This window comes from Kitasatospora sp. McL0602, assembly GCF_052076145.1.
GTDB lineage: Bacteria > Actinomycetota > Actinomycetes > Streptomycetales > Streptomycetaceae > Kitasatospora.
The window spans coordinates 3,303,509-3,360,041 of sequence record NZ_CP197246.1 but is presented as its reverse complement, the minus strand read 5'-3'; the positions used below and the strand labels follow the sequence as shown (position 1 = coordinate 3,360,041).

50 protein-coding genes (2 of these 50 cut by a window edge) are annotated in these 56,533 nt (G+C 72.0%); 32 read left to right on the top strand and 18 right to left on the bottom strand.

Going from position 1 to position 56,533, the window contains the following annotated elements; all coding sequences use genetic code 11:
* The 5 genes from ACR68M_RS15175 to ACR68M_RS15155 form a co-directional block, all read left to right on the top strand.
* Positions 1–493 carry the 3' portion of an ATP-binding protein gene (locus ACR68M_RS15175; protein WP_441251022.1) on the top strand. 152 nt of this gene lie to the left of the window's left edge, so 493 of the gene's 645 nt are visible here — the last part of the coding sequence; the start codon falls outside the window, past its left edge; it ends in the stop codon at positions 491–493.
* A 228-nt stretch (positions 494–721) separates the two neighbouring features.
* Positions 722–1,627 carry a LysR family transcriptional regulator gene (locus ACR68M_RS15170; protein ID WP_441251021.1) on the top strand — a complete coding sequence of 302 codons (906 nt, stop codon included), beginning with the start codon at positions 722–724 and terminating at the stop codon, positions 1,625–1,627.
* Between the two features lie 95 nt (positions 1,628–1,722).
* Positions 1,723–2,787 carry an allantoicase gene (gene alc, locus ACR68M_RS15165; RefSeq protein ID WP_441251020.1) on the top strand — a complete coding sequence of 355 codons (1,065 nt, stop codon included), beginning with the start codon at positions 1,723–1,725 and terminating at the stop codon, positions 2,785–2,787.
* Positions 2,788–2,837: 50 nt separating this feature from the next.
* A complete protein-coding gene (locus ACR68M_RS15160) occupies positions 2,838–3,092 on the top strand; it encodes a hypothetical protein (protein ID WP_441251019.1) in 255 nt (84 codons plus the stop codon).
* Positions 3,093–3,141: 49 nt separating this feature from the next.
* A complete protein-coding gene (locus ACR68M_RS15155) occupies positions 3,142–4,458 on the top strand; it encodes an amidase (protein ID WP_441251018.1) in 1,317 nt (438 codons plus the stop codon).
* Between the two features lie 76 nt (positions 4,459–4,534).
* Here the strand turns inward: ACR68M_RS15155 and ACR68M_RS15150 are convergent, their stop codons facing one another.
* Complete coding sequence (locus ACR68M_RS15150; protein WP_441251017.1) at positions 4,535–4,759, bottom strand: DUF5302 domain-containing protein; 225 nt, start codon at positions 4,757–4,759, stop codon at positions 4,535–4,537.
* Between the two features lie 312 nt (positions 4,760–5,071).
* Between ACR68M_RS15150 and ACR68M_RS15145 the strand changes: the two genes are divergently transcribed.
* Positions 5,072–5,893 carry a protein phosphatase 2C domain-containing protein gene (locus ACR68M_RS15145; RefSeq protein WP_441251016.1) on the top strand — a complete coding sequence of 274 codons (822 nt, stop codon included), beginning with the start codon at positions 5,072–5,074 and terminating at the stop codon, positions 5,891–5,893.
* A gap of 165 nt (positions 5,894–6,058) precedes the next feature.
* Complete coding sequence (locus tag ACR68M_RS15140; protein WP_441251015.1) at positions 6,059–8,068, top strand: phosphocholine-specific phospholipase C; 2,010 nt, start codon at positions 6,059–6,061, stop codon at positions 8,066–8,068.
* Between the two features lie 69 nt (positions 8,069–8,137).
* On the opposite strand, the gene ACR68M_RS15135 is transcribed toward ACR68M_RS15140, so the two are convergent.
* The 3 genes from ACR68M_RS15135 to ACR68M_RS15125 all read right to left on the bottom strand — a co-directional run bounded on the left by ACR68M_RS15135 (position 8,138) and on the right by ACR68M_RS15125 (position 12,789).
* Entirely contained in the window at positions 8,138–9,088 is a 951-nt protein-coding gene (locus ACR68M_RS15135) for a pirin family protein (RefSeq protein ID WP_441251014.1), read from the bottom strand.
* Between the two features lie 114 nt (positions 9,089–9,202).
* On the bottom strand, positions 9,203–11,893 hold the full coding sequence (locus ACR68M_RS15130) for a BTAD domain-containing putative transcriptional regulator (RefSeq protein WP_441251013.1): 2,691 nt from the start codon (positions 11,891–11,893) through the stop codon (positions 9,203–9,205).
* Positions 11,893–12,789: an AfsA-related hotdog domain-containing protein gene (locus ACR68M_RS15125; RefSeq protein WP_441251012.1), complete on the bottom strand. Its 897-nt coding sequence runs from the start codon at positions 12,787–12,789 to the stop codon at positions 11,893–11,895. The genes ACR68M_RS15130 and ACR68M_RS15125 overlap by 1 nt, the downstream gene beginning before the upstream one ends.
* A 555-nt stretch (positions 12,790–13,344) precedes the next feature.
* On the opposite strand from ACR68M_RS15125, the gene ACR68M_RS15120 reads away from it, so the two are divergent.
* Positions 13,345–14,058 (top strand): response regulator, encoded by a 714-nt coding sequence (locus ACR68M_RS15120; RefSeq protein WP_441251011.1) that lies wholly within the window; start codon positions 13,345–13,347, stop codon positions 14,056–14,058.
* Positions 14,059–14,107: 49 nt separating this feature from the next.
* Here ACR68M_RS15120 and ACR68M_RS15115 read toward each other — a convergent pair whose 3' ends face one another.
* The 4 genes from ACR68M_RS15115 to ACR68M_RS15100 are packed head-to-tail and all read right to left on the bottom strand — an operon-like array spanning position 14,108 to position 17,966.
* Positions 14,108–14,647 carry a TetR/AcrR family transcriptional regulator gene (locus tag ACR68M_RS15115; protein ID WP_441251010.1) on the bottom strand — a complete coding sequence of 180 codons (540 nt, stop codon included), beginning with the start codon at positions 14,645–14,647 and terminating at the stop codon, positions 14,108–14,110.
* Positions 14,648–14,655: 8 nt separating this feature from the next.
* Positions 14,656–14,976: a ferredoxin gene (gene fdxA, locus ACR68M_RS15110; protein WP_441251009.1), complete on the bottom strand. Its 321-nt coding sequence runs from the start codon at positions 14,974–14,976 to the stop codon at positions 14,656–14,658.
* A 22-nt stretch (positions 14,977–14,998) separates the two neighbouring features.
* Positions 14,999–16,057 carry a 2-oxoacid:ferredoxin oxidoreductase subunit beta gene (locus ACR68M_RS15105; RefSeq protein WP_441251008.1) on the bottom strand — a complete coding sequence of 353 codons (1,059 nt, stop codon included), beginning with the start codon at positions 16,055–16,057 and terminating at the stop codon, positions 14,999–15,001.
* On the bottom strand, positions 16,050–17,966 hold the full coding sequence (locus ACR68M_RS15100) for a 2-oxoacid:acceptor oxidoreductase subunit alpha (RefSeq protein ID WP_441251007.1): 1,917 nt from the start codon (positions 17,964–17,966) through the stop codon (positions 16,050–16,052). The genes ACR68M_RS15105 and ACR68M_RS15100 overlap by 8 nt, the downstream gene beginning before the upstream one ends.
* A 180-nt stretch (positions 17,967–18,146) precedes the next feature.
* Between ACR68M_RS15100 and ACR68M_RS15095 the strand changes: the two genes are divergently transcribed.
* Both ACR68M_RS15095 and ACR68M_RS15090 read left to right on the top strand, forming a co-directional pair.
* A complete protein-coding gene (locus tag ACR68M_RS15095) occupies positions 18,147–19,157 on the top strand; it encodes an alpha/beta fold hydrolase (RefSeq protein ID WP_441251006.1) in 1,011 nt (336 codons plus the stop codon).
* Positions 19,154–19,921 (top strand): thioesterase II family protein, encoded by a 768-nt coding sequence (locus tag ACR68M_RS15090; protein ID WP_441251005.1) that lies wholly within the window; start codon positions 19,154–19,156, stop codon positions 19,919–19,921. The genes ACR68M_RS15095 and ACR68M_RS15090 overlap by 4 nt, the downstream gene beginning before the upstream one ends.
* Positions 19,922–19,985: 64 nt before the next feature.
* Here ACR68M_RS15090 and ACR68M_RS15085 read toward each other — a convergent pair whose 3' ends face one another.
* Complete coding sequence (locus ACR68M_RS15085) at positions 19,986–21,014, bottom strand: ketoacyl-ACP synthase III family protein (protein ID WP_441251004.1); 1,029 nt, start codon at positions 21,012–21,014, stop codon at positions 19,986–19,988.
* 116 nt (positions 21,015–21,130) lie between these two features.
* Entirely contained in the window at positions 21,131–22,570 is a 1,440-nt protein-coding gene (locus ACR68M_RS15080) for a DHA2 family efflux MFS transporter permease subunit (RefSeq protein WP_441251003.1), read from the bottom strand.
* A gap of 290 nt (positions 22,571–22,860) precedes the next feature.
* Between ACR68M_RS15080 and ACR68M_RS15075 the strand changes: the two genes are divergently transcribed.
* The 17 genes from ACR68M_RS15075 (at position 22,861) to ACR68M_RS14995 (ending at position 41,865) form a co-directional block, all read left to right on the top strand.
* A complete protein-coding gene (locus ACR68M_RS15075; protein WP_441251002.1) occupies positions 22,861–24,141 on the top strand; it encodes an FAD-dependent oxidoreductase in 1,281 nt (426 codons plus the stop codon).
* Positions 24,142–24,174: 33 nt separating this feature from the next.
* Complete coding sequence (locus ACR68M_RS15070) at positions 24,175–25,377, top strand: cytochrome P450 (RefSeq protein ID WP_441251001.1); 1,203 nt, start codon at positions 24,175–24,177, stop codon at positions 25,375–25,377.
* Positions 25,374–25,928 (top strand): SRPBCC family protein, encoded by a 555-nt coding sequence (locus ACR68M_RS15065; RefSeq protein WP_441251000.1) that lies wholly within the window; start codon positions 25,374–25,376, stop codon positions 25,926–25,928. Before ACR68M_RS15070 ends, ACR68M_RS15065 begins: the two co-directional genes overlap by 4 nt.
* Entirely contained in the window at positions 25,885–26,253 is a 369-nt protein-coding gene (locus ACR68M_RS15060; protein WP_441250999.1) for a YrdB family protein, read from the top strand. Before ACR68M_RS15065 ends, ACR68M_RS15060 begins: the two co-directional genes overlap by 44 nt.
* A gap of 152 nt (positions 26,254–26,405) precedes the next feature.
* Positions 26,406–28,280, top strand: a complete 1,875-nt coding sequence (locus ACR68M_RS15055; RefSeq protein ID WP_441250998.1) for an HAD-IIIC family phosphatase — start codon at positions 26,406–26,408, stop codon at positions 28,278–28,280.
* On the top strand, positions 28,255–28,533 hold the full coding sequence (locus tag ACR68M_RS15050; protein ID WP_441250997.1) for a DUF6059 family protein: 279 nt from the start codon (positions 28,255–28,257) through the stop codon (positions 28,531–28,533). Before ACR68M_RS15055 ends, ACR68M_RS15050 begins: the two co-directional genes overlap by 26 nt.
* Positions 28,534–28,652: 119 nt before the next feature.
* Positions 28,653–30,425, top strand: a complete 1,773-nt coding sequence (locus ACR68M_RS15045) for a fatty acyl-AMP ligase (RefSeq protein ID WP_441250996.1) — start codon at positions 28,653–28,655, stop codon at positions 30,423–30,425.
* A 1-nt stretch (position 30,426) separates the two neighbouring features.
* Positions 30,427–32,187 (top strand): acyl-CoA dehydrogenase family protein, encoded by a 1,761-nt coding sequence (locus tag ACR68M_RS15040; protein WP_441250995.1) that lies wholly within the window; start codon positions 30,427–30,429, stop codon positions 32,185–32,187.
* Complete coding sequence (locus ACR68M_RS15035; protein ID WP_441250994.1) at positions 32,181–33,935, top strand: acyl-CoA dehydrogenase family protein; 1,755 nt, start codon at positions 32,181–32,183, stop codon at positions 33,933–33,935. Before ACR68M_RS15040 ends, ACR68M_RS15035 begins: the two co-directional genes overlap by 7 nt.
* 27 nt (positions 33,936–33,962) lie before the next feature.
* A complete protein-coding gene (locus ACR68M_RS15030) occupies positions 33,963–34,280 on the top strand; it encodes an acyl carrier protein (protein ID WP_441250993.1) in 318 nt (105 codons plus the stop codon).
* Positions 34,277–37,306, top strand: a complete 3,030-nt coding sequence (locus ACR68M_RS15025; protein WP_441250992.1) for a type I polyketide synthase — start codon at positions 34,277–34,279, stop codon at positions 37,304–37,306. Before ACR68M_RS15030 ends, ACR68M_RS15025 begins: the two co-directional genes overlap by 4 nt.
* 49 nt (positions 37,307–37,355) lie before the next feature.
* Entirely contained in the window at positions 37,356–38,375 is a 1,020-nt protein-coding gene (locus ACR68M_RS15020) for a 3-oxoacyl-ACP synthase III family protein (protein ID WP_441250991.1), read from the top strand.
* Between the two features lie 19 nt (positions 38,376–38,394).
* Positions 38,395–38,649, top strand: a complete 255-nt coding sequence (locus ACR68M_RS15015; RefSeq protein ID WP_441250990.1) for an acyl carrier protein — start codon at positions 38,395–38,397, stop codon at positions 38,647–38,649.
* A gap of 14 nt (positions 38,650–38,663) precedes the next feature.
* The gene (locus ACR68M_RS15010) at positions 38,664–39,521 is read left to right on the top strand and encodes a 2-oxo acid dehydrogenase subunit E2 (RefSeq protein ID WP_441250989.1); all 858 of its coding nucleotides are present in this window, start codon (positions 38,664–38,666) and stop codon (positions 39,519–39,521) included.
* Positions 39,415–40,323, top strand: a complete 909-nt coding sequence (locus tag ACR68M_RS15005; RefSeq protein ID WP_441250988.1) for a 4'-phosphopantetheinyl transferase family protein — start codon at positions 39,415–39,417, stop codon at positions 40,321–40,323. The genes ACR68M_RS15010 and ACR68M_RS15005 overlap by 107 nt, the downstream gene beginning before the upstream one ends.
* 12 nt (positions 40,324–40,335) lie before the next feature.
* Complete coding sequence (locus ACR68M_RS15000; protein WP_441250987.1) at positions 40,336–40,734, top strand: DUF4260 family protein; 399 nt, start codon at positions 40,336–40,338, stop codon at positions 40,732–40,734.
* A gap of 27 nt (positions 40,735–40,761) precedes the next feature.
* Entirely contained in the window at positions 40,762–41,865 is a 1,104-nt protein-coding gene (locus ACR68M_RS14995) for an alpha/beta fold hydrolase (protein ID WP_441250986.1), read from the top strand.
* A 12-nt stretch (positions 41,866–41,877) separates the two neighbouring features.
* On the opposite strand, the gene ACR68M_RS14990 is transcribed toward ACR68M_RS14995, so the two are convergent.
* Positions 41,878–42,369, bottom strand: a complete 492-nt coding sequence (locus ACR68M_RS14990) for an SseB family protein (RefSeq protein ID WP_441250985.1) — start codon at positions 42,367–42,369, stop codon at positions 41,878–41,880.
* Between the two features lie 226 nt (positions 42,370–42,595).
* On the opposite strand from ACR68M_RS14990, the gene ACR68M_RS14985 reads away from it, so the two are divergent.
* Together ACR68M_RS14985 and ACR68M_RS14980 are read left to right on the top strand one after the other, a co-directional pair.
* Entirely contained in the window at positions 42,596–44,425 is a 1,830-nt protein-coding gene (locus ACR68M_RS14985; RefSeq protein ID WP_441250984.1) for an acyl-CoA dehydrogenase, read from the top strand.
* Between the two features lie 222 nt (positions 44,426–44,647).
* On the top strand, positions 44,648–45,943 hold the full coding sequence (locus tag ACR68M_RS14980; RefSeq protein ID WP_441250983.1) for a M18 family aminopeptidase: 1,296 nt from the start codon (positions 44,648–44,650) through the stop codon (positions 45,941–45,943).
* A 62-nt stretch (positions 45,944–46,005) separates the two neighbouring features.
* On the opposite strand, the gene ACR68M_RS14975 is transcribed toward ACR68M_RS14980, so the two are convergent.
* The 3 genes from ACR68M_RS14975 to ACR68M_RS14965 form a co-directional block, all read right to left on the bottom strand.
* Positions 46,006–48,027, bottom strand: coding sequence for a glycoside hydrolase domain-containing protein (locus tag ACR68M_RS14975; protein WP_441250982.1), 2,022 nt, complete (start codon positions 48,025–48,027; stop codon positions 46,006–46,008).
* A 133-nt stretch (positions 48,028–48,160) separates the two neighbouring features.
* Positions 48,161–49,993, bottom strand: coding sequence for an NHL domain-containing thioredoxin family protein (locus tag ACR68M_RS14970; protein WP_441250981.1), 1,833 nt, complete (start codon positions 49,991–49,993; stop codon positions 48,161–48,163).
* 38 nt (positions 49,994–50,031) lie between these two features.
* Positions 50,032–50,907, bottom strand: coding sequence for a LysR family transcriptional regulator (locus ACR68M_RS14965; protein WP_441250980.1), 876 nt, complete (start codon positions 50,905–50,907; stop codon positions 50,032–50,034).
* A 122-nt stretch (positions 50,908–51,029) separates the two neighbouring features.
* Here ACR68M_RS14965 and ACR68M_RS14960 point away from each other — a divergent pair, with 122 nt between their 5' ends.
* Together ACR68M_RS14960 and ACR68M_RS14955 are read left to right on the top strand one after the other, a co-directional pair.
* A complete protein-coding gene (locus ACR68M_RS14960; protein WP_441250979.1) occupies positions 51,030–51,563 on the top strand; it encodes a nuclear transport factor 2 family protein in 534 nt (177 codons plus the stop codon).
* Positions 51,564–51,667: 104 nt separating this feature from the next.
* Positions 51,668–52,156 carry an LURP-one-related/scramblase family protein gene (locus tag ACR68M_RS14955; protein ID WP_441250978.1) on the top strand — a complete coding sequence of 163 codons (489 nt, stop codon included), beginning with the start codon at positions 51,668–51,670 and terminating at the stop codon, positions 52,154–52,156.
* 33 nt (positions 52,157–52,189) lie between these two features.
* Here ACR68M_RS14955 and ACR68M_RS14950 read toward each other — a convergent pair whose 3' ends face one another.
* The 4 genes from ACR68M_RS14950 to ACR68M_RS14935 form a co-directional block, all read right to left on the bottom strand.
* Positions 52,190–53,416, bottom strand: coding sequence for a glutathionylspermidine synthase family protein (locus ACR68M_RS14950; RefSeq protein ID WP_441250977.1), 1,227 nt, complete (start codon positions 53,414–53,416; stop codon positions 52,190–52,192).
* A 5-nt stretch (positions 53,417–53,421) separates the two neighbouring features.
* Positions 53,422–53,727 (bottom strand): hypothetical protein, encoded by a 306-nt coding sequence (locus tag ACR68M_RS14945; RefSeq protein ID WP_441250976.1) that lies wholly within the window; start codon positions 53,725–53,727, stop codon positions 53,422–53,424.
* A 38-nt stretch (positions 53,728–53,765) separates the two neighbouring features.
* Positions 53,766–54,368: a GNAT family N-acetyltransferase gene (locus tag ACR68M_RS14940; RefSeq protein ID WP_441250975.1), complete on the bottom strand. Its 603-nt coding sequence runs from the start codon at positions 54,366–54,368 to the stop codon at positions 53,766–53,768.
* Between the two features lie 126 nt (positions 54,369–54,494).
* Entirely contained in the window at positions 54,495–55,778 is a 1,284-nt protein-coding gene (locus ACR68M_RS14935) for an adenylosuccinate synthase (protein ID WP_441250974.1), read from the bottom strand.
* Between the two features lie 126 nt (positions 55,779–55,904).
* On the opposite strand from ACR68M_RS14935, the gene ACR68M_RS14930 reads away from it, so the two are divergent.
* Positions 55,905–56,533 carry the 5' portion of a diacylglycerol kinase gene (locus ACR68M_RS14930; protein WP_441250973.1) on the top strand. 193 nt of this gene lie beyond the right edge of the window, so the window shows 629 of its 822 coding nt (coding positions 1–629); it begins with the start codon at positions 55,905–55,907; its stop codon lies off the right edge, out of view.

The following is a 56,533-nucleotide window of genomic DNA, read 5'->3' as shown; positions in this document are numbered from 1 at the left end:
CGTCGAGCACGCCGTCTCCGGCTGCCCCGACGCGGGCTTCCAGGTCACCGCCTCGCTGGACGGCGACCGCCTCCGGATCGAGGTCACCGACTCCGGCCCCGGCCTCCCCCCGGTCGCGGCCCCCGCCGCCCCGGGCCCGCTGCCCCGGCTGCGCCGCCAGCCCGCCCCCGCCGTCCGGCCCGCCGCCCGCCGCCGCACCCGCCGTGGCCGGGCGACCCTCCCCGCCCCCGTCCCGACCCGCCCGCGCAGCGACCGCCCCGCCCCCTACGACACCCACGTCCTCCAGACCCGCCGCCCCACCCCGCCCGCCGCCTGCACCCCCGAGTTCGACACCCTCCCCGACCTCTACGGCGAGAGCGGCCGGGGCCTCTTCCTCATCCACGCCCTCACCGACCACGTCCAGCTCCGCAACCACCCGCTGCGCGGCGCGGTCGTCAGCTTCGACAAGCTCCTGAAGTGGCGCGACGACGCCCTCCTGCCTGCGGCCTGCTAGCTGCCCGCCTGGCCTGGCCCGGCAGATGCCGGTGGAGATGGCGGACCGTCTGGCCTCCGACAGCACTGTCACGTCGTAGTCGGAGTCCTGCAGGACTTCGCCGCCAGCGCGAGGGCGCCGGGTGTGGACTGGACGCCGATCAACAGTGCTCTACGGACCTCGGCCATGGGCTCCCCTCCCCTGGCGGGAGGACCATGATGCCCCGCTTGTCGCGCCTAGGCTGGCGGTATGACGGACTGGGATCTGCGCAGGCTGCGGGTGTTGCAGGCGCTCGACGAGTGCGGCACGGTGACGGCCGCTGCCGAGCGGTTGCTGTTGACGCCCTCGGCGGTGTCGCAGCAACTAGCCGCGTTGGCAAAGCAGTTGGGTGCGCCGATGGTGGAGCCGTACGGGCGGCGGGTGCGGCTGACGAGTGCGGCGCGGCTGGTGCTGGGCCATGCCGAGCGGGTGTTCGGGCAGCTGGAGCAGGCGGAGGCGGAGCTCGCGGGCTATCTGCACGGTGCGGCGGGGGAGGTGCGGGTGGGGGCCTTCGCCACCGCGATCGGTTCGCTGGTGGTGCCGGTGGTCGGCCGACTTCGCGCGGCTGCACCGCAGTTGACCGTCCGGGTGGCGGAGGCGGAGGCTGCGGAGGCGTACCGGCTGCTGGTGGCGGGGGAGGTGGACCTCGCGGTGTCGCTGGCGGTGCAGCAGCCCGCGCCGGGTGACCCGAGGTTCGTCCGGCGGTCGCTGCTGAGCGATCCGCTGGACGTCGCGCTGCCGGAGGGGCACCCGCTGGCGGCCGCGCCCGGTCTGCGGTTGGCCGATCTGGCGGCCGAGCCGTGGATCTACGGTGCGGCGGGGCCGTGGTGCGAGATCACCCTGGCGGCCTGCGCGGATGCGGGGTTCGTGCCGGAGCGGGCGCACACGGCGGCCGACTGGGCGGCGATCCTGGCGATGGTCGGGGGCGGGCTCGGGGTCGCGCTGGTGCCCCGGCTGGCGCTGGCCGGGCGGCGGGCCGGGGTGGTGGTGCGAGCGCTGCCGGAGGATCTGCCGACCCGGCAGGTGGTGGCGGCCGTCCGGACGGGGACGGAGGGCGCTCCGCCGCTACGGCGGGTGCTGGACGAGCTGACCGCGGTGTCCTTGAAGCTGAACTGAACGGTTTGATCAGAACTTTTCGATGGACCTGAAAGGTCGGCGGGGAGGAAGGTGGAGCTACCGACACCGAGCCGAGCAGAGACGAGGCCCCGCAGATGTCCACCGATGCCACCGATACCACCGTCGGCCCCTATGCCGGGGGAGACCCGTACGCCGACTACCGCAGCGGCGAGTTTGCCTTCACCACCCTGACCGACCTCGCCGACCGCCGCCTCGGCGGCGCCGTCGTCGCGGCGGGCGACGAGTTCTTCGCCGAGCGGGAGAATCTGCTGTTGCCCGGCCGGCCCGAGTTCCGGCCGCACACCTTCGGCAACAAGGGCCAGCTGATGGACGGTTGGGAGACCCGCCGCCGTCGGGGCGCCGACGGGGCGGGCCCGGCCGCCGCCGACCACGACTGGGCGCTGATCCGGCTCGGGGTGCCCGGCGTCGTGCACGGGGTGGTCGTCGACACCGCACACTTCCGGGGCAACAACCCGCCCGAGATCTCCGTCGAGGCGGCCGAGCTGCCCGGCACCCCGGGCCCGGCCGAGCTGGCCGCCGCCGACTGGCGCCCGCTGGTGCCACGCTCGCCGGTGCGCGGGCATGCAGCCAACGGCTATGCGACGAAGGACCGTTCACGCGTCACCCACCTGCGGCTCAAGCAGTACCCGGACGGCGGCATCGCCCGCCTGCGGGTGCACGGCGAGGCCCGGCCGGATCAGGCCTGGCTGGCGGCGCTCGGTACCTTCGACCTGGCCGCGCTGGAGAACGGCGGCGTCGTCGAGGATGCCTCGGACCGCTTCTTCTCCTCGCCGGCCAGCGCGACCATGCCCGGCAAGTCCCAGGTGATGGGCGACGGCTGGGAGACCAGGCGGCGCCGCGACCAGGGCCACGACTGGCTGCGGCTGCGGCTCGCCGGGCGCGGTCTGATCCGGGCCGTGGAGATCGACACCGGCAACTACCTGGGCAACGCGGCCGGTTGGGTCGCCCTGCACGGCCGCGACGGCGAGAACGGCGAGTGGTTCGAACTGCTGCCCAGGCTCGCGCTCCAGCCGGACACCGTCCACCGGCTGCTGCCCGCCTCACCCCGCCCGGCCACCCACGTCCGCCTCGACGTCTTCCCGGACGGCGGCATCGCCCGGCTCCGCCTGCACGGCAGCCTCTGCACCGAGCAGCTCTGACGGCGTAACAGGAATTGCCCACCCGGCCCCGGACTTCGCAGCATGGTGCTGTGGAACATCAGATGCGCGCCGAGTACGGCCCCAACGGCCGGTCCGCCGGAGTGAAGACCTGGCACATCGTCGCCGGTGACACCGGGACGGCCATGTGCGGCAAGGAGCTCCAGCCGGATTCGGAGACCCGCGACCCGGCCCAATGGGGTCAACAGCCGAACCTCTCCTGCCACACCTGCGGCGCCCTCCTGCTCCGCGAGTCGCCGTACCTCCCGGCCGAGCACGAGGACGGCCCGAAGCCCTCCGCCTGGTAGGCACGCGCGCTGGTAGGCACGCGCGGGCGTTGGCCGTAGCGTGGGAGTCATGGAGCCCTTGATCCAACACGTCCCGCTGCGGGCCGGCCACCCCGAGCTGCCCGAGTACGTCGACCAGCTCTGCACCCGGATCGACCAGGTCGACCCGGTCGTCCAGGCCTTCGTGCCGGAGGCGGGCCGCTACGAGCGGCTCACCGCCGAGGCCGCCGCGCTGGTCCGGCGGTACGAGGGGCACGAGGGGCGTGAGGGGAACGAGCAGCACGAGCGGCCGGTGCTGTACGGCGTGCCGGTCGGCGTGAAGGACGTCGTCCACGTGGACGGGCTGCCGACGCACGGCGGCTCGGCCCTGCCGCCCGGGGTGCTGGGCGGCCCGGAGGGTACGGCGATGCGGCGGCTGCGGGCGGCCGGGGTGCTGATGGCGGGCAAGACAGTGACGGCCGAGTTCGCGGTGCTCGCCCCCGGGCCGACCCGCAACCCGCACAACCCGGGTCATACGCCCGGGGGTTCGAGCAGTGGTTCGGCGGCGGCGGTGGCGGCCGGGCTGGTGCCGCTGGCGATCGGCACCCAGACCGTCGGGTCGATGATCCGCCCGGCGGCGTACTGCGGGGTGGTCGGCTACCGCCCGACGTACGGGCGGATCCCGACGGACGGGGTGATCGCGCACGCGCCGAGCCTGGACGTCCTCGGGGTGTACGCCGCCGAGCTGGCGGGGGTCGATCTCGCGGCCTCGGTGCTCTGCGACGAATGGACGCACCAGGCTCCCGGGGACGGCGAGTTGGTGGTCGGAGTGCCGGACGGGCCGTACCTCGACCGCGTCCTGCCCGGGGCCCGGACGGTCTTCGAGCAGCAGTTGAAGGAGCTCGCGGAGCTCGGGGTGACCGTCCGGCGGGTGCCGGTGATGTCGGGCTTCGAGGATCTCGTCCGGCAGCTGCGGGTGGTCATCCGGTACGAGCTGGCCCAGGTGCACGAGGACTGGTTCGCCCGGTTCGGGCGGCTCTACCGGCCGGAGACCGTCGCCGCCATCCGGCTCGGGCGGGAGCTGGACCCGGACGACCACCGGGCGGCGCTGCGGGCCCGGGAGCTGTTCCGGGAGGTGCTGGCCGACACTATGGCCGCCGCTGGGATCGACCTGTGGATCGCCCCCGGCGCGCCCGGCCCGGCACCGGCCGGGCTGGAGACCACCGGCGACGCCGTGATGTCGCTGCCGTGGAGCTTCGCCGGGCTCCCGGCGGTGAACGTCCCGGCGGGGGAGACGCCCGACGGCCTTCCGTACGGGCTCCAGTGCGTCGGGCCCGAGGGTGGGGACGAGCGGCTGCTGCGCCAGGTCCGCAGGATCGAGGGCGCGCTCAGCCGGGTGTGGGCCTGACCCGACTTCGGGGGTGACACACCGCAGGCGCGGGCCTGGGTCCGGTGGACCCGCGCCCGCGCCTGCGGCCGACGGCTCAGCCGCCGCTCTTGCGGCGGAAGTTGCGCTTGGACGCGGCAGCCGCGTGGGTGCCGTGGATCTTCGACGGGTCGCCGCCGGCGCCGCCGGCACCGCCCTTGCCGCCCTTCTTCTGGGCCAGCGCGGCGAGGAACTTCGCCTTGACGTCGTCCTGCTCCGGGGCGGGCGCGGTGGCCGCCTGCTCGGCCTCGGAGCCCTCGGGTGCCACTGCTTCGCTGCTCATGCAGACCTCCTTGGCGGATCGGAGACCCCTACGGTCTCCCCCCCACACTTTCCCACGTCCGGAGGGCCGTCCGGCCCTCACCGCTTCTCGTCGGGGAAGCGCGGGCCGCCGATGAAGAACAGCAGAGCCGCGGTCGGGAACCCGATCGCGGCGACAAGGAGCACGAAGAACTGCCACACCATGACGGCCTCACTGAGGGTCTGTCGGGGGATCTTGGTCCTCCGACGCTAGACCGGGCCCCCGCGCCCCGCCACCGGAAGAGAACGCTGCACGGGGCTGGGCGCGGCCCGGCCGGGGACGCACACTGGCGGGATGCACGTACAGCTCGCGGACGAACCGCAGAAGCCGGGCCGGACGAGTGAGGACTTCGCGGCGGCGACGCCGGAGGCCCTGGTACTGCTCGACGGGGCGAGTGCCCCGGTCGGCATGGAGTCCGGCTGCCGGCACGGCACCGCCTGGTACGTCCGCAGACTCGGGGTCCACCTGCTGGCCCGGCTGACCGACCGCTCGGACCGGTCGATCGCCGAGTGCCTGGCCGACGCGATCGCCGAGACGGCGGCGCTGCACGGCGGCCGCTGCGACCTCGGCCACCCCGGCACTCCCGCCGCGACGGTGGTCGCCGCCCGGCTGCACGGCAGCTCGCTGGAGTACCTGGTGCTCGGCGACTCGATGCTGGTCCTCCAGTACAAGGACGAGTCCGTCCGCCCGATCGGCGACAACCAGCGCTTCTCCGGCGGCGACGAGCTGCGCCGCCAGATCTGGGCGACGGTGCCGGGCTCGGACGAGCGGGCCGCCCTGCACACCCGCTACACCCTGGCCGTCCGGGCCGCCCGCAACACCGGGCGCGGCCCGTGGATCGCCGCCGCCACGCCGAGGGCGGCCGGGCACGCGGAGACCGGCTTCGTCCGCCTGGACGACCTGCGGGCCGTCGCCGCCCTCACCGACGGCGCCGCCCGCTGGACGGACCGCTTCGCGCTCGGCAGCTGGGCCGACGCGCTCCGCCTGCTCGGCGAGTCCGGGCCCGGCACGCTGATCGGCGAGGTCCGGGCGGCGGAGCTGACGGACCCCCGGTGCGAGCGCTGGCCGCGCGGCAAGGCGCACGACGACGCGGCGGCGCTGTACGCGCGGATCTGAGCCTCGCCAGGGTGCGCCCGGGGGTCTTCGCGTCACGCGGAGGACCGGAGCCGTTCACTGCACAAGGGTGTTCCCGTCATGCCTCGGGTCGGCAGACTTGTCCAGCCAAGTCGGGCTCAGTTGTACAGCCAACTGGGCCTGTTCTGTCGTCCCCAAGGAGCTCAGGTGGAACCCCTTTCGCGACGCAAGTTCATCAGCATGGCAGCCGTCACCGCCGGTGCGGGTGCCACTCTCTCGGCTCTGCCGGAGTCGCTTCAGCAGGCCGTCGCCGCCCCGGCGGTCGCGGGCACGGGCACGATCAGCGACGTGCAGCACGTGGTGATCTTCATGCAGGAGAACCGGGCCTTCGACCACTACTACGGCACGATGAACGGCGTCCGGGGCTTCGGTGACCGCAACGCGATCACCCTGCCGAGCGGCAAGTCGGTGCTGTACCAGCCGTACTCGAACTCCGACGGCTACATCCTGCCGTTCCGGATGAACACCGCGACGACCAGCGCGATCTGCGTCAACGCCCCGGCGATGAGCTACCCGGTCGACACCGCGATCTTCAACAAGGGCAAGTACGACTCCTGGAACACCGCCCGCACGCCGGGCCTCGGGATGGGCTACTTCAACCGCACCGACCTGCCGTTCTACTACGCGCTGGCCGACAACTTCACCATCTGCGACGCGTACTTCTGCTCGACGCTGACCCAGACCAACCCCAACCGGCTGCACCTCTTCACCGGCTCCAACGGGCTCTCGGTGGGCCAGTCGGCGGTGCTCGACAACACCGAGCCGTCGGCGGGCTTCAGTTGGACGACGTACGCGGAGCGCCTGGAGGCGGCGGGCGTCAGCTGGAAGGTCTACCAGCAGAGCGACAACTTCGACGACAACGCGCTCGCCTGGTTCGCCAACTTCAAGAAGGCCAAGCCGGGTTCGGCCCTGCACGACAAGGGCATGGCGACGGTGCCCGACCTCGTCGCGGCGTTCAAGAGCGACATCGACAACGGCACGCTGCCGCAGGTCTCCTGGATCGTCGCGCCGGCGAACCTCTCCGAGCACGCCAACTACAAGCCCGCGTACGGCGAGGACCTGACGGCCCGGCTGCTGAAGGTGCTGGCGGCCAACCAGGCGACGTGGTCGCAGACCGCGTTCATCCTCAACTACGACGAGAACGGCGGCTTCTTCGACCACATGCCGCCGCCGGTGCCGCCGGCCTCCTCCTCGCAGGGCATCAGCTCGGTGAGCACCACCGGGGAGATCAGCGCCGGGCAGCCGATCGGCATGGGCCCCCGGGTGCCGCTGATCGTCGTCTCGCCGTGGACGCGTGGTGGATACGTCAACTCCCAGGTCTTCGACCACACTTCGGTGATCCGCTTCCTGGAGCAGCGCTTCGGCGTCAAGGAGCCGAACATCAGCGCCTGGCGCCGGTCCGTCGCCGGTGACCTGACCTCGGTCTTCGGCTTCGGCGCGGCGGCGAGCGGCTTCCCTGCGCTGCCCGACACCAGCACGTACGTCGGCGCGGCCGACAACGAGTGCTCGACGCTGCCCGCCCCGGTGGTGCCCTCGGTGCAGAGCCGGCCGGTGCAGGAGTCGGGCGCGCGCCCGGCCCGTGCGCTGCCGTACCAGCCGAACGCCAACGGGCGCACGGACTGCTCGGGCGGCAAGTTCTGGATCGACATGACCAACACCGGCTCGGCGGGCGTCGTCTACTACGTCTACCCGAACGCCTACCGCACCGACGGCCCGTGGCTCTACACCGTCGGCGCCGGGGCGAAGGTCTCCGACTACTGGTCGGGGGGCACGCCCACCGGCGCGTACGACCTCTCGCTGTACGGCCCGAACGGCTTCCACCGGCGCTTCAAGGGCAACCGCTCGACCGCCTGCGGCAGCGGGGCGGCCCTGCTGGAGGTGGCGTCCTCGTACGACACCGTGAACGGCCGGATCAACCTGACCTTCAGCAACACCGGCGGCACGGCGGCGACGGTCACCGTGACCGACAACGCCTACGGCACCGGCGGCCCCTGGACGTACGCCGTCCCCGTCGGCGGCTCAGCCAGCGCCTCCTTCGCCACCACCCGCGGTTGGTACGACCTCACCGTCACGGCCCCCACCCCGGACGCCTTCCTCCGCCGCCTGGCCGGCCACCTGGAGAACGGCACCGACACCATCACCGACCCGGCCCAGTAGCACCGGCAGACGGAAACGGGGAGCCGCGCGGATCGCGCGGCTCCCCGTTCCGTTCAGCGGCGGGCCGAGTCAGTCGACGGGCTGGCCGAAGGCTCCCGACTGGTAGTCCAGCATGGCCTGCTGGAGCTCCTGGTGGCTGTTCATCACGAACGGCCCGTAGTGGGCGACCGGTTCGCGGATCGGCTGCCCGCCCAGGATGATCACGTCCAGGTTGGGGTGGCGCGAGTCCTGCTTGGCATCGGCGGCGATGGTGAGGGTGTCGCCCTCGCCGAAGACCGCCGCCTGGCCGGAGCGGATCGGGCGGGCCTCGGCGCCGACGGTGCCGTCACCGTTCAGGACGTACGCGAGGGCGTTGAAGTCCTTGCGCCACGGGATGGTCAGCTGGGCGCCGGGGGTGACGGTGGCGTGGATCAGCGTGATCGGGGTGTGGGTGCTGCCGGGGCCCTGGTGGCCGTCGAGCTCGCCCGCGATCAGGCGCAGGATCGTGCCGCCGTCCGGGGTGGAGACCAGCTTGACGTGCCCGCCGTGGATGTCCTGGTAGCGCGGGGTGGTCATCTTGTCGGAGGCGGGCAGGTTGACCCACAGCTGGATGCCGTGGAAGAGGCCGCCGGTCATGACGAGTGACTCGGGCGGGGTCTCGATGTGCAGGATGCCCGAACCGGCAGTCATCCACTGGGTGTCGCCGCCGCCGAGGTGGCCGCCGCCGCCGTGCGAGTCCTTGTGGATGAACTCGCCGTCGATCAGATAGGTGACCGTCTCGAAGCCGCGGTGCGGGTGCCACGGGGTGCCCTTGGGCTCGCCGGCGGCGTAGTCCACCTCGCCCATCTGGTCCATCATGATGAACGGGTCGAGGTACTTGGTGTTGATCTTGGCGAAGGCGCGGCGGACGGGGAAGCCCTCGCCCTCGTAGCCCTCGGGGGCGGTGACCACGGTGAGGACCGGCCGGGCTGCCGTGACGGTGGGGTCGGGGGTGGTGACGCGCGGGAGGGTCAGCGGGTTGTCGACGGTCACGGCGGGCATGTCGGCCTCCTTCGGGGGTTTCTCTGGCCTGTGCCCCTGATAGTAGTTCAACGCTCAACAAGATGCAAGGTTGAACGTTGAACTACATTCACGGGCGTACCCGACCACCCTCGCTCAGGCGCCGCCGACCAGCCACACCCCCGGCCGCACCTCCACCGCCTCCGGCCGCTGCCGGTCCGCCCAGTCGATGACGTGCTCCTGGACGCGGTCGATCGACCGGCTGCCGAACTGGGTCCACCGTCGGTCGCCGAGGCGCTGCGCCGCGTCCACGAACTCCCCGAGGCCCAGCAGGGCGTCCTCCGCCCGCCCCGCCAACAGGTGTGCCAAAGCCACCCCGCGCAGCACGTCCGCCCGGCCGCGCTGCCCCTGGGGCTCGTCGCCGAACAGCTCGGCCGCCTGCGCGTAGAGCTTCCCCGCCTGGCCCGGCTCGCCGTCGGTGAGCGCGACGTCCGCCAGGCCGACCAGGCAGCGCGCCTCGCCGAGCCGGTCGCCCGCCGCGTGGTGGATCACCCGGGCCGTCTCGTAGTGCTCGGTCGCCTGCGGCCCCAGCCGCTGCTGCCAGGCCAGATCCCCGAGCGAGGCCAGCACCGTCGCCCGCGCGCCCGGATGCTCGGCGCGGTGCGCCGCCGACAGGGCCAGCTCGTGCGTCGCCGCCCAGTCGTCCCAGACCGAACCTGCCTCGAAGTACCCCGCCAGCGCCCGCGTCAGCTCCCAGGTCAGCAGCCAGAGCCCGGCGGTGTGCGCCTGCCGGACGGTGCCGACCAGCCCCGCCGCCTCGTCCTGGAACCAGCGCGCCGGGTTGTCACCCACCACCTGCGCGCAGGAGAGCGGACCGGCGCCACCGGCCGGCCGCTCCGAGCTCTCCGGGGTGAGCAGCGCGGCGGCGTACTGCGCGTACGAGAGGAAGGCCGTCGCCAGCCGCTCCGTCCCGGCCTCGACGGCGCCGGGCGGGTCGGCGGCGAGCAGTTCCAGGGCCAGCGTGCGCAGCAGTCGGTGGTAGCTGTAGCGGCAGGGCTGGCCCGGGGCGCTGCGGCGCACCCCGAGCAGCTGGGACTCGACCAGCCGCTCCACCACCTGCTCGGCCTCCGCCGGAGGCAGATCGAGCAGCGCGGCGGCCGTCCAGAGCGGGAAGTCCGGCACGGCCGCCAGTGCGAGCAGCCGGAAGGCGCGCTGCTCGGCGGGCCCGACCTCGCGGTAGCCGACCAGCAGGCTGGCCCGGACGTCGAGATCGCCGGCCACGAAGGGCGTCAGCCCGGCGCTCTCGTCGGCCAGCCGGGCCGCCCAGTCGGCGGCGGACCAGTGCGGGCGGGCGGCCAGACCGCTCCCCGCGACTCGGACGGCCAGCGGCAGGCAGCCGCAGAGCCGGACGATCTCCCGCCCGGCCGCCTGGTCCTCGGCGAGCCGGGGCCCGACGATCGACGCGAGCAGCCGCTGCGCCTCGGAGGGCCGCAGCACGTCCAGCACCAGGTGGCGGGCGCCGTCCAGGCCGGTCAGCGGGCGTCGGCTGGTGACCACGGTGAAGACGTCCGGCATCGCCGCGAGCACCGGCCGGAGCTGGTCCTCGGATGCGGCGTCGTCGAGCACCACCAGCAGGCGGCGCCCCTCGACGGCCCGGTGCAGGTGCGCGCCCAGCTCGGCCGGGTCGGCACCGATCTGGTCCGTCCGGCCCGCGCCCAGGCTGCCGGTTGCTGCCTGGTCGCCGGTTGCCGGACCGATTCTGCGGAGCAGGCCGAGCATGGTCTGCGCGGTGTCCAGGGCGCGGTCCTGGGAGCCGCGCAGCGCCAGCATCACCTGGCCGTCGGGGAAGCTCTCGGCGTTCCGCCGGGCGAACTCCGCCGCGAAGGTGCTCTTGCCGACACCCGCGCGGCCGCCGACCACCAGCACCTGGCGGCCACCGGGCCCGTTCTCCCCGGGCAGCAGCTTGGCGGCCGTCGCCAGCGCGGCCTCCCGCCCGGTGAAGTCGACGGTGGCGGGCGGCAGCCAGAGCGCCGGGGCGCTGGGCTGCGGCCGGGCCGGGGTCGGGTCCTGCCAGGCCAGCAGCGGGTCGGAGCGCAGGATGCGGTCGTGCAGCCGCCGCAGCCCGGCGCCGGGCTCCACCCCGAGCTCGTCCACCAGCGCCTTTCGGGCCCGCCGGTACGCCTGCATCGCGTCCGACTGCCGGTCCGAACGGTAGAGCGCGACCATCAGGTGGGCGTGCAGGGTCTCCCGGTACGGGTGCTGGTTCACCAACTCCATGAGCTCGCCGGTGAGTTCATGGTGACGGCCGAGCCGCAGATCGGCGGCGATGCGCTGCTCCAGGGTGACCGTGCGCAGCTCCTCCAGCCGGACGCTGGTGGTGGCCAGCACCGGGCCGTGCGGCACGCCGGAGAGTGGCAGGCCGGTCCAGAGCGCCAGGCTCGCCCGCAGGTCCGTCGCGGCGGTGGCGAAGTCGCCCTGGTCGTACGCCTCCTTGCCGGTGCGGCGCAGCGTCTCGAAGCGGCTCAGGTCGAGTTCGGGCTCGCTCACGGAGAGCCGGTAGCCGGGTGGCACGGTGTGCAGACGGCGGTCGGCGGCGCGTGATTCGGACGGTATCTCGCCCAGCGCACGCCGGAGTTGGGAGACGTAGACCTGGAGGGTGGTGGCCGCGGTGCGCGGCGGGTGGATGTCCCAGAGCTCGTCGATCAGGGCCGCCGTGGAGACGGCCTCGTTCGCCCGGACGAGCAGCGTCGCCAGCAGCACGCGGACCTTGGCGGCGGTCGGCGTGTGCGGGGTCATGCTGATCGGGCCGAGCACGCGGAATCTGATGGGATCTCCGGCCGTCGACATCAGTAGTCCTGGAGGACGACGGTGTCGACGGCGGCGATCTGCCGGGTGCCCTGGTGCAGCGTGAGTGCGACCGGCAGGGCCGGCCGTCCGTCGGCGGAGCGGGCCAACTCGCCTGCCGTGGCCCGGCAGTGGAGCGGTAGATCGGGCTCGGCGAAGCCCTGGAAGCGGGCGTTCCAGCGGCCGAGCACGCAGCTGCCCGCAGTGAAGCCGTGCAGCTCGCCGGCCAGCAGCAGGGCGGCCTGCCTGGTCGCCTCGATCAGCACCAGGGCGGGCACGTGGTCGGTCGTCGCCTCGGCGTACACCTCGTTGCGCGGGTCGGTGACGACCTCGACCACCAGCTCGCCCTCCGGGGTGAGCAGCGGCCGGCCGAGCACCACGTTGACCTGGTCGGCCCGGCCGACGGACCGTGCGGGCGGCGCCGACGTCCACTGCTCGCCCTCGGCCGGGCCGGTGAAGTCGGAGCGGCTCATCACCCGGCCGCGCTCGCGGTGGTTCTGGTAGACCCTGGGCATCAGGAAGACCAGCCGGGCGGCGGCGGTGCCGCAGCGCCTGCCCTCGACGTAGAGCGTCGACTCGCACTCCAGCCCGCGCGGCACACCGCTCACCACGTCGGCCGGGCTGAGCGTGATGTCCATCGCCAGGTGCGTCGGGCCGGGCGTGCGCCGCCACGGCTCCAGCTCCGTCACCGCGACCTCCGTCGCGGCGAACACGGCGGGCCGCTCCTGCGGCACCCGGAAGTAGCGGTGCGAGACGAAGAGGGCGGTGCGGCGCAGGACTTCGGCCGGGGAGTGCAGGTCGTGGAAGAGGTCGGCGCCGTCGTTGAAGAGCGGGTGCCGTTCGGGTAGCAGGGCCGAGACGGCGAACTGCTGCTCGGTGGGGCCGGTGGTGCCGAGCACTACTCCTTCGGGGGTGTTCGGCCGGTGCACCAGATGGTGCACCAGGGCCGAGGCGCCCGGTACCGGCGTCGGCGAGGGCTGCCGGCGAACAGCTTGATCGAGGGTCTGACCTGGTGCTTTCTCTGGCACGGTGATCTCCACTCGTAAGCGCAGCTGCGGGCTGGTACAGCCGGAGGAGGCGAGACCCGTAGCCGGCGGACGCTCCCCCCGTCCGCGATCAGGTTAGGAAGCCCACCGGCGGACCGGTTAGGACCGGCGGTACTCGATTGGGCCGAACGGGCGGTACTCCCGGTACCGAGGTGGTGACGGTGCGTCGAGCGACAGTTCGCACCACGGGTGTCCGTGCGAGCCGACTGGCGGTCGTTCGGAGGTTTCAGCCCGCAGTGTCGCAACTCCCTGCTCGTACTTGCGAAACAAGCCCGGTGCGCGTTGACCGGCCTTCTCGGCCGTCCTGACAATCGCTGTACGTGACAGTGTCATTCCGGGGCAATCCAGGTCCTGGTGGCGGGCGCGGTCTGTGCGGTGAGCGCGGTCGATACCGAGGGACGGTGAACGGTGAACGGTACGTCGGAGGAGTACGGCGGGACGGGTGACATGGAGCCGGCCCCCGGCCGGATGCGGCGGGCCCTCGTCGTGGACCAGTGGCCGCTGGTGCGGTGGGCCGTCTCCGGCCTGCTGCGGGACGCGAACATCGTCGAGACGGTCGCGGCCGCCGCCACCGCGGAAGCCGCCTGGCGGCTCTGCCAGGACACCCGGCCCGACCTGGTGGTCACCGACTGCGACCTGCGCGCCCCCTGGGACGGCATCCGCCTCGGCCGTCGGCTCAAGGCCCTCACCGGCGCGCCGCTCGTCCTCGTCTACACCGAGCGCAGCGAGCTGAGCGTCGTCATCGAGTGCCTGCGCGGCGCCGCCGACGGCTTCGTCCACCGCTCGGTGGAGACCGCCGCCGTGGTCGAGGCCGTCGGGAGGCTCGTCGCCGGGCGGCACGTCTGGCTCACCAGCCAGGAAAGCCCGAGGGAGGACGAGTGCTGGATGGCGGCCGACCTCCAGCAGGGCGGCATGACGGTGCGGGAGCGCGAGGTGCTCGGTCTGCTGCTGCGGCGCTTCTCCAACGACGAGATCGCCGACGAACTCCACCTGGCCCGGCAGACGGTGAAGAACTACGTCAGCACGGTGCTGCAGAAGCTCGAGGTCTCCTCACGGCGCGAACTGTACGGCCGGATGTGGGCCGCGGACCCGGCCGCAGGGCCGGTCGGCGTCGGACGCTGAGCCCAGGGGCGCAGTTCCCCGCGCCCCTGGGCTCACCAGCTGCGTCGGGCTAGCCGGCGGGCAGCGCCCGGAGGCCGGTGGTGAAGAGTTGGACGAGCAGGCCGCGGGCTTCGGCGGAGCCGCCGAGGGCTGCGGAGGCGAGGGCGACCGCGCGCAGGGCCTGAGTGGCGTGACGGAGTTCGCTCTCGGGGAGTTCGTAGCCGCGGAGGGCTGCGGCCATCACCACGTCCAACTGGTCGGCGGAGCCGGCGACTCCGGGCTGCTGCTCGCGGGAGACCAGCAGGGCGTAGCGGTGCGGCTGGCGCTCGGCGTAGTCCTGATGGGCGCGGAGCAGGGCGGAGACGGCTTCGGCCGAGCTGCGGCCCTGGACGGCCTCGCGGAGTTCGGTGCCGAGTTCGGCCCGTACCCGGTCGGAGGCGAGGGCGCGCAGATCGGCGAGACCCTTGACGTGCTTGTAGAGGGACGGGGTGGCGACACCCGTGTGGGCGGCCACCGCGGCGAGGGTGAGCGCGCCGGGGCCGCGCTCGTCGACGACGGCGAGTGCGGCGGTCACTACGGCGGTGGTGTCGAGCCCGACTCCGCGCGGCACGGCGGGCCTCAGCCCTGGCTCGGGACGAAGGCGCTCACCACGGGGTGGTCCTCGCTGAACGACGGCACGGTCGAGGCCCCGCCCGGCGAGCCGAGGGGGATGAAGACCTCGGCGTTGGCGCGCGCGAAGTCGGACCACTCATCTGGGAGTTCGTCCTGGAAGAAGATCGCCTCGACCGGGCAGACCGGCTCGCAGGCCCCGCAGTCGACGCACTCGTCCGGGTGGATGTACTGCGAGCGCTGCCCCTCGTAGATGCAGTCCACCGGGCACTCGTCCAGGCAGGCTCTGTCCTTCACGTCCACGCAGGGGGCGGCTATCACGTACGCCATGGGAGATCCCTTCCGGGGCAGGCTAGTTGACGGTCCAGGTGTCGTTGCCGGTGAGCAGGGTGGTGAGGTCGCCGGGGCCCTGTTGCTGGACGGCGGTGGCGAGTTGGTCGGTCATGAGGGTGTCGTAGACCGGGCGCCGGATGTCGCGCAGGACGCCGATGGGGGTGTGGTGGAGTGTGTCGGCGTCGGCGATGCGGGTGAGGGCGAAGGCGCGGGCGGGGCTGGTGGCGTGGGCGTCGTGGATCAGGACGTCGGCGCGGTTGGTGTCGGTGAGGGCGGCGGTGTGGAGTTCGCCGTCGTTGTCGCGGAAGACGCCTTGGCCGGCGGAGGTGATGGGTTGGCCGTGTTCGAGGCGGATGAGGGCTTCGTCGCGGGTGGCGCCGTCTTTGGATGTCGCAGCTTTGAGGATTTCGAAGGCGCCATCGTTGAAGATGTTGCAGTTCTGGTAGATCTCGACGAGGGCGGTGCCTTCGTGTTCGGCTGCGGCGCGGAGCACGGAGGTGAGGTGTTGGCGGTCGGAGTCGATGGTGCGGGCGACGAAGGTGGCTTCGGCGCCGATGGCCAGGGAGAGGGGGTTGAAGGGGTGGTCGAGGGAGCCCATGGGGGTGGACTTGGTGATCTTCCCGATCTCGCTGGTGGGTGAGTACTGGCCTTTGGTGAGGCCGTAGATGCGGTTGTTGAAGAGCAGGATCTTGAGGTTGACGTTGCGGCGCAGGGCGTGGATGAGGTGGTTGCCGCCGATGGAGAGGGCGTCGCCGTCGCCGGTGACGACCCAGACGGAGAGGTCGGGGCGGGAGGCGGCGAGGCCGGTGGCGATGGCCGGGGCGCGGCCGTGGATGGAGTGCATGCCGAAGGTGTTCATGTAGTACGGGAAGCGGGAGGAGCAGCCGATGCCGGAGACGAAGACGGTGTTCTCGCGCTTGATGCCGAGTTCGGGCATGAACGACTGGACGGCGGCGAGGATCGCGTAGTCACCGCAGCCGGGGCACCAGCGGACCTCCTGGTCCGTCTTGAAGTCCCGGGCCGCGAGCGGCGTTTCGGACTTCGGCACCAGACTCAGCGACCGGAAGCTGTCAGACATGGCTGGGGGCTCCGTCCGAGAAGGCGGTGAGGCCGGCGAGAGCCGTCCGGAGTGCGTCGGCGAGCTGCTCGGCCTTGAACGGCAGGCCGGTGACCTGGGTGAACGACTGGACGTCGACCAGGAATTCGGCGCGGAGCAGCAGGGCGAGTTGGCCGAGGTTCATCTCGGGCACGATGACCCGGTCGTAACTCTTCAGCACCGCACCGAGGTTGGCGGGGAAGGGGTTGATGTTCCGCAGGTGGGCCTGGGCGATCCGCCCGCCCTCGCGGCGGATCCGCCGGACGGCGGCGGTGATCGGCCCGTAGGTCGAGCCCCAGCCGAGCACCAGCACCCGCGCGTCTGCCGTCAGGTCGTCCACTTCGATCGGGCGGACGGCGATGCCGTCGACCTTGGCACGCCGGGTGCGGACCATGTGCTCGTGGTTGGCGGGGTCGTAGGAGATGTTGCCGGTGCCGTCCTGCTTCTCGATGCCGCCGATCCGGTGCTCCAACCCGGCCGTGCCCGGCACCGCCCACGGACGGGCCAGCGTCTGCGGGTCACGCTTGTACGGCCAGAACACCTCCGCGCCGTCCTCCAGCACGTGGTTCGGGCCCTGCGCGAAGTCCGGCGCGATCACCGGCAGTTCCTCGACGTCCGGGATGCGCCACGGCTCCGAGCCGTTCGCCAGGTACCCGTCCGAGAGCAGCAGCACCGGAGTCCGGTAGGTCACCGCGATCCGCGCCGCCTCCAACGCCGCGTCGAAGCACTCCGCCGCCGTCGCCGGAGCCACGATCGGCACCGGCGCCTCACCGTTGCGCCCGAACATCGCCTGCAACAGATCCGCCTGCTCGGTCTTGGTCGGCAACCCCGTCGACGGCCCGCCCCGCTGGATGTCCACCACCAGCAACGGCAACTCCAACGACACCGCCAACCCGATCGTCTCCGACTTCAACGCCACACCCGGCCCCGACGTCGTCGTCACACCCAACGCCCCACCGAACGCCGCACCCAGCGCCGCACCCACCCCGGCGATCTCGTCCTCCGCCTGGAAGGTCCGCACCCCGAAGTTCTTGTGCCGGCTCAACTCGTGCAGGATGTCCGACGCCGGAGTGATCGGATACGACCCCAGGAACAACGGCAACCCACTGCGCCGCGCCGCCGCGATCAACCCGTACGACAGCGCCAGATTCCCCGAGATGTTCCGGTAGGTGCCGGGGGGGAAGGTGCTCGGCGCGACCTCGTAGGAGACGGCGAAGTCCTCGGTGGTCTCGCCGAAGTTCCAACCGGCGCGGTACGCGGTGATGTTGGCCTCGGCGATGGCGGGCTTCTTGGCGAACTTCTGCCGCAGGAAGGCTTCGGTGCTGTGGGTGGGCCGGTGGTACATCCAGGACAGCAGGCCGAGCGCGAACATGTTCTTCGCCCGTTCGGCGTCCTTGCGGGCCAGGCCGCTGTCCTTCAGCGCCTCCACCGTCAGCGAGGTGAGCGGCACCGGGTGCAGCCGGTACGCCTCCAGCGAGCCGTCCCCGAGCGGGTCGGCCGCGTAGCCGACCTTCGCCAGCGCCCGCTTGGTGAACTCGTCGGTGTTGACGATGAGTTCGGCGCCGCGCGGGAGGTCGGCGAGGTTGGCCTTGAGGGCGGCCGGGTTCATCGCGACCAGCACGTTCGGCGCGTCGCCCGGGGTGAGGATGTCGTGGTCCGCGAAGTGCAGCTGGAAGCTGGAGACACCCGGCAGCGTCCCGGCAGGGGCCCGGATCTCGGCGGGGAAGTTCGGCAGGGTGGAGAGGTCGTTGCCGAACGACGCCGTCTCCGAGGTGAAACGGTCACCGGTGAGCTGCATACCGTCACCCGAGTCCCCCGCGAACCGGATGACCACCCGGTCGACCTGCTGGACGACCTTGCTCGGAGCGAGAGCTTCTGCCTCTACTGTCACGGGAGTCGGACCCCTCTCGGATGCGGGACACGCCTGGCGTACGGCACTCTCCCGCCGTCGCCTTGCGCTGCCCTTAAGAGACCCAGCCGAGCCCCGGCGGGCCGGTCGGTCTTAAGAGCACCGCAAGCCCCCGGCGCGAAGCTCTTCGCACACCGTTTCGGAGCGAATGTAGGAGGCGCTGTGGCGACGACCAATGCGGGGTCTGCGAACGGGCAGCCGCGCCCGGCCGCGGCGCTGAACGAGATCCGCCTGCGGACCCGGGTCGTCCACGGCTACCGGCGGGCCTTCCGGATGGCCGGGCGGGGCAGCGCGGTGCTGCTCGTGCACGGGATAGGCGACTCCTCGACGACCTGGGCGGAGGTGATGCCCGGCCTGGCCCAGCGCTACCGGGTGATCGCCCCCGACCTGCTCGGGCACGGCGCCTCGGACAAGCCGAGGGGTGACTACTCGCTCGGCGGCTACGCGAACGGGATGCGGGACCTGCTCTCGGTGCTGGGCATCGAGCGGGTCACCCTGGTCGGGCACTCGCTCGGCGGGGCGGTCGCGATGCAGTTCGCGTACCAGTTCCCCGAGCGGACGGAGCGGCTGGTGCTGGTCGGCACCGGCGGGGTCGGGCGGCAGGTGACGCCGGTGCTGAAGGCGGCCACCCTGCCGGGGGCCAACCTGGTGCTGAGCGCCCTGCGGCTGCCGACCATGCGCACGCAGCTCGGCCTCTTCGTGAAGCTGATGCAACTGCTCGACACCGGCCTCGGGTTGGACGCCCCCGACCTGCTGCGGGTGGTGGACGCGCTGCCGGACGCCACCTCGCGCAACGCCTTCATCCGGACGCTGCGGGCGGTGGTCGACTGGCGCGGCCAGGTCGGGACGATGCTCGACCGCTGTTACCTGACCCAGGGCATGCCCACCATGCTGGTCTGGGGCGAGCGCGACCAGGTGGTGCCTGCCGTCCACGCGGGGATAGCGGCCGCCTCGATGCCCGGCAGTAGGCTCGAACTCTTCCCGGAGGCGGGGCACTTCCCCTTCCGGTCGGACCCGCAGCGCTTCATCTCGGTGCTGCGTGACTTCATCGAGACGACCGAGCCCGCGCACTTCAGCCCCGAGGAGTGGCGTTCGATGCTGCGCGGCCGGAGCCCGCAGATCCGCAAGCTCAGGCCGGTAGCGGCCGTGGCGAAGGTGAGTGAGGCCGTATGACGCGATATCTGCCGGGAGGCGGCACGGCGGGCAGGGAGGACGTCGGCCTGCGGATGCTCTGCTTCCCGTACGCGGGCGGCGCGGCGTCCACGTACGTCCGGTGGCAGCGGCTGCTCGGGCCGGACGTGCGGGTGCTGCCCGTGCAGCTGCCCGGACGGGAGGGGCGGATGGCGGAGAAACGCTTCACCAATCTGCCGGCCCTGATCGACGATCTGGACGAGGAGCTCGGCCCCGAGCTGGAGCACCCGCACGTGCTCTTCGGCCACAGCATGGGCGCGCTGATCGCCTTCGCGCTGGCCGAGCGCCGGCACGCGCGCGGCGCCCGCCCGGCCGAGGCGCTGCTGCTGAGCGCCTACCGGGCCCCGCACCTGCCGCCGCCCGAGTTCGCCGCGCCGGATGCGACCGAGCACGATTTGGTCGAGAGCCTGGTCTCGCTCGGCGGCATCCCACAGGTGCTGCTCGACCACCCCGACTGGCTCTCCGCCCTGCTCCCGATCGCCCGGGACGACCTGCTGATGTGCTCCGGCCCCGGCCCGAGCGGCACCGTGCCGCTGCCCTACCCCGTGCACACCTTCGCCGGGCTGGACGACGTGCTCGTCACCCCCGAGGAGCTGCTGGAGTGGGAGCGCTACGCGGCCGGCCTCTTCGACTCGCGGACGGTGCCCGGCGGGCACTTCTTCATCCGGGAGAGCGAGGCCGAGTTCCTGGCCGAACTCCGGGACGTCCTGGCCAGGTTGACACCGCCCAGGATCGCCGTGCACTGACCGGGCACGACCACCACCTCCGTCGGCGCCGGGAGACCACCGTCTCCCGGCGCCGACCGCGTTGTCACGGCGCCCAGTTGGTCACCTGCACCACGGCCGCCGACCAGCTGAAGCCCATCGCCGCACCGATCAGGAGGATCAGGTCGCCCTGCCGGGCCCGTCCGCTCTCCAACAGCTGGTGCAGCCCGAGCAGTTGGTCCGCCCCGCCGACGTGGCCCACGTCCAGGCCCCAGTCGTGCATCGTCCGGCCGGCGTCGATGCCGAGCGGCTTGTGGAACTGGACCTCCGCGAAGGGCGTACCGAAGTTGGCGTGCACGAGGTACGAGATCTCGCCGAGCGTGGTGCCCGCGTCCCGCAGGGCCTGCCCGACCACCGCGTGCAGCCGCTCGGCCAGGCCGCCCATCGCGGCGGCCGGGTCGGGCTCGTTGGCGAGCCAGGCGAGCTTGCGCCCGCGCAGGTCGACGGCGCCCGGCCGGCTGAACGGCGAGTCCGTCCAGCCGTCGTAGCCGCGGAAGACCGGCTCCAGCTCGGGCGTCGCGGCGGAGGCGGTGGAGCGCAGCTGGAGCGGGCCGCCGTAGCGCGAGAGCACGAGGGCGGCGGCGCCGTCGCCGAAGACGCCGTTGTTGTCCGAGCGCCAGCGGTCGAAGCCGGGCCCCCGGAAGGCGTCCGCGCAGGTCACCAGCACGGCGCGGTGGTCAGGCCGGCTCGCCAGGTGCGAGGCGGCCAGCTCGGTCGCCGCCAGGCCCCCGTTGGCACCCGGCTGGATGTCCAGGGCCATCGCGGTGCCGCCGATCACCTCGCGCTGGACGTAGTGCGCGGGCGTCCACATGTCCTGGCCCTGGTGGTACATCGAGGCGTGCAGGACGAGCCCGAAGTCGGCGGTCTTGTGACCGCTGCGTCTGACCGCGCGGGACGCTGCGGCCACCGCCATGTCCACGGCGGGCATCCCCGGTGGGGCGACGGTGACGGCGCGGATCTGGTAGTCCAGGTACTCCTGTTGGTCGAAGGCCCCCGAGGCGGCGGCGTCGGCCGCGCTGGTCGGCGGCGGGAGGTAGGCGCCCAGCCCGGCGATGTAGAGGTTGTCCCACTTCATGACCCAACTCCTCTGAGAAGAACACCAGTTCGTGAGGTGCGAAACGACAGACCGCCGGTTCCGCCAGGGGGATGGGCGGAACCGGCGGTCTGGGGTGGAGTGACCCGTGCGGGCCGTCAGGAGGCGTCGGTGAGAACGGCGGGCTCGACGGGGGCGGGCTCCGCCTTGCCGAGACCGCGGAAGCCGAACACACCGTTGAGGAAGCTCAGCGCGAGCATCACCAGGAGCGCGGTGAAGGCGATGCTGAGGCCGTCCACCAGAGCGGTGTTCGCGCTGGTGCCCTTGGCGATCTCGTGCGCCGCACGGTTGTTGAAGACCGTCACCGCGATGGCCAGGCCGAAGGCGGCGCCCAGCTGGGTCGAGGCGTTGAGCAGGGCGGAGGTGGTGCCGGCGTCCTCCTCGGTGGCCTGCGAGGTGCCGACCACGGGGGTGGCGATCAGGCAGAGGACCAGGCCGACACCGAAGAGGCCGGCCAGCGGCAGCATGAAGCTCCAGAAGCTGCCGTGCTGCGGGATGCCGATGGCCAGCGCCAGCGTGCCGCCCAGGATCAGCGTGCCGAGCAGGTACATCGGGCGGGCGCCGACCTTGGTGATCAGCTGCGACGCGATCGGGGCGCAGATCATCAGGCCGAGGCTGGTCGGGATCCAGGCGAGACCGGTCTGCAGCGGGCTGTAGCCGAGCACACCCTGGAGGTAGAGCGGGATCAGGAAGAAGATCGGCATCATCAGGCCGGCGGTCAGGAACTCGCCGAGCGCACCCGAGACGACCGCCCGGCTGCGGAACAGCCGCAGCGGGACGAGCGGCGCGGAGCTGCGGCCCTCGACGATGACGAAGGTGACCAGCAGGACGATCGCGAGGGCGAAGGTGCCGAGCGTCTGCGCCGAGCCCCAGCCGTGCTGGTCGGTGGTGACGATGCCGTAGACCAGCAGCAACACGCCGCCGGTGGCCGTGGCCGCGCCGACCAGGTCGACGGGCGGACGCGGGCCGCTGCGGACGCTCTTGGCGACCAGTGCGACGGCGCCGATGCCGACGATCAGGCCGATCGGCACGTTGATCCAGAACGCCCACCGCCAGTCGGCGTTGGCGATCGCGCCGCCGATGATGGTGCCGATGCTGGCACCGATGCCGATCACCGCACCCCAGATGCCGAAGGCCTTGCTGCGCTCGGCCGGGTCGGGGAAGGAGGTGACGAGGATGGAGAGCGAGGCGGGCGAGAGCGCGGCGGCGGCGATGCCCTGCGCGGCCCGAGAGGCCAGCAACTGGCCCTCGCTGTGGGCGAATCCGGCGGTGAACGAGGCGATGGTGAAGACAGCCAGGCCGCTGATGAACACGGCCTTCCGGCCCAGCACGTCGGCCAGCCGGCCACCGAGCAGCAGCAGGCCGCCGAAGAGCAGGACGTAGATGTTCATGACCCATTGCAGGCCGGTGGTGGACAGGCCGATCGACTCCTTGAGGCGCGGGCCCATCACGTTCACGACCGACGAGTCGATGGCGATGATGAACTGCGCGAGGGAGACGACGATCAGCACCCACCAGCGCTTCGGGTTGGATACCACGGCCGCAACTCCGGGCGATCGGTTGGCGGAGGCCCCGGAACCAGGGCCTGAGGCAGATGCTGCCTCGGCGGACTCGGTCTTCATGGTGGCTGCTCCTTGAATGGACGGCTGCCGGGCTTGGCCCACGGGCGGCGCGGCTCTGGCTGTGCAACGGTACGAAGACGTTCTGTAGCCGTGCTAAAGCCGTGAGTTGGCCGTCGTCAGGGCCGGTGCGGTCCGTGCAAGAGCCGCTTTAGCGCCGCCCGGAAGGCTGGCCACCGGCTCTGTGGGACTCCAGGAGAGGGAAGGCGATGACAGCTGCACTGAACACCCAGGTGTGTGTGGTGGGAGGGGGCCCGGCGGGCCTCGCTCTCGCGCTGGAACTCGCCCGCTACTCCCGTGAGGTGGTCGTCGTCGAGCAGAGCGGGCACTTCAACCGCTCGTTCCGGGGCGAGTCCATCTCACCGGACTCGGTCTGGATGCTGGAGCGCCTCGGCATCCTCGACCAGGTCAGGGACTCGACGCTGCGGACCGAGCGGATGATCATCACCGACGGCGGCAAGGACGTGCTCTCGGCCGAGTTCGCCGACTTCGACGAGCCCAGCCGCTACCCGATGGAGCTGCCCCAGCCCGTACTGCTGGAGGCCCTCGCCGCCGAGGCCGAGCAGCACGCCGGCTTCTCGCTGCTGCGCCGCACCACCGCCACTGGGCTGCGCTACGACGGCGACCGGATAGCCGGGGTGCTGGCCACCGGACCGGACGGGCCGCTGGAGATCCACGCCCAGCTGGTGGTCGCCGCCGACGGCCGGTTCAGCAAGATCCGCGAGATGGCCGGGCTGCGCTACGACAAGATACCGCTGGAGCGCGACTTCGTCTGGTTCAAGGTGCCGATCCCCGACAGCTGGGACAAGCACACCCTGCGGGTGCGCATCCTCGGCGACCGGCACGGCCTCTTCATCCCGACCGTCCCGGATCTCATCCGGATCGGCTTCAACATCCCCAAGGGAGGGCTGCGCGAGCTGCGCAAGGAGGGCATCGGCGCCCTGCACGAGCGGATCGACGAGCTGGCGCCCGAACTCTCCGCCGGGGTGCGGGAGCACGTCAAGGGCTGGTCCGACACCTCGATGCTGGACATCTTCACCGCCGTCGTCCCCGAGTGGTCGATGCCCGGCCTGGTGCTGATCGGCGACGCCGCCCACACCCTCACGCCGGTGCTCGGCCAGGGCGTCAACCAGGCGATGGTGGACGCGATCACGCTGGCGCCGCTGGTTTCGCGAGCGTTGCTGGCGCGCGACCCGCACGCCGCCCTGAACGAGGCCGGCCAGAAGTTCCAGGCCGCCCGCGAGGACGCCGTCTCGACCGCCCGGCGCCTCCAGATGCGCCAGGAGCGCGCGTTCGCGCTCTCGCACCCGCTCGCCGTGGCGCTGCGCCGCGCCGTGTACCGGGTGGTCAGCACCAGCAGCCGGCTCAAGCGCGCGATCGTCGGCGGCGTCTACTACCAGCTCCAGGACGCCGTCCGCCGCAGCGGCAAGCCGCTGGAGCTCGCCCCGCGCGGCCGCCGCACCGAACCGGTCGGGGATGCCACCCGCTGAACCCCCGTCGCCCCCGATTGGAGAGAGAGCCCCATGACCGACCAGCCCGAAGCCGTGGACTTCCCCTTCGAGCGCACCTCGCCCCTGCACCCCTGCCCGCACTACGCCCGCCTGCGCGAGGAGGCGGCCCTGACCGCCGTCCGGATGCCCAGCGGTGACACGGGACAGCTCGTGACCAGGTACGAGGAGGTCCGCCTGGTGCTCTCGGACCCCCGCTTCAGCCGCGCCGCCACCATGGAGGACGGCGCCCCCCGGTACGGCCCGGCACCGCAGAAGTTCAAGACCCTGCTCAACATGGACGATCCGGAGCACAGCAGAGTCCGCCGCCTGGTCTCCCGCGAGTTCACCGTCCGCCGGGTGGCCGCGCTGCGCCCGCGCATCCAGGAGTACACCGACAGCCTCCTCGACCAGATGGCCGCCCTCCCCGGCCGGGAGACCGACCTCGTCCAGGCGCTGGCCTTCCCGCTGCCCGTCCAGATGATCTGCGAGCTGCTCGGGGTGCCGTACGAGGACCGCGAGCAGTTCGCCGCCTGGTCCGACTCCTTCATGGCCATCACCGCCCGCCCGGTCGAGGAGATCCTCGCGGCCCAACGGGCGCTCTACGTCTACCTCTCCGGCCTGGTCGCCGACAAGCGCCTGCACCCCGGCGCCGACCTGCTCTCCGCACTCACCCAGATCTCCGACTCCGACGACGGGCGGCTCAGCGAGGAGGAGCTCATCTTCCTCGGTGTCAGCCTGCTGCTGGCGGGTCACGAGACCACCGCCAACCAGATCGGCAACAGCGTCCTGGCGCTGCTCACCCACCCCGACCAGCTCGACATCCTGCGCAAGGAGCCCGAGTTGATCCCGAACGCGGTGGAGGAGCTGCTGCGGCTCTTCCCGCCGGGCGACGAGACCCTGTTGCGGATAGCGCTGGAGGACGTCGTGATCGACGGCACTCCGGTACGCGCCGGTGAGGCCCTACTGCCCTCGCCCGGCTCGGCGAACCGGGACGAGCGCCACTTCGAGCAGGCCGAGGTCCTCGACGTGCGGCGCGCGCACGTCGACCACATGACCTTCGGCCAGGGCGCGCACTACTGCCTCGGCTCGGGCCTGGCCCGTGCCGAACTCCAGATCGCCATCGAGACGTTGATCCGCCGCTTCCCCACGCTCCGGCTGAACGCCCCGCTCGAGTCCATCCCCCGCCAGACCGGACGCCTCGTGCACGGGGTCGGCAGGCTCCCGGTGGCGTGGTGAGCCGCCTGTCCGGCCTGCTCCGGGTCGGGCCCTCGCTCGCCACACTGGACCGGGACTACGCGCGAGCCGGTCGGGTCGACAGCGCGGCGCCCGTCCAGGCGCGGCACCAGGTCGCCATCGCCGCGCCACCGGGCCAGGTCTGGCAGTTGATCACAGACGTCACCGGCTGGCCGCGCTGGTTCGACGGCGTGCACGGCCTGGTGGCCTCCGACACGCCGCTGCGGCCCGGCTCCCGGTTCGAGTGGCTGAGCGGCGACAAACGCATCCGCTCGACCATCGCGACCCTGATACCCGGGCAGGAGGTCAGCTGGACGGGCGTCTGCGCCGGAGCGCGCGCCGTCCGCCGGCACCTGCTGGCCCGGACTGCGGACGGCGGCACCCTGCTGACCGTCGAGGAGTCGATGTCCGGCCTCCTGCTGACTCTGTTCTACGACAGCGAAAAACTCCAAACGGCCACCGGCGCATGGCTGGAGGCCCTGCGAAACACGGCGGAAAGAGGGTGGCGTGATGGGTTTCAGCCCGGTCAGTCTGGGAGTTCGGTTCCTGCTTGAGCTGTCGGCTCTCGCGGCGTTCGGCTACTGGGGATACAAGACCGCCCCCGGCGGCATGCGGGTGGTCGCGCTGATCGCGCTGCCGATCCTGACGGCAGTGCTCTGGACGGTCTTCGCCACCCCCGGCGACCCGTCCCGCAACGGCGGCACCGTCGTCGCGACACCCGGCGCCCTGCGGTTCCTGCTGGAGCTGGCGATCCTCTTCGGCGCGGCGTACGCGCTCTACAACGCCGGCGCGAAGACCCCGGCGACGATCCTGCTGGTGGTGCTGGTCATCTACCATCTCACCGCCCTCGACCGGGTCTTCTGGCTCTTCCGCCACTGAGACATCAGCCCGCAGGGGCGCGGGGCTCTGCTCATCGAGCAGAGCCCCGCGCCCCTGCGGTGGTTGCTCCGACCGGTCATCCTCCGCAAGGTGCTCTTTAGCCCTACCGCTCAGGGTCGATTCGGACACCCATCCGAGAGCGGGAGAATCCGTTGACCATCACCGCCGACCTGACCCTGCTGGAGAAGCTCCGAGCACTGGCCGCCTCCGGCGAGCTCGCTGCCCACTACCCCGAGATCCCGCAACTGCTTTCCGCCGCAGGCCCGGAGGAGACCGCCCGAGCCGGCCGCCAGCTCGGCCGCCTGAAGGCGGAGGACGTGCTCGCGCTGCACCCCGGCACCGACGCCTTCACCATCGCCGTCACCGGCTCCTCCACCCTGGGCGGCCTGCTCCCGGCCCTGACCGGTGAACTCGCCCGGCACGGCCTGCTGCTACGCCCCTGGGTCGGCGACTTCGACGGATGGATCACCGAACTCCAGGACACCAGCAGTGAGTTGTACGGCGCGAAGGCCGACCTCACGCTCTGCGTGCTGGACGCCGAAGCGGTGCTCCGCTCGCTGCCCACCCCCTGGCAGGTCGGCGACGCCGTCGCCGCCACCACCGGCACGCTGGCCCAGCTCGACCGGCTCGCCGCGCACTACCTGGAGCACGGCACCGGCACCCTGGTGCTCAACACCGTGCCGCTGCTGCGCGGCTGGACGCACCAGCTGGTCGACCTCGCCTCCCGGGCCGAACTCGGGATCGCCTGGCGGGAGTTCAACACCGGTCTGCTCCGGCTCGCGGCGAAGTACGACCGCGTCACGGTGCTCGACCTGGAGCCGCTGCTCGCCGAGGGCGGCCCGGTCAACGACCCCAGGCTGGCCGTCTACGCCCGTGCCGAGTACGGCGACGAGCTGCTCGGCCGGTACGCCCGCGAGGTCGGCCACCTGGCCCGGACGCTGCGCGGCCGGACGAAGAAGGTGCTGGTCGTCGACCTCGACAACACCCTCTGGGACGGCATCCTCGGTGACGACGGCGCCGACGGCATCGCCGCCGCGGTGACCTTCCGGGGCGAGGCGTTCGGCCGCTTCCAGAAGGTGGTCAAGCAGATCGGCTCGCAGGGCGTGCTGCTCGCGGTGAGCAGCAAGAACGACCAGGAGCCGGTGCTCGAAGTCCTCGGCAGCCACCCGGACATGGTGCTGCGTACCGCCGACTTCGTCCGGATCAACGCCAACTGGCAGCCCAAGGACGCCAACCTGCGGGACATCGCGGAGCGGTTGAACCTCGGCGTCGACAGCTTCGTCTTCGCCGACGACTCGCCGTTCGAGACCGGCCTGGTGACGAGTTCGCTGCCGGGGGTGGCGGTCGTCCGGCTGGACGAGGAGCCGGCCCTGCACATCGCCGCACTGCTGGCGGACAACTGGTTCGACGTGCGGGAGTTGACGGCGGAGGACCGGGCCCGTGCGGGGCTGTACCGCAGCGAGGAGGCCCGGCAGACGCTGCTGGAGAGCACCGGCTCGATGGCGGAGTACCTGGCGCAGCTCCAGGTGACGGTCGACCTCTCGCCGGTGCAGGAGCACGAGATCGCCCGGCTGGCCCAACTGACGCTCCGGACGAACCAGTTCAACCTCACCACCGAGCGGCTCCAGATCGCCGACGTCCGGGCCCGACTGGCCGACGAGGCGCACTGGGTGCTGGCCGTCCGCACGGCCGACCGGTTCGGTGACCAGGGTCTGGTCGGTGGGGTCTTCGCGCACGTCGAGGGCGACACCCTGCGGGTCGACAACGTGATCCTTAGCTGCCGGGTGTTCTCCCGGGGGATCGAGCAGACGGCCCTCGCGGCGGTGCTCGCCCAGGCGGCCGGGCGCGGCCTGCGCCGGGTGACGGCCTCGTACCGGCCGACCAAGAAGAACCACAAGGTGCGGGAGTTCTACCCCTCGGTCGGCTTCGTCCGGGACGGTGGCACCGAGCAGGAGCCGGACTTCACCCACGACCTCGCCGACGTCCTGGAGGTCCCCGGCCATGTCCGAGTCACCGCCCGGTTCTGACCAGCCGCAGGAGCCCGAACAGCCCCAGCAGCCCCAGCAGTCCGCCTGGAGCTGGTGGCGCGGCCTGGGCCACAGCACCTGGCTCGGCCTGATCGTGCTGGGCGCGTTCAACGGCCTGGCCAACGAGGAGCTGACGGCCCTGGTGGTCACCCCCGGCCTGACCGGCCCGGCTCCCGGGCACCCGGAGCGCGCCGTGCCGTGGCTCCCGCCGACCCCGGAGGAGCGCTCCCTGTGGGACCGCCTGACGAGCTGAGCGGTACGGGCGGGCTGAGCAGTACGCAAGGGCCGCTAAAGCCCACGCGCGGAACATCCCAACTGTTGGTCGATCCCGGCGGTGCGCCCGTCGGCGGTATCAGAGGCGAGGGGAAGACGTTGACGGGATTCGGGACATTCACCGAGCTGGTCCTGCACCGCACCGCGGAACTTGGGGAGAAGGACGCCTTCATCTTCCTGCACGACAGCGCGGCCGGCAGCCAGGCCGAGCACCTCTCCTACCAGGGGCTCGACGCCGAGGCGCGCCGGATAGCCTCCTGGCTCCAGGCCAAGGGTGCGGAGGGCGGCCAGGTGCTGCTGCTCTACCCCTCCAGCGCCGACTTCGTGAAGGCGTTCACCGCCTGCCTGTACGCCGGTGCGGTTGCTGTCCCGGCGCCGCTGCCCGGCGACCAGGGGCACCACTTCGCCCGCGTCTCGGGCATCCTGCGCGACGCCGAGGTCAAGGCGGTGCTCACCGACAGCGCCAACGAGCCGAACATCAGCGCCTGGCTGGCCGAGGCGGGCTTCACCGACGTGGCCTGCCTCGCCACCGACCTCCCCGGCCACGGCGACGCCTCCGCCTGGCGGGAGCCGCGCCTCACCCCCGAGTCGCTGGCCTTCCTGCAGTACACCTCGGGGTCGACCAGCAGCCCCAAGGGCGTGATGGTCTCGCACTTCAACCTGCTGTCCAACGAGTACGCGATCCAGCGCTCGGCCGGCAGCGAGAAGGAGCACAGGCTCGGTGGCTGGCTGCCGTTCTACCACGACATGGGCCTGATCGGGCACATCCTCCAGCCGCTCTGGCTGGGCGGCTCGGCGGCCCTGATGTCGCCGGTCTCGTTCCTCAAGCGGCCGTTCCGCTGGCTCCAGATGATCGACCAGTACCAGGTCAGCATCGGCGGCGGCCCGAACTTCGCCTTCGACCTGTGCACCCGCCGGGTCACCGACGAGCAGCTGGCCACGCTGGACCTCTCCAGCTGGAAGGTGGCCTGCAACGGCGCCGAGCCGATCCGGGCCGAGACGATCCGTGCGTTCAGCGAGCGCTTCGCCCCGGCCGGGTTCACCCCGGAGGCGTTCTTCCCCTGCTACGGCATGGCGGAGACGACGCTGCTGGTCTCCGGCACCCCGTACGGGAAGGCGCCGGTGGTCCGCAACGCCGACGCGGCCGCGCTGGAGCTCGGCGTGCTGCGCGAGCCGGTCGGCGAGGCACCGGCCCGGACGCTGGTCAGCAGCGGGGTGATCCGGGACTTCGACGTCCGGATCGTCGACCCGCAGAGCCACGTCGAGCAGCCCGAGGGCGGCGTCGGCGAGATCTGGGTCAAGGGCGACAGCGTGGCGAGCGGGTACTGGAAGCGCCCTGAGACCAACGCCGAGATCTTCCAGGCGGTCATCGTCGGCGGCCCGGAGGGGCCGGACGCGGGCTGGCTGCGCACGGGTGACCTGGGCGCGCTCGAGGCGGGCGAGCTGTACGTCACCGGCCGGCTCAAGGAGATGATCCTGATCAACGGCCGGAACATCTACCCGCACGACGTCGAGCGCACCGTCCAGGCGCTGGACCCGGCGCTGGCGCCCGGCAACGGCACGGTGTTCTCGGTCGACACCGGCGAGGAGCACCTCGTGCTCGTCCAGGAGGTCAAGCCGAACGCGCCCTCCGCCGCCGACCTGCCCGCCCTGGCGGCGCAGATCCGGCAGCTGATCAGCCGCGAGTTCACCGTCGCCGGCAGCGTCGTGCTGGTCAAGCCCGGCACCGTCCGGAAGACCACCAGCGGCAAGCTGCAGCGCACCCTGATGCGCCAACTCCTGGTCGAGGGCAAGCTCGTCCCGCTGCACGAGGTGCTGGAGGACGGCGTCCAGGCGCTCGTCAGCGCCGCTCCCCTGGCCACGGTGAGCTGACATGGACCACGCTCCCTACCTGCTGGCCGAGCAGCTGGAACGCGATCTCGGCGATCCGGAGGACCCGGCAGTGGTCTTCAGCCACGCGAACTGCCTGGTACTGGACGAGACGGAGGAGTTCCCGGCCGCGATCTGCCGGCGGCTGGAGGAGCTCGGAATCCACGAGTACTACGTGCCCGCGCAGTTCGGCGGGCGGCTGGAGAGCTACGAGCAGGTGCTCCAGCTGATCCGCACCGTCGCCCGGCGCGATCTCACGGTCGCGATCGGGCACGGCAAGACCTACCTCGGCGGGGTGTGCGTCTGGGTCGCCGGTACGGCGGAGCAGGCGGTGGCCCTCGGCGCGGACATCCGCGCCGGGCTGCCCGTCTCGCTCGGGCTGACCGAACGGGCCCACGGCAGCGACCTGTTGGCGGGCGAGGTGGAGGGCGTCCCGACCGGCGACGGCTACCTGGTCAGCGGCGAGAAGTGGCTGATCAACAACGCCACCCGGGGCAGCCTGCTCTCGCTGCTCACCCGGACCGACCGGGAGGCCGGCCCGCGCGGCTTCAGCGTCCTGCTGCTCGACAAGCGGGCCGTGCCGCAAGGCAGTTACCGGCACCTGCCGAAGATTCGGACGCACGGCATCCGGGGCGCCGACATCTCCGGCATCGTCTTCGACAGCGCCCCGGTGCCCGCCTCGGCGGTGGTCGGCGAGCCCGGCGGCGGCATCGAGATCGTGCTCAAGGCCCTCCAGCTGACCCGGACGATGTGCGCGGCGCTCTCGCTCGGCGCCGCCGACCACGCGCTGGCCATCGTGCTGGCCTTCGTCGAGCAGCGCGAGCTGTACGGCCGCAAGCTGGTCGAACTCCCACAGGCCCGGCACGTGCTGGCCGGGGCCGTCACCGACGTACTGCTCGACGAGGCGCTCGCCCTGACCGCCTCGCGCTCGGTGCACACCCTCACCGAGGAGCTCTCCGTCACCGCCGCCGTCACCAAGTACCTGGTGCCGACCGGCACCGAGGGGGTGATCGCCGAGCTCACCAAGCTGCTCGGCGCCCGCGCCTTCCTCAAGGACGTGCACGCCCGGGGGATGTTCCAGAAGGTCGACCGCGACCACCGGATCGTCGGCCTCTTCGACGGCAACACCCTCGTCAACCTCAACTCCCTGGTCAGCCAGTTCCGCTCGCTGGTCCGCGGGTACCGCCGGGGCACCGGCGGACTCGACGGCGCCGCCGCTGCGTACGACCTGGCGGTGCCGGTGCCGGCCCTGGCGCCCGAGCGGCTCTCGCTCGTCGCCAGGTACGGCAGCGGCGTCATCGCCTCGCTGCCCGGCTCGGTCGAGGCGCTGCGGGCCGAGGCCGACGCCCTCCCGGCGCTCAAGCCCGCGCTGGCGCACGCCGAGCGGCTGCTCGCCGTCGTCGACCGGACGCACCAGGCGATGGAGACGTACCAGAACGCCGTCACCGACGTGCCGCCGGAGGCGTTCGAGACCGCCAAGCGGTACGCCCTGTGCTTCGCGGCCGCCGCCGCCCTCGGGATCTGGCGGCACAACCACCGGGCCGCCGCCCAGGGCAGCACGGCCGGGCTCTGGCAGGACGGGCTGTGGCTGCGGGCCGCGCTGGCCCGCCTGCTCACCCGGCTCGGTGAGCCGACCGACGACCGGGAGGCCGCCGAGGCACTCCTGGAGCAGGTCCGGGCGCTGCACGGCGAGGGGCTGCTGCCCTCGCTGCTGCCGCTGACCCTGACCGGAGCCACGCACACAGTCGAGGGGACGTCATGCTGAATCAAGCCGCCGACCGGGTGGTCGGCCCGGACATCGGGGCTGAGGCCCTGGCCGCCGCGCGGGTGGCCGCCATCGAGCGGGCCTTCGGAGACCCGGGGGAGGCCACCAACCCGGTCGGGTTCGCCCGCCTGCTGGAGGCCGACGAGGCGGGCGAGATCTCCGCCGAGGGCGAGAAGATCCTCGACGACCTGGGCTTCAACGCCGAGTTCGTCCCGGCCGCGCTCGGTGGCCGGCTCGACCAGCTGGACACCCTGACCAGGGTCGTCCGGCAGGTCTTCCGCCGGGACATCGCGCTCGGCCTCGGCTACGGCGTGACGTCGTTCATGGCCTCCGTCAACGTCTGGGCCGCCGGTGACGCCGCCCAGCAGCGCCGCCTCGCCGACATCCTGCTGCGCGGCGGCAAGGTCTCCGTCGCGTACCACGAGCTCGCCCACGGCAACGACTTCGTGCGCAACGAGTTCGAGGCCCGCCCGACGGAGGACGGGTACCTGCTGCACGGCGAGAAGCAGGTCATCAACAACGCCGGCCGGGCCGCCGCCTGGCTGCTCTTCAGCCGCACCTCGCAGGCACCGGGCAGCCGCAGCCACTCCGTGCTGATGGTCGAGCGGGCCGCGGTGGACACCGCGCGGTTGGAGATCCTCGGCCGCTACGGCACCGTCGGGGTGCGCGGCTGCCACCTCTCCGGGCTGAAGTTCGACGAGGCCCCGGTGCCCGCCGAGGCCCTGGTCGGCGCCCCCGGGCAGGGTGTTGAACTCGCCCTGCGCTCCTTCCAGATGACCCGCAGCGCGATCCCCGGCATGGCCCTCGGCGCGGCCGACACCGCGCTGCGCACGGTGGTCCGGTTCGCCCTCGGGCGGCAGCTCTACCGCAAGTCCGTGATGGAGATCCCGCACGCCCGTGCGACGCTCTCCACGGCCTTCCTCGACCTGCTGATCAGCGACAGCCTGTCGCTCGTCGGCACCCGCGCGGTGCACCTGCTGCCGGACGAGACCAGCGTCTACGCCTCGGCGGTCAAGTACCTCGTCCCGAAGATCCTGACCGAGACGATGTACGAGCTCTCCATCGTGCTCGGCGCCCGCTTCTACGTCCGCGAGGGCGAGTTCGGGATCTTCCAGAAGCACGTCCGCGACCTGCCGGTGCTCAGCCTCGGCCACGCCGGCTCCGCCGCCTGCCAGGCGACGATCATCCCGCAGCTGCCCCGGCTGGCCCGCCGCTCCTGGTTCAAGGCCGAGCCCGCCCCGGCCGAGCTGTTCCAGCCGCGCACCCCGCTGCCGCCCATCCGCTACGACCAACTCGCCCTCGCCACCGGCCGGGACAGCCTCAGCGCCTCCCTGGTCGCAGCCGTCGACGACCTCCCGAGCAGCAACCCGGAGGAGCGCGCCGTGCACAGCCTGGCGCTGCGCCTGATGGACGAGCTGCGCCAACTCCAGGAGGCGGCACTCCAGTTGTCGCCGCAGGACCGCACCGCCCTGGCCAGCCCGAGCAGCTTCTCGCTGGCCGACCGGTACGCCGTCCTGCTCGCCGCCGCCGCCGTCCTGGGCGTCTGGCGCGAAGCCCGCGGCGGCGCCGACGCGTTCCTCGCCGACCCGGCCTGGGCCGCCGCCGCCCTGCACCGCCTCGCCCGCCGCCTCGGCCACCAGCCCCCGCCGCTCCCGGCCGGCTGCGAGACCCGGCTGCACGACGAGGTGATCCGCCGCTTCACCGAACACCGCAGCTACGACCTGTACGACACCCCCCTCGCCGGCTAGTCGAAGACCGACCCCAAGGAGACCACCATGTCCGTCCCCACCACCGACCGACCCGCAGGCGGGGCCGGGCACACCGCCGAATCGCTCACCGTCTGGCTCGCCGACCGCGTCGCGGTCTACCTCAAGCGCAACCCCTCCGAGATCGACCCGACCGTCCCGCTCGCCGAGTACGGCCTCAACTCCGTTGCGGCGCTCGGCCTGTGCGGCGACATCGAGGAGGACTTCGACCTCATCCTGGAGCCCACCGCGGCCTGGGACTACCCGACGGTCGAGGCGCTCGCGGGCCACCTGCTGGAGGAGTTCGCCGCACAGGGCGTACCGGCCGGCCAGGACGCGGCGCGATGAGCCGTCCCGAAGAGGGCTCCGGGCCCGACCGCCGCATCGCGGTGGTCGGCCTGGACTGCCGCTTCCCCGGAGCACCGGACCCGGCCGCGTACTGGGATCTGCTGATGCGCTCCGGCGACGGCGTCGGCCAGGTGCCCGAGAACCGCTGGTCGATCAGCGACTTCCACTCGCCCGACGGCGCGGAGGGCCGCACCAACACCACCGAGGGCGGCTTCATCACCGACCCGGACGTCTTCGACAACGAGTTCTTCACCATCTCGCCCCGCGAGGCCGCCGCGATGGACCCGCAGCAGCGCCTGCTGCTGCACACCGCCTGGCGGGCCGTCGAGAACGCGGGCCTCGCCCCGAGCAGCCTGGCGGGCACCCGGACCGGCGTCTTCGTCGGCATCATGGGCAACGAGTGGGCGCAGCTGCACCTCACCGACTACGACCGGATCACCGCCCAGGTCGGCTCCGGCAACGGCTACTGCATGACGGCCAACCGGATCTCCTACCACCTCGACCTCAAGGGCCCGAGCCTGGCCGTCGACACGGCCTGCTCCTCCTCGCTGGTCGCCGTGCACCTGGCGGGCAACGCGCTGCTCTCCGGCGAGTGCGACTACGCGCTCGCGGGGGGCGTCAACGTCGCGCTCACGCCCGCGCTCGGCATCTTCTACACCCAGGCCGGGCTCTCCGCCCCGGACGGCCGCTGCAAGCCGTTCAGCTCCGAGGCGAACGGCATCGGCCGCGGCGAGGGCGTCGGCGTGGTCGTGCTGCGCCGCCTCGCGGACGCGATCGCGGACGGCCAGCAGGTGTACGCGGTGATCCGCGGCACCGCCGTCAACCAGGACGGCCGCAGCAACGGCATCACCGCGCCGAACCGCTGGTCGCAGCAGGAGGTGCTGACAAGCGCCTACCAGCGGGCGGGGGTCGAGCCCTCGGACGTGACCTTCACCGAGGGCCACGGCACCGGCACCGAGCTCGGCGACATGATCGAGGTCAAGGCGCTCGGCGGGCTGCACGGCCGCCGCACCGGCAAGCCGATGGCGCTCGGCTCGGTCAAGGGCAACCTCGGGCACACCGAGGGCGCGGCGGGCATCGCGGGCCTGATCAAGGTCGCCCTCGCGCTGCACCACCGGGTCGTCCCGGCCAGCCGCTTCGCCACCCGGGAGAACGCCAAGCTGAATCTCCCCAAGCACGGCCTGCGGCTGCTCAAGGCCCCGCTCCGGCTGCCCGCCGGGCCGGTGGTCGCCGGGCTCAGCAGCTTCGGGATGGGCGGCACCAACGCCCACGCGGTGCTGGAGAGCGCCCCGCCCGCCGCCGTCCGGCCCGCCACCGGCGGCCAGACCCAGGTCGGCGTCTTCACCCTCTCCGCCACCACCCCGGACGCGCTGCGCCGCAACCTGCTCGCCCAGGCGGCCGAGATCGGCAAGCGCCGTGTCCCGGTCGGGGCGCTCTGCTGGAGCAGCAACCAGGTCAAGGGCGGCCACCGGGTCCGCTTCGCGGTGCCCGCCACCGACCCGGCCGAGCTGGCCGCACAGCTCCGGTCGGCCGCCGAGGACGAGGAGCTGCTCGCCCGGCTCGCCGCCCAGCCCGCCGGGCGGCCCCGCACCGCGCTGCTCTTCACCGGCCAGGGCGCCCAGAGCCCCGGCATGACGGCCCGCCTCTACCGCGAACTCCCGCGCTACCGGGCCTTCCTGGACGAGGCCGACGCCGCACTGCGCCCGCACCTGGACGAGTCGGTGGTGCAGCTGATCCTCTCCGGCGACGAGCGGGTGCACCTGACCCGCTACACCCAGCCCGCGCTGTTCGCCGTCGGCTACGCCCTCACCCGCACCCTCGCCGAGTTGGGCGTGGCCCCCGCGCTGCTGCTCGGCCACAGCGTCGGCGAGTACGCGGCGGCCGTCACCGCCGGGGTGTTCGGCCTCCCCGAGGCCGCCCGGCTGATCGCGGCCCGGGGCGCGCTGATGCAGGCGCTCCCCTCCGGCGGGGCGATGTGCTCCGTCCAGCTGCCGGCCGCCGAGCTGGCCGAACTCGTCGACACCGAGCCACTGGTGGGCATCGGCGCGGTCAACGGCCCACGCCAGACGGTGCTTTCGGGCGACCGCAGGGCCCTCGACCGGATCGCCGCTGTACTCGCCGAACGCGGCCAGGAAGTCCGCTGGTTGCAGGTCTCGCACGCCTTCCACTCGCCGCTGATGCAGCCGATGCTGGAGCGCTTCGCGACCGTCGCCGGGCAGGTCGGCGGGGGTGTACCGCAGCTGCCGGTCTACTCGACGGTGCGCGGGCGGCTGCTGCGCGACGACGAGCCGATGGACGCCGACTACTGGGTCGACCACGTCAGCGCGCCGGTGCTCTTCGCCGAGGCCGCCGAACGGCTCTTCGAGGCGGGCCCGACGCACGCCGTCGAGATCGGCCCCAAGCCCGTCCTGAACAGCCTCGTCCGCCGCCTGCGCCCGCCCGCCGGGCTGCGCACCCTGCACCCCGCCCAGGGCGACGACCCGGGCGCCGCCGCCCTCGCCGAGCTGCTCGCGGCCCTGCACCGGGACGGCCTCAACCCGGCCTGGGACGCCTTCTACCCCGAGGCCGACCGGCAGGCGCTGCGCCTGGCGCCGTACGTCTTCTCCGACGCCCACCGGTACTGGAGCAAGGCCCCCGTCCGCCGCACCCCGGCCACCCCGGTCGCGGCGGTCGCCCCCGTCGGCACGCCCACCTCGGCGCCCACCCCGGCGCCCGCCGCCACGGGCAGCGCCCGGATCGTCCTGGGCCGGGGCGCGGGCCTGGCCGGCCCCGTCCCCGAGGCGGTGCTGGCGGCCGTCGCCCAGGTCGGCGGCTACACCGTCGCCGAGCTGGGCACGCACTCCCGGCTGTACGAGGACCTCGGCTTCGACTCCGTGATGGTGATGGAGCTGAAGACCCGGATCGAGAAGAAGCTCGCGCTCGCCGAGGCCGTCCCGGTGCAGGACCTGCTGCCGCACCTCGGCTCCGTCGGCACCCTGATCGGCTTCTTCGAGGAGCGCCGCAGCAACCTCACGGTGGCGTCATGACCAGAGCGCACAAGAGGACGAGACCGCGCACGAGGAGAGGACCGGCACGATGACGACCAACGACGCCTACATCGCCGCGATCGGCACCAGCCTGCCCGGTGCGCCCGTCGACAACGAGCAGCTGGCCAAGGCCCTCGGCGTCAACCAGGAGTGGGTCGAGGTCTTCATCGGCACGAAGACCCGGCACTTCGCCCGGGACATCGGCACCAACGAGGTCCGCTGGTCGCTGGCCGACCTCTGCGCCCAGGCGGGCGAGCGGGCGATCGCGAACGCCGGGATCGACCCGGCGCAGATCGACTTCATCGTGATGGGGACGGCCACCCCCGACACCCTGATGCCGGCCACCGTCAACCACGTCGCCGACCAGCTCGGCCTGGACCAACTGCCCACCTACCAGCTCCAGTCGGGCTGCGCCGGGGCCGTCCAGGCACTCGACCTGGGCCGCACCCTGGTGGCCACCACCGGCGGCACCGGCCTGGTGATCGGCGGTGACGTCTGCAGCAAGCACCTCGACCTGCGCAGAGATCTGACCAACGCCGCACCCAGCGAACTGGTCAACTTCGTACTCTTCGGCGACGGCGCCGGAGCGGCCGTCCTCACCCCCGAGCCGATCGGCCAACGCGTCGCGCTGCGCCGGGTGTTGAACCGGCTGACCGGCCTGGGCCGGGCGCCCGGCCAGGTGATCGAGTGGTTCGGGGTGGCCGACCGCGACACCGACAAGCAGGCGATCAACGAGGACTACAAGGCCATCGAGGAGTCCGTCCCGGTGATGGCGGTGGAGATCCTCTGGGAGCTGCTCGGCGAACTCGACTGGTCCGTCGAGGACTTGAACTACATCCTGCCGCCGCAGCTGTCCGGCCGGATGACCGGCCTGATCTACGACCGGCTCGACATCCCCGGCGTCCGGGAGATCTCCTGCGTCGCCGACACCGGCAACAACGGCAACGCGCTGCCCTTCCTCCAGACCGAGCGGCTGCTCGCCGAGATGCAGCCGGGGGAGAAGGCGCTCGCGGTGGCCATCGAGTCCAGCAAGTGGATCAAGGGCGGTTTCGCCCTCGAGAAGATCTAGCAGAGCTAGGAGCCCAGAGATGAGCATCACCACCGAGGAGTTCGTCCAGCTGGTGAACGACGACATCGGCATCCCCGTCGAACTCTCCGAGCTGGAGGCCGACTTCGACGCGCTCCCCGGCTGGGATTCGCTGCACCTGCTCAAGCTGGTGACGGCGCTGGAGAAGTCGACCGGGCAGAAGGTGCCGGTCGGCCGCCTGCTGGAGGCCCGCTCGCTGGGCCAGATCCTCCGGCTGGCGAGCGCAGGCGCAGGCGCAGGCACGGGCGCGTCCTGATGGCAGGCGGCCAGGTGAGCACCGAGCCCGTCCGCGCCCGCCGGCACACGCTCTACTTCCTGGAGTACGCGGCGGACCAGCGCCCGGTCTACCTCGACACCGAGGTCGACATGACGCAGGTGATGGCCCACCGGGCGCTGGGCGCACGCCGGTACTCCCTGGTCAGCTACCTGCTGCTGGCGGTCGGTGAGGTGCTGGCCCGGCACCCGGAGGCGAACGCGGTGCTGGCCCCCGGCTGGCCCTCCCGGCTCCGTACGCCGAAGGTCACCCGCTTCCCCGGCGTCACCGCCAAGCTCGCCCTGGACCGCCGGGTCGAGGGGCAGCGCACCGTGCTCTCCGCGCTGCTCCCCGACCTCGAACGGCAGACGCTGGCCGGCATCCAGGACACCGTCGACCGCTACCGGGGGCCCGACGCGGCCGATCTCCCCGAGTTCGCGGCCGTCCGCAAGCTCGGCCGGCTGCCGGTGCCGCTCGGTCGGCTCGCCTTCGCGGCGGCCCTGCGCGCCCCGGCGCGGCGGGCCCAGATCCTGGGCACCGTCGCGGTCAGCTCGCTCGGCCACCGCCCGGTCGACGGCTTCCACTCGGTCGGCGGGACGGCCGTCACCGTCAACGCCGGGCGGGTGACCGACCGCCCGGTCGCCAGGGGCGGCGAGGTCGTCGTGGCACCCGTGATGCGGCTCGGCCTGGCCTTCGACCACCGGGTGGTGGACGGCGCCACGGCGGCGGACGTGCTGGGCGATCTCAAGCAGACACTGGAGGAGTTCCATGACCGGGGTGGAGACGACAGGGCTGGAGACGGCGACGGCGAAACCGTTCGGCGAGCCGATCAGGATCACCGGCCGGGACGGCCCGTGGCAGCCCGTCACCGGTAGCATCCGGGCCTACGGCACCGCCCTGGTCTACGCCCGGCTGGACGACTGGCGCCCGGACCGGGCCCCCGGCCCCCGGCTGCGCCGCCTGCTCGGCCGGGACTGGGCCCGGTACCTGGACCTGACCCACCCGGACGTCCGGATCCGCTTCGCCGCCTCCCGCATCCTGCTCAAGTACGCCGTCGCCACCCTCCAGGGCGTCGGCCCGGAGGACGTCGAGCTCGGGTACCTGGAGAAGGGCCGCCCGTTCATCCGGGGCAACGACTCGGTCAGCGTCAGCATCAGCCACACCGACGGCCTGCTCCTGGTCGGCCTCACCACCCAGGGCCTGATCGGCGTCGACGCCGAGCCCGCGGACCGTGAGCTGTACGGCCAGGGCCTGGCCCGCCACCTGTGCACCGAGGACGAGCTCCGGCAGGTCGAGGCCCTCCCGGAGGACCGGCGCAACGCCGAACTGATCCGGATCTGGACGCTCAAGGAGGCCTACACCAAGGCCATCGGCACCGGCCTCCAGTCGCCGTTCGCGAGCTTCAGCGTCAGCGGACCAGGCAGCTCAGACGGCTCTGGAGGCTCTGGAGGCTCCGGCGGCTGCCAGGGGCTGCGCGGCGGCCCGGACGGCACCTGGTCCTCGCACACCTTCACCGAGGACCCGGAGTACGTGCTCAGCGTCGCCATCCTCGACTCCGGCTTCGGCGTCGCCCGCGACACCGAGGCCAGCACCATGCTCGATCCGACCCTGGTCGACGCCCTGATGGACGCCCTCGGCGAGGAGGAGCCCGACCTCGGCGGCGACGCCGACTGGTGAAAGGACCAGCCCGTGAGCATCACCACCACCGCCCCGCCGCCCGACATCTGGACCTGGCGCCACCCCGAGGGGCGGCTGCTCAGCGCCGTCGTCGGCGTCAGCGCCCTGACCGTCGCCACCGCCCTGGCCGGCCCCCTGACCTGGACCTTCTGGGCCGGCCTGGTCGGCCCGGACCTGGCCTTCCTCAAGGGCAGGGGCGGGCCCACCCCCGGCCCCGGTTACGTGCCCCGCGAGACCGTCGGCCTCTACAACGACCTGCACCACCCCGTCGCCCCCGCCGCGACCATCGCCCTGGGCGTCGTCACTCTCAACCAGCCGCTGGTCGTCGGCGGGCTCGGCTGGCTGGCCCACATCGCCCTCGACCGGGCCACCGGCATCGGCCTGCGTCACCCGGACGGCCACATCCACTGACACCCCCGACCTCAGAAACGGTTACCCATGTACGACTTGGACGAGCTGAAGGCGTACGCCCGGCTGCACGCGCGCGGACAGGGCATCGACGCCCGCCGGGTGGCCGAGGTGCTGGACCGCATCCAGAACGACACCGAAGGCGACGAGCACTCCTGGGCGAAGGTCTGGCACGCCGCCGCCGACACCCTGGCCGCCCGTGGCCGCGAGCTGGAGGCCTGCGCGCACTACGCGATGGCCCGCTTCCCCTACCCCTCCGACCCGGCCCGCGCCGCCGCCCAGGAGGCGAGCGTCGCCGCCTTCGACCGCTGGCGCACCGCCCACGGCGGCATCGAACGCCTCGAAGTGACCCTCCCGAGCGGCGGCACCGTCCGGGCCTGGACGGCCGGGCTGGACGCCGCCGAGCCCCGCCCGCTGCTGGTGGTGATGGGCGGCATCGTCTCGGTCAAGGAGCAGTGGGCCCCGCAGCTGCCGAAGTTCGCCAAGCAGGGCTTCGCGGCCGTCGTCGCCGAGCTCCCGGGCGTCGGCGAGCACTCCGCCGCGTACGGCGCCGACTCCTGGCGCCTCTTCCCCGAGCTGCTGGACGCCCTCGACGGCCGGGCCAGGCTGACGGACGTCTCGCTCCTGACGCTCAGCTTCAGCGGCCACCTCGCGCTGCGCGCCGCCGCCCACGACGAGCGGATCGGCCGCATCCTCACCGTCGGCGCCCCGGTCGGGCCGTTCTTCACCGACGACGAGTGGTGGCAGGAGCAGGTCCCCGAACTGACGAAGACGACCCTCCAGCAGCTCACCGGGGCGCCCGACCAGCAGGCGCTGCGGGCCGGGTTCGCCGGCTGGGCCCTCACCGGCGAGGAGCTGGAGGCCGTGCAGGTCCCGGTCGGCTACGTGCTCTCCACCCGGGACGAGATCATCCCGCGCGCCGACAGCAAGCTGCTCGAGGCCCACCTGCCGCAGGCCCGCTTCAAGGAGTTCGACGACGTGCACGGCTCGCCCGAGCACCTCGGCGAGATGCGGCTCTGGCTGATGCACGCGCTGCTCAGCAGCCAGGGCATCGACGACCACCGCACGGCGGCGCTGGAGGTCGGCCTCGGCCTGCACCGGCTGGCCGACATGGTCCGCGGGAACAGGTCCTAGCCGTACGCCCGTCTAGCCGTACATCCGCCGCATCGTGAAGTCGACCATCTGCTCCACGGCCTTGGCGTCGAACACCATCCGGTGCTCGCCCTCCATGTCGAGCGCGAAGCCGTAGCCGGTCGGCAGCAGGTCGAGCACCTCGGCCCCGGAGACACTGAAGTACTTGGACTCCTTGCCCGCGTACCGCCGCAGCTCCTTGAGGGAGCTGAACATCGGGATCACCGGGGTCGGGGTGTTGTGCAGGGCGAGGAACCCCGGGCGGTCGCCGCGCGGGCAGTGCACCTTGGAGGTGATGAAGATCGCCTGGAAGTCCTCGACCGGCATCGAGCCGGTGGTGAACGCCCGGACGGCGTCGGCGAGGGTGGGCGGCGAGGGTTCGGGGTACAGGGACTGCTGGGGCGGGCCCTGCGGGTCACCGTACGGGCCGGCGCCGGGCATGCCGTTCATCCCAGCCTGCTGCTGGTAGGGGTCACCCTGGTAGCCGGGTTGCTCGTAGCCGTACACGTGGACAGATTAGCGGTCGGGGACTGTCGGGAGGGCGGTTGATCCGGACAACTGTGGCCACTCCCACGTTGTGAGACGTGACCACCTTCATAGCCCTTTTCACGGCCCTTTTACCTTCAGGGCCTTGTACAAGTTACTTACGGGTAGCATCATGATGTCTACTGGCGGGTAAGTGGGGCGCACGGAAGCGGCGGACCCCGGAAGCGACGAACCGGAGAAAACGGCCATGGGTCACTACAAGTCCAACCTGCGGGACGTGGAGTTCAACCTCTTCGAGGTGCTCGGTCGCGACCAGGTGTACGGCACCGGTCCGTTCGCCGACATGGACGTCGACACCGCGAAGAACATCCTCAGCGAGATCACGCGCCTCGCCGAGAACGATCTCGCCGCGTCCTTCGTCGACGCCGACCGCAACCCGCCGGTCTTCGACCCGGAGACCAACACCGCGCCCGTCCCGGCCGCGTTCAAGAAGAGCTACCAGACCTTCATGGACGCCGAGTGGTGGCGCCTGGGCATCCCGGAGGCGATCGGCGGCCAGGTCACCCCGTCCTCGCTGGTCTGGGCGTTCGCCGAGTCGATCCTCGGCTCGAACCCCGCCATCTGGATGTACTCCTCCGGCCCGGCCTTCGCCGGCGTCGTCCACGAGGAGGGCACCGAGGAGCAGAACAAGGTCGCGCTGCGCATGATCGAGCGCCAGTGGGGCTCGACCATGGTGCTGACCGAGCCCGACGCGGGCTCCGACGTCGGCGCCGGCCGCACCAAGGCGATCAAGCAGGAGGACGGCTCCTGGCACATCGAGGGTGTGAAGCGCTTCATCACCTCGGGTGAGCACGACATGTCCGAGAACATCATCCACCTGGTGCTGGCCCGCCCCGAGGGCGGCAAGCTCGGCACCAAGGGCCTCGGCCTGTACATCGTCCCCAAGTTCGACTTCGACTGGGAGACGGGCGAGCTGGGCGAGCGCAACGGCGTCTACGCCACCAACGTCGAGCACAAGATGGGCCTCAAGGCCTCGAACACCTGCGAGATGACCTTCGGCGCCAAGCACCCGGCCAAGGGCTGGCTGCTCGGCGAGACCGTCGACGGCATCCGCCAGATGTTCAAGATCATCGAGTTCGCCCGGATGATGGTCGGCACGAAGGCCATCGCCACCCTCTCCACCGGCTACCTCAACGCCCTCGAGTACGCCAAGGAGCGCGTGCAGGGCGCGGACATCTCCAACTTCCTGGACAAGGCCGCCCCCCGCGTCACCATCACCAACCACCCGGACGTCCGCCGCTCGCTGATGACGCAGAAGGCGTACTCCGAGGGCATGCGCGCCCTGGTGCTCTACACCGCCTCCGTCCAGGACGACCTGATCGCGGCCCGCCTGCGCGGCGAGGACGACAAGGCCGCCGAGAGCCTGAACGACCTGCTGCTGCCGATCGTCAAGGGCTACGGCTCGGAGAAGTCGTACGAGCAGCTCGCGCAGTCCCTGCAGACCTTCGGTGGCTCCGGCTACCTGCAGGAGTACCCGATCGAGCAGTACATCCGGGACGCCAAGATCGACACCCTCTACGAGGGCACCACCGCGATCCAGGGCCTGGACTTCTTCTTCCGCAAGATCGTCAAGGACGGCGGCCAGGCCCTCACCGCGGTCTCCGAGCAGATCCAGAAGTTCCTCGGCGCGAACGAGGGCGGCGACGCCCTGGCCACCGAGCGCGAGCTGCTCGCCAAGGCCGCCGGTGACCTGGAGGCGATCGTCGGCAAGCTGCTCGCCGACCTCTCCTCGGTCGAGCAGGACGTCAAGAACATGTACAAGGTGGGCCTCAACACCACCCGCCTGCTGATGGTCTCCGGCGACGTCGTGGTCGGCTGGCTGCTGCTGCGCCAGGCGACCGTCGCGCTCGCCAAGCTGGAGGCCGGCGCCTCGGAGAAGGACGTCCCCTTCTACCAGGGCAAGGTCGCCGCCGCCCGCTTCTTCGCTCGCAACATCCTGCCGACCACCGCCGCCCAGCGGCTGATCGGCGAGGGCGTCGACAACGAGATCATGGAGCTCGCGGAGGACGCGTTCTAACCGACGCCCCCTTGACCGCCTGACACACCCTCAGTACGGAGGGGGTCTACGCACAGTGCGTAGACCCCCTCCGTGCTTGTCGTCCACCCCTGTGCGCGAGCCCTCCGCCGTTGTGGCACCGTTGTTGAAGTCACCTCGTCATGTCCGTGTACGGGCATATGCTCGGGGTCGGAGACCGGGTCCCCCGTCCGGCTTTCAGCCCTCCCTCAACCCAGGAGCAGCATGTCGACCGCCGCCCGCCCGGCCTACTTCGACCGCACGCACACCGACGACCTGATCGCCTTTCTGAGCGCCTCGCCGTCGCCGTTCCACGCCGTGGCCAGTGCGGCCGAGCGCCTGGAGAAGGCGGGGTTCCGACGGGTGGCGGAGACCGACGCCTGGGACGGGGCGACGGGCGGCCGGTACGTGATCAGGGGCGGCGCGCTGATCGCCTGGTACGTGCCCGAGGGCGCGACCCCGGCGACGCCGTTCCGGGTCGTCGGCACCCACACCGACTCGCCGAACCTCCGGGTCAAGCCCGTCCCGGACACCGGCACGGCCGGCTGGCGGCAGGTCGCCGTCGAGATCTACGGCGGCGTCCCGCTGAACACCTGGCTCGACCGCGACCTCGGCCTCTCCGGCCGCCTCGCCCTGCGCGACGGCAGCACCGCCCTGGTGCAGATCGACGAGGCCCTGCTGCGGGTGCCCCAGCTGGCCATCCACCTCGACCGCCAGGTCAACGACGGACTCAAGCTCGACAAGCAGCGCCACCTCACACCGATCTGGGGGATCGGCGAGGTCACCGAGGGCTCGCTCATCGAGTACGTCGCCGAGAAGGCGGGCGTCGACGCCGCCGACATCGTCGGCTGGGACTTGATGACGCACGACGTGCAGCCGCCCTGCTACCTCGGCAAGGACCGCGAGCTGCTCGCCGGGCCGCGCCTGGACAACCTGCTCTCGGTGCACGCGGCCGCCGCCGCCCTGGCCGCCGTCGCGGGCGCCGCCCTCCCGTACATCCCCGTCCTCGCGGCCTTCGACCACGAGGAGACGGGCAGCGAGTCCGACACCGGCGCCCAGGGCCCCCTGCTCGGCAACGTCCTGGAGCGCAGCGTCTACGCCCGCGGCGGCACCCCGGAGGACCGCGCCCGCGCCCTGGCCGGCACCGTCTGCCTCTCCTCCGACATGGGCCACGCCGTCCACCCCAACTACAGCGAGCGCCACGAGCCTGGTCACCACCCGATGCCCAACGGCGGCCCGATCCTCAAGGTCAACGTCAACAACCGCTACGCGACCGACGCCCTCGGCCGGGCCGTCTTCGCCGCCGCCTGCGACAAGGCCGGCGTGCCGTGGCAGACCTTCGTCTCCAACAACGCCATGCCCTGCGGCACCACGATCGGCCCGATCACCGCCGCCCGGCTCGGCATCACCACCGTCGACTGCGGCATCGCGGCCCTCTCCATGCACTCCGCCCGCGAACTCTGCGGCGCCGAGGACCCGTACCTCCTCGCCAGCGCCATCAAGGCCTTCCTGGAGGGCTGACGAGCACGCGAAAGGGGGGCCGGGCTCGTTACGAGCCGGCCCCCCTCTTCGTGCCGGTCCGGTCAGGACCCGCCGGTTCCGGCCCACATGTAGAGGTTGCCGGTGGGGTCGTTGCGGCCGAGCAGGTCGGCCTTGCCGTCGCCGTTGAAGTCACCGGTGGTGGCCTGCGAGAAGGCGCTCCAACCGGTGATGAGGACGACGGAGTTGTTGAAGCCTGTCTGTCCGTTGCCGGGCCAGAGGTAGAGGTTCCCGTCGGTGTTGTTGCGGGCGATCAGGTCGGCCTTGCCGTCGCCGGTGAAGTCACCGGTGGTGGCTTCGGAGAAGTTGCCCCAGCCGGTGGTCAGGACGATGGAGTCGTTGAAGCCGGTCTGTCCGTTGCCGGGCCAGAGGTAGAGAACGCCGTTGCTGTCGTTGCGGGCGATCAGGTCGGCCTTGCCGTCGCCGGTGAAGTCACCTGCGGTGGCCTGCGAGAAGTTGCCCCAGCCGGTGGTCAGGACGATGGAGTCGTTGAAGCCGGTCTGTCCGTTGCCGGGCCAGAGGTAGAGAACGCCGTTGCTGTTGTTACGGGCGATCAGGTCGGCCTTGCCGTCGCCGGTGAAGTCACCTGCGGTGGCCTGCGAGAAGTTGCCCCAGCCGGTGGTCAGGACGATGGAGCTGTTGAATCCGCCCTGTCCGTTGCCGGGCCAGAGGTAGAGCGTGCCGCTGTTGTTGTCACGGGCGACCAGGTCGGCCTTGCCGTCGCCGGTGAAGTCACCCGAGACGGCCTCGGAGTACGACCCCCAGCCGGTGGTCAGCTGGGCCGCGGGCTTCAGCAGCGTCGACCCGCCGCCCACGTTGAGGTAGTCACGGTCGATGTTGATCGAGATGCCGCCGTAGCTGTCCGTCACGTTCTGGTACTGGTGCACCCGCTGGGCGTTCGGCCAGTAGCCGGAGCCGGGGAGCCCCATGGCGCCGTCCGACACGTTGTCCTGGCTGTTCCAGTTGGCGGACCAGACCACGTCCGGGTTGGTGGACCCGGGCTGGTTGTACTGGGCGGCGAGATCCTTGATGCCGCTGGACGCGCTGGAGTAGACGCCCGACCGGAAGCCGAGGGCCCGGATCTGCTTGGTCCAGGCGGTGAGGTAGCTCTGCACCCGGTCGTGGTACGTCGTCCCGTAGTTCTCGACGTCGACGTAGAGCACGGAGCCCAGCGCGAAGCCGAGGTTGGCCGCCTGGTTCACGGCGTCGGAGGCCGCAGCCGTACCGGCCTGCTGGGCCGAGGCCGCGTCAGCGGGGATGGTCGGGCTGATGGTCGCCTGCGGGCCGACGTAGATCGGCAGGAACGACCAACCCTCCGAGGCGCGGGCGCTCACCCAGCCGGGCGTCAGGTTCGCCTGCTCCTTGCAGGTGCGGGCGGCGCCGCCGATGTAGACGCCGACCGTGCGGTACGGCGAGCTGGCGCGCCAGGTCTGCATGGTGTTCGCGGACGGCGCCTCGCAGGCGTCGAACCCGTAGCCGGTGGCCACCGTGCTGGGCACGGTGGTGGTGGCGTTCGGTGCCACCGAGCGGGGGGCGACCGGGGTCTTCGAGGTGCTGCCGGTGGTCCCCGTCGTGGTGGCCTTGGCGCCGGCCAGCAGGCCGTTGACGGTGGCGGCGGAGTCGCGGTAGTTCGCGGTGACCAGCAGACCGGTGCCGCTGATCCCGACCCGGAACTGATGGGCGACGGCGTCCTTCGCTATGACCGACTGCGGGACGGCGGTGCCCGCCGGCACCTCGGGCGCCTGCGCGCCGCGCTGGGCAGCGCTCGCAGCCGGCTCGATCAGCAGACCGTCGGCGGTGTCCCCGACACCGTGGGCCGGGCAGTCCTGGTCGGCGCCCGGAGTGCCGAGGTACACGGTGTTGTGGTCGGCCCGCACGCAGGTCCGCGGGGCCTTCTCCAGGTCCACGACCTGCCAGGCGGCGGGCACCTGGAGGTCGTAGCCCCGGTAGCTGACGTGCTGCGTCCCGGCCGTCGGCGTGGCGGCCACAGCGGGAGTCGTCGCGCCCAACACGGCGGCGGCGGAGGTGAGAAGGATGATGGCGCGTTTGGTCAGCAGCTTCTGCATGGACGCGGTGCTAGCCCTTCGGCAGGAGTAACGGCGGCGCAGCTGTCTGATGATCAGACAGCTGCGCCTATCTCGGAGGAACGGTAGTACAGGGCCTCCGAGGCATTCCGCCCGCGTCCCGTTCTTCGGGGTGTTACCGCTCGGCCGCGTCGATCCCGGCGAGGATCAGCGGCAGCCGGTCGGCGCCGCCCGGCGTCAGCCGGACGGGGACGCCCCAGTCCTGCTGGTGGACGTGACAGGCCGGGTACTCGATCGCCGGGTCGTCGTCGCACGAGGCCGCCATCGCCGAGACGTGCAGCACGCCCTCCGGCACCTCGGCGGAGAGCACCAGCTCCCTGGAGAGCGCCGAGTCCGCGCCCGTGCCCGCCAGCAGCAGCTCCGGCGGCGTGGAGCTGACCAGCAGGCGGGTGGACGGGCCGTAGCGCTCGTCCAGCTTCTGGCCGGCCGGGGCCTGGAAGACCACCTCCAGCCGCAGCGTGCCCGGCGCGACCTCGGTCGCGGCACGTTGGGTGCGGTGCGCCACCGCATCGACGCGGACGGCCTCCTCCGGCAGCCGCAGCCGGGTCAGCCGGTGCCGGGCCGACTCGACGACCACCAGGTCGCCGTCGACCAGCACGGCCCCGGAGGGCTCCCGCAGGTCGGTGGCCAGCGTGCTGACCTCCCCGCTCGCGGGGTCGAAGCGTCGCAGCGCGTGGTTGTAGGTGTCGCAGATCGCCACCGAGCCGTCCGGCAGCACCGTGACGCCGAGCGGGTGCTGGAGCAGGGCCTGCCCGGCCGCGCCGTCCCGGTGCCCGAAGTCGAACAGGCCCGTCCCGACGGCGGTGTGCACCTCGCCGGTTTCACGTGAAACCCAGCGCACCGCCGAAGTCTCCGAGTCCGCGACCCACAGCTTCTCGCCGTCCGCCGAGACCGCGAGCCCGGACGGCTGCGCGAACCAGGCCTCCGCCACCGGGCCGTCCACCAGGCCCTCGTTGGTCGTCCCGGCCGCGACCCGTACTGTCCCCGCCACCGGGTCGTACGCCCAGAGCTGGTGCACCCCGGCCATCGCGATCCAGACCTCGCCGTCGAAGAACGCGACGTCCCACGGCGAGGACAGGTCCACCTCCCGCGCGGGCCCGGCCGTCGCCGCACCCTGCCACCACTGCTTCCCGGTGCCCGCCAGCGTCCGCACCGAGCCGTCCGCCAGCCGCACCCCGCGCAGCGCGTGATTGACCGTGTCGGCCACCACCACGTCGTAGTCCAGCCCCAGCCCCTCGGGCACCAGCGCCAGCCCCTGCGGCTCGCTGAACCGCGGCGCCGGGCCGTCGACGAGCCCGCGCTCGCCGTCCCCGATCCGCCGCACGACCGTCTCGCCGTCCTCCGCGAGCTCGACCAGCGAGTGGTGCCCGGAGTCCGCGACCAGGTAGTGCCCGTCCGGCAGCCGCACCGCCTTCCCCGGGAACTTCAGCTCCCCGGCGACCGGCTCCGGCGCCACGTACGGCCCGTCGCCGCGCCGCAGCGTCCCCTTCGCCCCGTGCTCGGCCTCCAGCTCCTCCACCAGCCGCTCGATCGCGTGCGCATGCCCCTCCCCGGCATGCTGCGCGACGACGTACCCCTCCGGGTCGATCACCACCAGCGTCGGCCAGGCCCGCACCGCGTACTGCTTCCACGTCACCAGCGCCGGGTCGTCCAGCACCGGGTGGTGCACCTCGTACCGCGCCACCGCATCCACCACGGCCTGGTGGTCGGCCTCGTGCACGAACTTCGGCGAGTGCACCCCGACGATCACCACGGTGTCCCGGTGCTTCTCCTCCAGCTCCCGCAGCTCGTCCAGCACGTGCAGGCAGTTGATGCAGCAGAAGGTCCAGAAGTCCGCGATGACGATCTTCCCCCGGAAGTCCGCGAGCGTCAGCTCCTTCCCCCCGGTGTTGAGCCAACCACCGGCGCCGACGAGTTCAGGGGCACGGACACGTGCACGAGTAGCCATGCCCACATCCAACCCCATCGGACGTGGACGCATTCCGGTCACCGCTGGTCCGGGGTGGTGTCGCGGAGCAGGTCCGAGGCGGCTTCGGTGAAGGCGCGGATGCGGGCGGTGGCTCGGTCGGCGGGCCAGAGTAGGCCCCACTCCAGGGGTGGGGTGTCGGTGAGGGGGAGGTAGGTGATGTCGGGGCGGGGGTGGTAGCGGCGGGTGTGGGCGCCGACGGGGAGGACGGCCTGGCCGGCGCCGACGAGGGCGAGGGCCTCGTACAGGGTTGCGGCCGCCGGCTCTGGGCCGCCGGGGTGTTGGGGGTCGGGGTGCTGGAGGCCGGACAGGTGCAGGACGGGCAGCCCGTCGAGGTCCTCGGTCGAGACGTTGCGGCGGCCGGCCAGGGGGTGCCCGGTGGACACGGCCAGCGCACGGCCCTCGCGGACCAGGGGCGGGCCGCAGACCATGTCAGGTGCCTCGACCGGGAAGGGGCCGAAGCCGAGGTCGGCCTCGTCCTCGCGCAGCCACCGCAGCAGCTCGGCCGGCTGCGCCTCGCGCAGCCGTACCTCGCAGCCGGGCGCCCGGTCACGGAACAGCTCGGCCGCACCGGTCAGCAGTTGCCCGGCGGCTGCGCCGACGAAGGCGACCCGCAGGGTGCCAAAGACGCCCCGCCCCGCCTCGGTCGCCCGCTGCAACGCAGCGCCGACGCTTGCCCAGGCGGGGCGGATCTCCGTCACCAACTGCCTTCCGACCGGCGTGAGTTCGACGCGCCGGCTGGTGCGGTGGAAGAGCGGGGTGCCGACCCGCCGCTCGAGCTTGCGGACGGTCTGGCTGATCCGGGCGGTGGAGACGTGCAGGCGCTCGGCGGTGCGGCCGAAGTGCAGCTCCTCCGCGAGGGTCAGCAGGGTCTCCAGCTCGTGCCGCTCGATCACGCGCCCTCCCACCGTTAAGTCCAAGTTCACGATCATGGCGCAGGCGGCCGTTGTTCGCCACCGAGCGCGGTAGCAGAGTAGGCGTTGCCGCTCACCGACCCTCTCCCGCACCGGAGTACACGATGACCACGCCCGCCGTTCAGGCCCACCACGCTCACGCTCACCACGCGCTGACCGCCGCGCCCGGTGACACGGCCGCCGTCGTCGCCGAGCTGCGGGACCGTGCCGAGATCACCGACGCCCTGTACCGCTTCGCCCTCGGCCAGGACCTGAAGGACCGTGCGCTGTTCGCCTCGGCCTTCACCGAGGACGCCGAGCTGGACTTCCGCCCGGCCGCCGCGCGTTGGGGCGCCGAGCTGCCGTTGATGACCGGCCGGGACGCCATCGTCACCGCCGTCCTGGCGATGTTCGCCGGCCGGGTGGACACCACCCACCAGGTCACCAACGCCCGGATCACCGTCACCGGGGACACCGCCCGGATGACCGCCCTGGTCGAGGCACAGCACCTGCTGATCACCGACCCCGGCACCCACGCCCTGCTCAAGAACCCCTACGAGGTCGAGCTGGTCCGGGACGGGAGCCGCTGGCTGATCAGCCGGATGCGGATCGACAACACCTGGCTCCTCGGCGACCCGCTCGCCATTTTCGGTGGCTGAGGGTCTGTGACAGAACTGATGCGGCGGTGGTACCGGATGACGGGTGGTCGGGTGGGCAAGATGGCACCTGACAGACCGGGCCGCGTCGATGCTGGGAGTGCAGGATGAAGTACGTGATGAAGGAGCGGATGTTCTCGCTCGGGGACGACCACTGGATCGAGGACGAGCACGGCGAGAAGGCCTACCTGGTGGACGGGAAGGTGCTGCGGCTGCGCGACACCTTCGAGCTGAAGGACCAGACCGGGCAGATCGTCGCGGTGGTGAAGAAGAAGGTCGTCACCGTCCGGGACGCGATGAAGATCGAGAACGCCGACGGCGACGTGGTCGCGACCGTCCGGGAGAAGCTGTTCACGCCCTTCCGCGACAAGTACAAGGTCGAGCTGGAGAGCGGCGGCGAGCTGGAGATCCACGGCGACCTGCTCGACCGCGACTACCGGATCGAGGACGAGCACGGGAAGCAGCTCGCCGAGGTCTCCCGCCGCTGGTTCAGCATCCGGGACGCGTACGGCATCAAGATCCATGACGGCGCCGACATCCCGCTGCTGCTCGCCGTCGCCGTCTGCCTCGACCACATGGTGGCCGAGGAGCACTGACCCCCTGCTCAGCCCCCGGCGGCTGATCCCCGGTCAGCCCCCGGCGATGATGTGCGGCAGGAAGCGCGCACCCTGGTGCGTGATCAGACTGTCGTCCGTCTCGCGGATGCCCAGCCCGGCCGGCTCGCCGTCGACGACCCAGGCGCCGAGCACCGGCCGGTTGCCGTCGAAGTCGGGCAGCGGGTGGAGCTGCTGGTAGCAGTGGCCCTCGGCGCCGTAGCGGTCCGGGTCACCGGCCCAGTCGGCCAGCCGGTCGACGCTGCCGTCAGGGGTGACGATCCGCACGTCCGTGCCCTCGCGGCCGAGCAGCGGCTTCGCCGCGTAGCCGGTCGTGGTGAGTTCGCGCGGCCCGTCGAGGTAGGCGGGCAGCAGGTTGGGGTGGCCGGGGTTGAGCTCCCAGAGCACGGCGAGCAGCGCCTTGTTGGAGAGCAGCATCTTCCAGGCCGGCTCGATCCAGAGGGTGTTGCCGCTGCTGCCGCCGTGGTCGATCCCGGCCAGCAGCTGCGGCGCGAACTCCTCCTCGACCAGCCACTCCCAGGGGTAGAGCTTGAAGACCGACCGGATGTACCGGTGGTCGAGGTCGACGAACCGCCCGCTCAGCCCGTCGAGCCCGATGTCCTCCATCGCGATGCCGACGGTCTCGATCCCGGCCTGCTGCGCGGTCTCCTGGAGGTAGAGGGTGGTCAGCCAGTCCTCCCCCTCGGTGTCGCCGCGGGAGTGGGCGAAGTGCAGCGGGCCGGGCGGCAGCAGGTGCTTCTGCCGGGCCCAGGCGGCGACCAGCCGCTCGTGCAGGGAGTTCCACTGGTCGGCGCCGGGGAAGAGCTGCTCCATCCAGAACCACTGCGGGCTCGCGGCCTCGATCAGCGAGGTCGGGGTGTCGGCGTTGTACTCGAAGAGCTTCGCCGGGCCGACGCCGTCGTACGCGAGGTCGAACCGGCCGTAGACGGAGGGCTGTTCGGCCCGCCGCCGCCAGGATTCGGCGATCACCTCGGCGACGCGGCCCGAGGTGATGCCGTACTCGGCGTACCGCCGCTCCCGCACCACGTGGTCGACGGCGTCGAGGCACAGCTCGTGCAGCTCCTCGACCACGCCCTCCAGCGCCTCGACCTCGGGCAGCGTGAACTCGTAGTACGCGCTCTCGTCCCAGTAGGCGTGCGGGCCGCCCTGGTTGCAAGGGTCCTCGCAGACGGCGTAGACGAGCCCCTGGCTCTCCACCACGGCCTGCCAGTCGGGTCGCGGGGTGCGGGTGCGGCGGCGCATCGCCGTCAGCCCCCGCCGGAGCCGCTGGGGCAGCCGAAGCCGCCGCGCTTGGTGGCGGCCTGGTCGAAGGTGCCGCCGGCGGCGGTCAGCGAGCCGGAGTCGCAGTAGTACCAACGGCCGGAGGCTCTGCTGTCGGTGCAGGAGTGGTTGTCCAGCACCTTGAGGCTGCCCGGGTCGACGCAGCGGCGCGGGGCGCTGCCGGAGGACGAGCAGCTGGTCAGGGCCAGGGCCAGGGTGCCGACCATGCCCAGGGCGACGGCACCCGAGCGGCGGCGCCCGGCCGCCGGGGCGGTGGTGGGGGAGGGCGTCATGACGGACAAGCGTACGACGCCCGGTGTCGCGAAGCCCCTCAGTGCCCCGGTGCCCGCGCCGTCAGGCGCTCCCGGGCGGCGGGCCACTCGTCCCGCAGCATCGAGAAGTGGACGCTGTCCCGCCAGCTGCCGTCGGGCCGGCGGCGGTGGCGGCGGAAGGTGCCCTCGTACTGGGCGCCGAGGCGGCGGATGGCGTTCTGCGAGCGCTCGTTCAGGTGGTCGGTCTTCCAGAGCACCCGGCCCATGCCGAGTTCGTCGAAGGCGTGGGTGAGCAGCAGCAGCTTGGCCTCGGTGTTGACGGCGCTGCGCCAGTACGCGCGGCCGTACCAGGTGCCGCCGATCTCCAGCAGCTCGTTCGTGGCGCTGGCGTCGAAGTAGCAGGTGACGCCGATCGCCTTCCCGCTCTCCAGGCTGATCACGGCGAACGCGACGCACGAGCCGTCCTCGACCTCCTGGAGGCGGTCGTCGACGATGGCGCCGAGCTCGGCCTCCGTCCGGGGTGTCGGGTCCGGCAGCCAGCGCCAGACCTCGTCGTCGGCCCCGCAGGTGGCGAACAGGTCGGGCACGTGGGCCCGGTCGAGCGGCTCCAGCCGGACGTGGCGGCCGGTCAGGACGGTGGGGGAGGGCAGTCGAGCGGTCATGCCTCGACGATAACCAGCCATTGAACTAGAAGCAAGATATATCTGCCTTAGTGCAAGCAGGCTCCCCGGGGATGGCAAGAAGCCCCGCCCGCCGGAAGGCGGACGGGGCTCTCGGAGCGGGGTGACCTAGATGAACGAGTTGATCTGGATCGTCTCGGTCCGGCCCGGCCCGACGCCGATGGCCGAGATCGGCGCGCCGGACATCTCCTCCAGCGCCTTCACGTAGGCCTGCGCGTTCTTCGGCAGGTCGGCGAAGGTCAGGCACTTGCTGATGTCCTCGGTCCAGCCGGGGAGGTTCTCGTAGATCGGCTTCGCGTGGTGGAAGTCCGACTGGTTGTACGGGAGCTCCTCGACGCGCTTGCCGTCGATCTCGTACGCGACGCAGACCGGGATCTCCTCCCAGCCGGTCAGCACGTCCAGCTTGGTGAGGAAGAAGTCGGTCAGGCCGTTCACGCGGGTCGCGTAACGGGCGATCACCGCGTCGAACCAGCCGCAGCGGCGGTCACGGCCGGTGGTGACACCGCGCTCGCCGCCGATCCGGCGCAGCGCGTCGCCGTCGGCGTCCAGCAGCTCGGTCGGGAAGGGGCCCGAGCCGACGCGGGTGGTGTACGCCTTCAGGATGCCGATGACCCGGTCGATCTTGGTCGGGCCGATGCCCGCACCGGTGCAGGCGCCGCCCGCGGTCGGGTTCGAGGAGGTCACGAAGGGGTACGTGCCGTGGTCGACGTCCAGCAGGGTGCCCTGGCCGCCCTCCAGCAGGACGACCTTGTTCGCCTTCAGCGCCTGGTCCAGGACGAGGGTGGTGTCGGCGAGGTAGGGGCGCAGCTTGTCGGCGTAGCCGAGGTACTCCTCGACGACCAGCTCGACCGGCATGGCGCGACGGTTGTAGAGCTTGACCAGCAGCTGGTTCTTGTCGTGCAGCGCGGCCTCGACCTTCTGCTGAAGGATCGATTCGTCGAAGAGGTCCTGCACCCGGATGCCGATGCGGTTGATCTTGTCGGCGTAGGCCGGACCGATGCCGCGACCGGTGGTGCCGATCTTGCGCTTGCCGAGGAAGCGCTCGGTGACCTTGTCCAGGGTGCGGTGGTACGGGGTGATCAGGTGGGCGTTGCCCGAGATCAGCAGCTTCGAGGTGTCGATGCCGCGCTCGTCCAGGCCCTTGAGCTCGGAGAGCAGCACGCCCGGGTCGATGACGACGCCGTTGCCGATGACCGGTACGACGTTCGGGCTGAGGATGCCGGAAGGCAGCAGGTGGAGGGCGTACTTCTGGTCGCCGATGATCACGGTGTGACCGGCGTTGTTACCGCCCTGGTAGCGGACGACGTAGTCGACGGAGCCGCCGAGCAGGTCGGTCGCCTTCCCCTTGCCCTCGTCCCCCCACTGAGCGCCAACGAGCACGAGTGCCGGCACAGGCGTACACCCCTTCCGGTTGGGGCATCCTGCGTAGGCCGCAGTCTGCCCCGAGATAGACGAAGCCCCTGGCGCAATAGCGCAAGGGGCTCTTGCACCGAGAGATTACCTGAGGAAGGACCGGTCGTGTCGTCCCTGTCCACGCCCGAATCCCGTGCCGTTTCTCCAGGTGGGCCGGACCCGCTGCTCGTGCTGCTGGACCCGGCGGCCCGGCAGGCCGATGGCGAGTCGGTGCGGATCGCCAGGGACGTGCTCTGCGGAGGCGCCGACTGCAAGGTCGCGCTGCCCGAGAGCGTGTCCGAACTCGACCGCCTGCTTGCGCACCGGGGCCGCCGCCGACCGGTCGTGATCGGATCCGATCTGGCGCTGCAACGCGTGCTGCAAGCCCTGCACCGGCAGCGGGAACTGGGTGCGGACGCCGTCGGCGTCGTCCCGATCGGGCGGCCCGGCGCCGTCGGGGTGGCGCGGGGGCTGGGGGTGCCGGGCGAGCCGGTGGCGGCGGCCCGCGCGGTGATCCAGGGCAGCTCGCGCAAGCTCGACCTGCTGGTGGACGACGGCGGCGGGGTGGTGCTCGGCGGGGTCCGCATCCAGCCGTACCGGCTGGGCCGTCGGAGTGCACTGCGTTCGCTATGGGCGAAATTGGCTGCGGCCGACCGAGGGAGCCCGCACGGGAGCGCCGCCCAGCTCCGGGTGGAGGCCGACGGCCGCCTGCTGGCCGACCTCCACCAGCCCGTCCGGCTGCTCCAGGTGAACCT

What these genes read in the sequence shown, in the direction of transcription:
- ACR68M_RS15070 (WP_441251001.1), top strand. Translation starts at nt 24,175, where the DNA reads ATGACCGACCAGCCCGAAGCCGTGGACTTCCCCTTCGAGCGCACCTCG.
- ACR68M_RS14975 (WP_441250982.1), bottom strand. Translation starts at nt 48,027, where the DNA reads ATGCAGAAGCTGCTGACCAAACGCGCCATCATCCTTCTCACCTCCGCC.
- ACR68M_RS15075 (WP_441251002.1), top strand. Translation starts at nt 22,861, where the DNA reads ATGACAGCTGCACTGAACACCCAGGTGTGTGTGGTGGGAGGGGGCCCG.
- ACR68M_RS14995 (WP_441250986.1), top strand. Translation starts at nt 40,762, where the DNA reads ATGTACGACTTGGACGAGCTGAAGGCGTACGCCCGGCTGCACGCGCGC.
- ACR68M_RS14950 (WP_441250977.1), bottom strand. Translation starts at nt 53,416, where the DNA reads ATGCGCCGCCGCACCCGCACCCCGCGACCCGACTGGCAGGCCGTGGTG.
- ACR68M_RS14940 (WP_441250975.1), bottom strand. Translation starts at nt 54,368, where the DNA reads ATGACCGCTCGACTGCCCTCCCCCACCGTCCTGACCGGCCGCCACGTC.
- ACR68M_RS15005 (WP_441250988.1), top strand. Translation starts at nt 39,415, where the DNA reads ATGACCGGGGTGGAGACGACAGGGCTGGAGACGGCGACGGCGAAACCG.
- ACR68M_RS15060 (WP_441250999.1), top strand. Translation starts at nt 25,885, where the DNA reads ATGGGTTTCAGCCCGGTCAGTCTGGGAGTTCGGTTCCTGCTTGAGCTG.
- fdxA (WP_441251009.1), bottom strand. Translation starts at nt 14,976, where the DNA reads ATGGCGTACGTGATAGCCGCCCCCTGCGTGGACGTGAAGGACAGAGCC.
- ACR68M_RS14945 (WP_441250976.1), bottom strand. Translation starts at nt 53,727, where the DNA reads ATGACGCCCTCCCCCACCACCGCCCCGGCGGCCGGGCGCCGCCGCTCG.
- ACR68M_RS14960 (WP_441250979.1), top strand. Translation starts at nt 51,030, where the DNA reads ATGACCACGCCCGCCGTTCAGGCCCACCACGCTCACGCTCACCACGCG.
- ACR68M_RS14970 (WP_441250981.1), bottom strand. Translation starts at nt 49,993, where the DNA reads ATGGCTACTCGTGCACGTGTCCGTGCCCCTGAACTCGTCGGCGCCGGT.
- ACR68M_RS15105 (WP_441251008.1), bottom strand. Translation starts at nt 16,057, where the DNA reads ATGTCTGACAGCTTCCGGTCGCTGAGTCTGGTGCCGAAGTCCGAAACG.
- ACR68M_RS15050 (WP_441250997.1), top strand. Translation starts at nt 28,255, where the DNA reads ATGTCCGAGTCACCGCCCGGTTCTGACCAGCCGCAGGAGCCCGAACAG.
- ACR68M_RS15155 (WP_441251018.1), top strand. Translation starts at nt 3,142, where the DNA reads ATGGAGCCCTTGATCCAACACGTCCCGCTGCGGGCCGGCCACCCCGAG.
- ACR68M_RS15030 (WP_441250993.1), top strand. Translation starts at nt 33,963, where the DNA reads ATGTCCGTCCCCACCACCGACCGACCCGCAGGCGGGGCCGGGCACACC.
- ACR68M_RS15015 (WP_441250990.1), top strand. Translation starts at nt 38,395, where the DNA reads ATGAGCATCACCACCGAGGAGTTCGTCCAGCTGGTGAACGACGACATC.
- ACR68M_RS15025 (WP_441250992.1), top strand. Translation starts at nt 34,277, where the DNA reads ATGAGCCGTCCCGAAGAGGGCTCCGGGCCCGACCGCCGCATCGCGGTG.
- ACR68M_RS15150 (WP_441251017.1), bottom strand. Translation starts at nt 4,759, where the DNA reads ATGAGCAGCGAAGCAGTGGCACCCGAGGGCTCCGAGGCCGAGCAGGCG.
- ACR68M_RS14985 (WP_441250984.1), top strand. Translation starts at nt 42,596, where the DNA reads ATGGGTCACTACAAGTCCAACCTGCGGGACGTGGAGTTCAACCTCTTC.
- ACR68M_RS15020 (WP_441250991.1), top strand. Translation starts at nt 37,356, where the DNA reads ATGACGACCAACGACGCCTACATCGCCGCGATCGGCACCAGCCTGCCC.
- ACR68M_RS15135 (WP_441251014.1), bottom strand. Translation starts at nt 9,088, where the DNA reads ATGCCCGCCGTGACCGTCGACAACCCGCTGACCCTCCCGCGCGTCACC.
- ACR68M_RS14955 (WP_441250978.1), top strand. Translation starts at nt 51,668, where the DNA reads ATGAAGTACGTGATGAAGGAGCGGATGTTCTCGCTCGGGGACGACCAC.
- ACR68M_RS15130 (WP_441251013.1), bottom strand. Translation starts at nt 11,893, where the DNA reads ATGTCGACGGCCGGAGATCCCATCAGATTCCGCGTGCTCGGCCCGATC.
- ACR68M_RS15145 (WP_441251016.1), top strand. Translation starts at nt 5,072, where the DNA reads ATGCACGTACAGCTCGCGGACGAACCGCAGAAGCCGGGCCGGACGAGT.
- ACR68M_RS14980 (WP_441250983.1), top strand. Translation starts at nt 44,648, where the DNA reads ATGTCGACCGCCGCCCGCCCGGCCTACTTCGACCGCACGCACACCGAC.
- ACR68M_RS15035 (WP_441250994.1), top strand. Translation starts at nt 32,181, where the DNA reads ATGCTGAATCAAGCCGCCGACCGGGTGGTCGGCCCGGACATCGGGGCT.
- ACR68M_RS15085 (WP_441251004.1), bottom strand. Translation starts at nt 21,014, where the DNA reads ATGAAGTGGGACAACCTCTACATCGCCGGGCTGGGCGCCTACCTCCCG.
- ACR68M_RS15040 (WP_441250995.1), top strand. Translation starts at nt 30,427, where the DNA reads ATGGACCACGCTCCCTACCTGCTGGCCGAGCAGCTGGAACGCGATCTC.
- alc (WP_441251020.1), top strand. Translation starts at nt 1,723, where the DNA reads ATGTCCACCGATGCCACCGATACCACCGTCGGCCCCTATGCCGGGGGA.
- ACR68M_RS15170 (WP_441251021.1), top strand. Translation starts at nt 722, where the DNA reads ATGACGGACTGGGATCTGCGCAGGCTGCGGGTGTTGCAGGCGCTCGAC.
- ACR68M_RS15090 (WP_441251005.1), top strand. Translation starts at nt 19,154, where the DNA reads ATGACGCGATATCTGCCGGGAGGCGGCACGGCGGGCAGGGAGGACGTC.